At 48.6% G+C, this 57,671-nt stretch carries 43 protein-coding genes (2 of these 43 cut by a window edge); 24 read left to right on the forward strand and 19 right to left on the reverse strand.

The window, feature by feature from the left end; translation table 11 throughout:
• A protein-coding gene (locus CSD97_RS10190; protein ID WP_005824170.1) for a DUF2721 domain-containing protein crosses the window boundary here: on the reverse strand, positions 1–366 show its 5' portion. It extends 24 nt beyond the left edge of the window; only the first 366 of its 390 coding nucleotides appear in the window; its start codon is at positions 364–366; the stop codon falls past the left edge of the window.
• Between the two features lie 177 nt (positions 367–543).
• Here CSD97_RS10190 and CSD97_RS10195 point away from each other — a divergent pair, with 177 nt between their 5' ends.
• The 5 genes from CSD97_RS10195 to CSD97_RS10215 all read left to right on the forward strand — a co-directional run bounded on the left by CSD97_RS10195 (position 544) and on the right by CSD97_RS10215 (position 4,046).
• Complete coding sequence (locus tag CSD97_RS10195; protein WP_098032358.1) at positions 544–1,803, forward strand: 3-phosphoshikimate 1-carboxyvinyltransferase; 1,260 nt, start codon at positions 544–546, stop codon at positions 1,801–1,803.
• 254 nt (positions 1,804–2,057) lie between these two features.
• Positions 2,058–2,486, forward strand: coding sequence for a hypothetical protein (locus CSD97_RS10200; protein ID WP_034523094.1), 429 nt, complete (start codon positions 2,058–2,060; stop codon positions 2,484–2,486).
• Positions 2,487–2,536: 50 nt separating this feature from the next.
• Positions 2,537–3,349 (forward strand): metal ABC transporter permease, encoded by an 813-nt coding sequence (locus CSD97_RS10205; protein WP_098032359.1) that lies wholly within the window; start codon positions 2,537–2,539, stop codon positions 3,347–3,349.
• A 13-nt stretch (positions 3,350–3,362) separates the two neighbouring features.
• Positions 3,363–3,788 (forward strand): tRNA (adenosine(37)-N6)-threonylcarbamoyltransferase complex ATPase subunit type 1 TsaE, encoded by a 426-nt coding sequence (gene tsaE, locus CSD97_RS10210; RefSeq protein ID WP_005824185.1) that lies wholly within the window; start codon positions 3,363–3,365, stop codon positions 3,786–3,788.
• A 39-nt stretch (positions 3,789–3,827) separates the two neighbouring features.
• A complete protein-coding gene (locus CSD97_RS10215) occupies positions 3,828–4,046 on the forward strand; it encodes an immunity 17 family protein (protein ID WP_005835118.1) in 219 nt (72 codons plus the stop codon).
• Between the two features lie 61 nt (positions 4,047–4,107).
• Here the strand turns inward: CSD97_RS10215 and CSD97_RS10220 are convergent, their stop codons facing one another.
• From CSD97_RS10220 to dnaE, 3 genes are all read right to left on the reverse strand, one after another.
• Positions 4,108–4,440, reverse strand: coding sequence for a hypothetical protein (locus CSD97_RS10220; protein ID WP_005824189.1), 333 nt, complete (start codon positions 4,438–4,440; stop codon positions 4,108–4,110).
• 111 nt (positions 4,441–4,551) lie between these two features.
• Positions 4,552–4,866 carry a thioredoxin gene (trxA, locus tag CSD97_RS10225; RefSeq protein ID WP_005824191.1) on the reverse strand — a complete coding sequence of 105 codons (315 nt, stop codon included), beginning with the start codon at positions 4,864–4,866 and terminating at the stop codon, positions 4,552–4,554.
• Between the two features lie 166 nt (positions 4,867–5,032).
• The gene (gene dnaE / locus CSD97_RS10230) at positions 5,033–8,830 is read right to left on the reverse strand and encodes a DNA polymerase III subunit alpha (RefSeq protein ID WP_005835115.1); all 3,798 of its coding nucleotides are present in this window, start codon (positions 8,828–8,830) and stop codon (positions 5,033–5,035) included.
• A 170-nt stretch (positions 8,831–9,000) separates the two neighbouring features.
• Here dnaE and CSD97_RS10235 point away from each other — a divergent pair, with 170 nt between their 5' ends.
• From CSD97_RS10235 to CSD97_RS10245, 3 genes are all read left to right on the forward strand, one after another.
• Complete coding sequence (locus CSD97_RS10235; protein ID WP_005835112.1) at positions 9,001–9,687, forward strand: phosphatidylserine decarboxylase family protein; 687 nt, start codon at positions 9,001–9,003, stop codon at positions 9,685–9,687.
• 13 nt (positions 9,688–9,700) lie between these two features.
• Positions 9,701–10,408, forward strand: a complete 708-nt coding sequence (gene pssA, locus CSD97_RS10240) for a CDP-diacylglycerol--serine O-phosphatidyltransferase (RefSeq protein WP_005835110.1) — start codon at positions 9,701–9,703, stop codon at positions 10,406–10,408.
• A gap of 67 nt (positions 10,409–10,475) precedes the next feature.
• Positions 10,476–10,775, forward strand: a complete 300-nt coding sequence (locus CSD97_RS10245; protein WP_005824202.1) for a DUF4834 family protein — start codon at positions 10,476–10,478, stop codon at positions 10,773–10,775.
• 24 nt (positions 10,776–10,799) lie between these two features.
• Here CSD97_RS10245 and CSD97_RS10250 read toward each other — a convergent pair whose 3' ends face one another.
• Positions 10,800–11,234, reverse strand: a complete 435-nt coding sequence (locus CSD97_RS10250; RefSeq protein WP_080597314.1) for a nucleoside deaminase — start codon at positions 11,232–11,234, stop codon at positions 10,800–10,802.
• Between the two features lie 25 nt (positions 11,235–11,259).
• Positions 11,260–11,493, reverse strand: a complete 234-nt coding sequence (locus CSD97_RS10255; protein ID WP_005824205.1) for a hypothetical protein — start codon at positions 11,491–11,493, stop codon at positions 11,260–11,262.
• 180 nt (positions 11,494–11,673) lie between these two features.
• Between CSD97_RS10255 and CSD97_RS10260 the strand changes: the two genes are divergently transcribed.
• From CSD97_RS10260 to CSD97_RS10275, 4 genes are all read left to right on the forward strand, one after another.
• Positions 11,674–13,446 (forward strand): S41 family peptidase, encoded by a 1,773-nt coding sequence (locus CSD97_RS10260; RefSeq protein ID WP_005835107.1) that lies wholly within the window; start codon positions 11,674–11,676, stop codon positions 13,444–13,446.
• Positions 13,446–13,811 (forward strand): YraN family protein, encoded by a 366-nt coding sequence (locus CSD97_RS10265; RefSeq protein WP_005835106.1) that lies wholly within the window; start codon positions 13,446–13,448, stop codon positions 13,809–13,811. Before CSD97_RS10260 ends, CSD97_RS10265 begins: the two co-directional genes overlap by 1 nt.
• 69 nt (positions 13,812–13,880) lie before the next feature.
• Positions 13,881–14,237, forward strand: coding sequence for an MmcQ/YjbR family DNA-binding protein (locus tag CSD97_RS10270; RefSeq protein ID WP_005824210.1), 357 nt, complete (start codon positions 13,881–13,883; stop codon positions 14,235–14,237).
• Complete coding sequence (locus CSD97_RS10275; protein WP_005835105.1) at positions 14,221–14,994, forward strand: biotin--[acetyl-CoA-carboxylase] ligase; 774 nt, start codon at positions 14,221–14,223, stop codon at positions 14,992–14,994. Before CSD97_RS10270 ends, CSD97_RS10275 begins: the two co-directional genes overlap by 17 nt.
• Positions 14,995–15,115: 121 nt before the next feature.
• Here CSD97_RS10275 and CSD97_RS10280 read toward each other — a convergent pair whose 3' ends face one another.
• From CSD97_RS10280 to CSD97_RS10300, 5 genes are all read right to left on the reverse strand, one after another.
• Positions 15,116–17,557, reverse strand: a complete 2,442-nt coding sequence (locus CSD97_RS10280) for a sugar-binding domain-containing protein (protein WP_005835104.1) — start codon at positions 17,555–17,557, stop codon at positions 15,116–15,118.
• Between the two features lie 36 nt (positions 17,558–17,593).
• A complete protein-coding gene (locus tag CSD97_RS10285; RefSeq protein WP_005835103.1) occupies positions 17,594–19,201 on the reverse strand; it encodes a glycoside hydrolase in 1,608 nt (535 codons plus the stop codon).
• A 118-nt stretch (positions 19,202–19,319) separates the two neighbouring features.
• Positions 19,320–20,981: a RagB/SusD family nutrient uptake outer membrane protein gene (locus CSD97_RS10290; protein ID WP_005835102.1), complete on the reverse strand. Its 1,662-nt coding sequence runs from the start codon at positions 20,979–20,981 to the stop codon at positions 19,320–19,322.
• Between the two features lie 13 nt (positions 20,982–20,994).
• Positions 20,995–24,045 carry a TonB-dependent receptor gene (locus tag CSD97_RS10295; protein ID WP_005838296.1) on the reverse strand — a complete coding sequence of 1,017 codons (3,051 nt, stop codon included), beginning with the start codon at positions 24,043–24,045 and terminating at the stop codon, positions 20,995–20,997.
• A 22-nt stretch (positions 24,046–24,067) separates the two neighbouring features.
• Entirely contained in the window at positions 24,068–25,588 is a 1,521-nt protein-coding gene (locus CSD97_RS10300) for a hypothetical protein (RefSeq protein ID WP_008665740.1), read from the reverse strand.
• A gap of 203 nt (positions 25,589–25,791) precedes the next feature.
• Here CSD97_RS10300 and CSD97_RS10305 point away from each other — a divergent pair, with 203 nt between their 5' ends.
• Complete coding sequence (locus CSD97_RS10305) at positions 25,792–29,847, forward strand: hybrid sensor histidine kinase/response regulator transcription factor (RefSeq protein WP_098032360.1); 4,056 nt, start codon at positions 25,792–25,794, stop codon at positions 29,845–29,847.
• A 40-nt stretch (positions 29,848–29,887) separates the two neighbouring features.
• On the opposite strand, the gene CSD97_RS10310 is transcribed toward CSD97_RS10305, so the two are convergent.
• Positions 29,888–30,568 (reverse strand): hypothetical protein, encoded by a 681-nt coding sequence (locus CSD97_RS10310; protein ID WP_098032361.1) that lies wholly within the window; start codon positions 30,566–30,568, stop codon positions 29,888–29,890.
• A 141-nt stretch (positions 30,569–30,709) separates the two neighbouring features.
• Between CSD97_RS10310 and CSD97_RS10315 the strand changes: the two genes are divergently transcribed.
• The 11 genes from CSD97_RS10315 (at position 30,710) to CSD97_RS10365 (ending at position 46,229) form a co-directional block, all read left to right on the forward strand.
• Positions 30,710–32,083 carry an MATE family efflux transporter gene (locus CSD97_RS10315; protein WP_098032362.1) on the forward strand — a complete coding sequence of 458 codons (1,374 nt, stop codon included), beginning with the start codon at positions 30,710–30,712 and terminating at the stop codon, positions 32,081–32,083.
• Between the two features lie 263 nt (positions 32,084–32,346).
• Complete coding sequence (locus CSD97_RS10320) at positions 32,347–34,869, forward strand: heavy metal translocating P-type ATPase (RefSeq protein WP_005824234.1); 2,523 nt, start codon at positions 32,347–32,349, stop codon at positions 34,867–34,869.
• Positions 34,870–34,957: 88 nt separating this feature from the next.
• Positions 34,958–35,896 (forward strand): DMT family transporter, encoded by a 939-nt coding sequence (locus tag CSD97_RS10325; protein WP_005824237.1) that lies wholly within the window; start codon positions 34,958–34,960, stop codon positions 35,894–35,896.
• A 22-nt stretch (positions 35,897–35,918) separates the two neighbouring features.
• The gene (locus CSD97_RS10330; protein WP_005824239.1) at positions 35,919–36,434 is read left to right on the forward strand and encodes a nucleoside 2-deoxyribosyltransferase domain-containing protein; all 516 of its coding nucleotides are present in this window, start codon (positions 35,919–35,921) and stop codon (positions 36,432–36,434) included.
• Positions 36,435–36,517: 83 nt separating this feature from the next.
• Positions 36,518–37,228, forward strand: a complete 711-nt coding sequence (gene pyrH / locus CSD97_RS10335; protein ID WP_005835090.1) for a UMP kinase — start codon at positions 36,518–36,520, stop codon at positions 37,226–37,228.
• A gap of 113 nt (positions 37,229–37,341) precedes the next feature.
• Positions 37,342–37,902, forward strand: a complete 561-nt coding sequence (gene frr, locus CSD97_RS10340) for a ribosome recycling factor (protein WP_005824243.1) — start codon at positions 37,342–37,344, stop codon at positions 37,900–37,902.
• A gap of 106 nt (positions 37,903–38,008) precedes the next feature.
• On the forward strand, positions 38,009–38,941 hold the full coding sequence (rsgA, locus tag CSD97_RS10345; RefSeq protein WP_034523089.1) for a ribosome small subunit-dependent GTPase A: 933 nt from the start codon (positions 38,009–38,011) through the stop codon (positions 38,939–38,941).
• Positions 38,942–39,062: 121 nt separating this feature from the next.
• The gene (locus CSD97_RS10350; RefSeq protein WP_005835084.1) at positions 39,063–40,145 is read left to right on the forward strand and encodes an efflux RND transporter periplasmic adaptor subunit; all 1,083 of its coding nucleotides are present in this window, start codon (positions 39,063–39,065) and stop codon (positions 40,143–40,145) included.
• Between the two features lie 40 nt (positions 40,146–40,185).
• Positions 40,186–43,218, forward strand: a complete 3,033-nt coding sequence (locus CSD97_RS10355; RefSeq protein ID WP_057087088.1) for an efflux RND transporter permease subunit — start codon at positions 40,186–40,188, stop codon at positions 43,216–43,218.
• On the forward strand, positions 43,215–44,540 hold the full coding sequence (locus tag CSD97_RS10360; protein ID WP_005824250.1) for a TolC family protein: 1,326 nt from the start codon (positions 43,215–43,217) through the stop codon (positions 44,538–44,540). Before CSD97_RS10355 ends, CSD97_RS10360 begins: the two co-directional genes overlap by 4 nt.
• Positions 44,541–44,588: 48 nt before the next feature.
• Entirely contained in the window at positions 44,589–46,229 is a 1,641-nt protein-coding gene (locus tag CSD97_RS10365) for an amino acid permease (RefSeq protein WP_005835078.1), read from the forward strand.
• Between the two features lie 47 nt (positions 46,230–46,276).
• Here the strand turns inward: CSD97_RS10365 and CSD97_RS10370 are convergent, their stop codons facing one another.
• From CSD97_RS10370 to CSD97_RS10405, 7 genes are all read right to left on the reverse strand, one after another.
• Entirely contained in the window at positions 46,277–47,434 is a 1,158-nt protein-coding gene (locus CSD97_RS10370) for an acyltransferase (protein WP_009037205.1), read from the reverse strand.
• Positions 47,435–47,805: 371 nt separating this feature from the next.
• Positions 47,806–49,446, reverse strand: coding sequence for a fumarate hydratase (locus CSD97_RS10380; RefSeq protein ID WP_005835073.1), 1,641 nt, complete (start codon positions 49,444–49,446; stop codon positions 47,806–47,808).
• A gap of 132 nt (positions 49,447–49,578) precedes the next feature.
• Positions 49,579–51,570 (reverse strand): DUF4954 family protein, encoded by a 1,992-nt coding sequence (locus CSD97_RS10385; protein WP_022402282.1) that lies wholly within the window; start codon positions 51,568–51,570, stop codon positions 49,579–49,581.
• Positions 51,571–51,678: 108 nt separating this feature from the next.
• Entirely contained in the window at positions 51,679–52,935 is a 1,257-nt protein-coding gene (hflX, locus tag CSD97_RS10390; RefSeq protein ID WP_009037207.1) for a GTPase HflX, read from the reverse strand.
• A 187-nt stretch (positions 52,936–53,122) separates the two neighbouring features.
• Positions 53,123–53,899, reverse strand: a complete 777-nt coding sequence (locus CSD97_RS10395; protein WP_022402281.1) for a hypothetical protein — start codon at positions 53,897–53,899, stop codon at positions 53,123–53,125.
• 31 nt (positions 53,900–53,930) lie between these two features.
• Positions 53,931–55,559, reverse strand: coding sequence for a RagB/SusD family nutrient uptake outer membrane protein (locus CSD97_RS10400; protein WP_225982625.1), 1,629 nt, complete (start codon positions 55,557–55,559; stop codon positions 53,931–53,933).
• 25 nt (positions 55,560–55,584) lie between these two features.
• Positions 55,585–57,671 carry part of the coding region annotated (locus CSD97_RS10405; protein WP_243635191.1) for a SusC/RagA family TonB-linked outer membrane protein on the reverse strand (this coding region is incomplete at its 5' end). 925 nt of the annotated region lie beyond the right edge of the window, so 2,087 of the 3,012 annotated nt are shown.

Genomic DNA, 57,671 nt, shown 5'->3' on the forward strand with positions numbered 1-57,671 from the left:
TATCTCCAAAGACTTCACCGATATATATATTTCGTACACCGATATGGCCAGCGAAATAATCAGCAATATCAGCGCCAAACCGAAGATATAGGCCGAAAGCAGATGGAGACGGATATAGACAAAGAACATGCTGACCACGCACAGCAGCAGGCTGCCGATACCCGCCACCTGCATGGCACGCGTCAGGTAGAGCCGCTTCCTCAGGTTGGCAATCTGCGCCGCCTTCACCGAAGACGGGTTCTCCATGTACTGTTCCTTCAAGGTGCGCACCAGTTGGGCATAGGACAAGAAACGGTTGGTATAGGCCAGCATAATCAGCGATATGGCCGAAAACAGCAAGGCGGGGGTGGTTAAATCTATTTCCATAAGAATGATGCTTAATTATATCTATCCGTCCCGATAGCAGGACTTACCTCCGCAAAGATAAACGAAAGATTGAAACCACAGAAACAAGTTTCCTTTTTTCCATTTCCCAAAGATTTATCCTACTTTTGCAGTGACAATAAAAAAACTCCTTACCACCGTAACTTAACAAATACGACCATGCGATATACCATTTCTGCCCCTATCGCCCTGCATGCCGCCATACAACTCCCGGCATCCAAAAGCATCAGCAACCGCGCCCTCATCCTCCACTCCCTTGCCCATGGCAATATCCTGCCCCGCAATCTGAGCGATTGTGACGACACCATGGTGATGACCCGCGCCCTCGACGGAAATCCCGGACATATAGATATCCTTGCCGCCGGCACCGCCATGCGTTTCCTCACCGCCTACCTCAGTGTAACTCCGGGCACCCGCATCATCACCGGTACACAACGCATGCAGCAACGCCCCATCCGCATACTGGTAGACGCCCTGCGGAAGCTCGGCGCCCAGATAGAATACGTCGGAAACGAAGGTTTCCCCCCCTTGCGCATCACCGGAACGGAACTGACCGGCAGCGACATATCCCTTGCCGGTAACGTCAGCTCACAATACATATCCGCCCTGCTGATGATTGGCGCCGTCCTTCCCCAAGGCCTGCGCCTGCACTTGACGGGCAGCATCATCTCCCGCCCCTACATCACCCTAACCCTGCAACTGATGCGCGACTTCGGTGCCCAAGCCGACTGGACCTCCGAAGATTGCATCACCGTCAGCCCCGGCAGATACACGGATACCCCTTTCACCGTGGAAAGCGATTGGAGCGCCGCCTCTTACTGGTATCAGATGATGGCAATAGAAGGAATTAAAAATTATAAATTAAAAATTGAAGGAATCGAACTGCTCGGTCTCTTCGCCCACAGCTATCAAGGCGACAGCCGCGGCGCGGAAGTCTTTGCCCGCCTCGGCGTCCATACCGAATATACAGACCGGGGAGTAAAACTGATCCGTAAGGGTACTCCCGCCACCCGTCTCGACGAAGACATGGTGGACATCCCGGACCTGGCGCAGACCTTTGTCGTCACCTGCTGCCTGATGGACATCCCTTTCCGCTTCACCGGACTGCAAAGCCTTAAAATAAAGGAGACCGACCGTATCACCGCCCTCATTACGGAACTGCGTAAACTGGGTTACGTCGTGCGCTCCGAGCAAGACAGCATCTTGTTGTGGGATGGCGAACGCTGCCCGGCAGACGCTGACCCCGTCATCGCCACCTACGAAGACCACCGTATGGCCATGGCATTTGCCCCCGCCTGCCTTGTACTGCCCCAAATACAGATAGATGAACCACAGGTCGTTACCAAATCTTACCCTGCTTACTGGGAAGACTTGCAAAAGGCGGGATTTAAAGTCTGCCAAAATGCAATGCAATCTTAGAATAAAGCTTTTATTCTTAGAAATACAGCCTTTATTCTTAAGAATATAACCTTTATTCTTAGAAATAAAGGATACATTCTAAGATTAGGATGTATCCAAAGTAGTTTTACACTACGTTCCAAGCAAGTAATGCCTGCGTCGGGTGGAAGTAATCTACCTACCTGCAATCTGAAGCATTATTTTGTCGTGTACAAAACAATATGTATCTTTGTCCGTTCTATTAATGGAACATGTTTTTCAAGAAAAGGAAGCCCATGTGGATATTGATTATTAGCTTGATTGCCCTTGCCCTCGTGGCAGCCACAGCCGGAATTATACGCAACCGGAAACTGCAGAAGAAGATAGACCGCGGCGAACTGGACGCCATGCCCGAAGTGCAGGAAGTGGATGCCGAGTGCTGCGGACAGCACGAAACCTGCGAACGTGACAGCCTGCTGGCAGCCGTCAGCAAGCAAATAGAATATTACGATGACGAAGAACTGGACAAATACATCGGCACCGCTCCCGATGCCTATACTCCCGAGCAGGAAGACGAGTTCCGCGACGTGTTCTACACCATGCAAGACACGGACGTAGCCGGATGGGTGCGCAGCCTGCAACTGCGTGGCATAGCCTTGCCGGACAACATCAAGGATGAAGTGTTCCTCATCATCGGCGAACGCCGTCTCACCCCCCATTCCTAACACTCCACATCCAACTTTTAATTTTTAATTCTTAATTTTTAATTGAATAAATGGAGCTACTGCAATACACTTTTTTCCAACATGCCCTCATCGGCAGTCTGCTGGCAAGCATTGCTTGCGGGCTGATAGGCACGTACATCGTTACCCGGAGACTAGTGTTCATCAGCGGCGGATTGACGCATGCATCTTTTGGCGGTATCGGCCTGGGATTGTATACCGGCATTTCCCCCATTCTGTCGGCAGCCTTGTTTGCAGTCTTGTCCGCTTTCGGTGTAGAGTGGCTCAGCAAACGGAAGGACATGCGGGAAGACTCCGCCATTGCCGTATTCTGGACATTGGGCATGGCACTGGGCATCATGTTCACTTTCCTCTCGCCGGGATTCGCCCCCGACTTGTCCGCCTATCTCTTCGGCAACATTCTCACGATTACCTGGAGCGACATCGCTCTATTGGGAGGGCTCGCCGTCCTGCTGATACTGTTTTTCGCGCTGTATCTCCATCCCATCATCTACGTGGCTTTCGACCGGGAGTTTGCTCGCTCGCAAGGTATTCCGGTGCAGGTATTCGAATATGTACTGATGATGTTCATTGCGCTGGCCATCGTGGCATGCCTGCGCATGGTGGGCATCGTGCTGGTCATTTCGCTGCTCACCGTTCCGCAGATGACCGCCAACTTGTTCTCGCACCGGTTCCACCGCATCATCTGGCTTTCCATCGGCATCGGTTACCTCAGTTGCCTGGGCGGGCTGATGATTTCTTTCTACTTGAATGTCCCCTCGGGTGCATCCATCATATTCTTTTCCATCATTATCTATGCCATTTGCAAGACGGGAAAAAGTTTTTGGCTATATTTGCAACGCTAAATCAAAAGACACAATGGAAATCAAAATTCAGTCATTAGACCAGATTCACGAAGCCGCCCGCCAGTTCATCGCTGAAATGGGTGACAATACCGTCTTCGCCCTCTATGGAAAAATGGGGGCGGGCAAGACGACTTTCATCAAAGCCGTTTGCGAGGAATTGGGCGTTTCCGACGTCATCACCTCCCCTACCTTCGCCATTGTCAACGAATACCGTTCCGACACTGCCGGCGAACTGATTTACCATTTTGACTTCTACCGCATCAAGAAGCTGGAAGAAGTGTATGACATGGGGTACGAAGATTACTTCTACAGCGGCGCCCTCTGCTTCATAGAATGGCCGGAGCTGGTAGAGGAGCTTCTGCCGGGTAATACCATCAAAGTGACCATTGAGGAAATAGAGAACGGAGAGCGGAAAGTCACCCTGGAAGACTTTGAATAACCCCTCCCCCTCTTTTTAATTTATAATTTTTAGTTCTCCATGAGCCAATACATCGTTCAAGGGATTTTTGCCGTCGCAGGCATCATCGCCTTGCTGGCAGCCATATTGGACTGGAACTGGTTCTTTACTGCCCGAAACACCCAGTTTATCGTACAAAATGTAGGGCGGCGACAAGCTCGCCTGTTCTACGGTGTATTGGGTGTCATTCTCATCGGCACGTCCATCTTCTTTTTTCTGAATACGCCACCGGTCACATAAAAACAAGAAATCGCGGATGAAGCCATGCTCATCCGCGATTTTACTATACTTTTGATACAGACTATTCTTCGTCCAAAGATTCCGTATATTCCATCTCACCTTGTACGATGAAAAGGATTTCTTCCGGATCATAGTCACCCATCTCATCCTTATGGGCTTCCTTGACAATATAGTCCACGATTTTCCCCAAATCAATCTCGATGTACCCATCCGCATCCGGCTGTGCATCAAGGATGCCGCTCTCGGAATAGTACTCGTCAATCAAATCGAGAAAATAATAGAACTCGTCGTCAGAGAACTTCTCTTTCAACTCCTGCGGCAAATAATTCTTGATGTACTCGATGGTCTTTTCATCATCGACATCATTCTGCAAAAAATCGTCTTCCATTCCCATACTTACTATTGCTTAAAGGGTTAATGTTATTGACTATTTGACGATTTACTATTTACTATTTGGCGGCGCCATGATGCCGAAAGGGTAAATCGTAAATCGTCAAATAGTACCTTATAATATCGCTTCTATCTTGGCCACGTAAGCAGATTTCGGAGCAGAACCTACCTGCTTGTCCACCAGCTCTCCATTCTTGAAGAACAAGACTGTAGGGATGTTGCGTATGCCATATTCGGCAGCCACATCACCGTTCTCATCCACGTCACATTTGCCAATAATCACCTTTCCTTCATATTCAGTAGCCAATTCATCGATGATTGGTCCCACCATCTTACAAGGGCCGCACCAAGGTGCCCAGAAATCCATAACGACCGGCTTTCCCTCTGCCAGGATTTCTTGAAAATTGCTGTCTGTAATTTCTAAAGCCATTTCTTTTAATATTAAATGTCAACTATAATTATTAATTTACTGTCAATTGCGTTTTATCAACCTTCGCTTTCGAAGCAAAGATAGTGCAAACCGAATGCAAAACAAAATGAACTTGTTCATTTTTTATGCCGAGGTGCAGCCTATCTTCGTTTTCCAACAAAGATAACTAATTAATCCTGAACTCAAGGTCCGGACGCTCTTTTAAATAAGCAATCAGTTCACGCCCCACGGAAAGCTTCACGGGACGGGAAATCAAATCGACCGTCATCTTGCTATCCTCATCTCTGACTTTGAAATAAAGCTCCGTACTGCCCGGACGTTCCTTGGTCAGTTCCGCCAGTTCAGTTATCAGAGCCTTGTTCAGCACACTCAGCGGAATGAGAATGGTTATCTTCTCAATCAGTTTCTCCTTGACGTCAGGCAACAGTTCCATGGAGGTTATCTTCAGCTCCAACTCATCCTGCCGCCATTGCTTGGGCTGGCAACGGGCTTTGATGAACAAGAAGGTACGTTCACCCAGATACCCCTGATAGGTCACCCAATCATTTCCGAAGAAAGGAAGCTCTGCCGAACCGGAATAGTCTTCAATCTTGGCTATGCCGTAAGGATTTCCATTTTTACTGATACCGCGACGCACGGCGGTCACGATGCCACCCATTGTTATTTCGCGTCCCACAAGTGCCGTCTTATCTTCCAGCTCTGCCATGTGAGTGTTGCAAACATGCTCCAGAACTACGGAATACTCATCCAACGGGTGTGCGGACAGATAGATACCTACCAAATCGCGCTCCCGGTTCAAACGGTCGAGGTCGCTCCAACGTTCCGCTACCGGTATTTCCGGAGTGGCGATATCCACCACATTCTCACCGCCGAACAAGGAGTTTGCAGCCGCAGCCTGGTCGGCCTGGTAACGGTTACCATACCGCACCAAGGTTTCGAGGAAGACCTCGTTCTTGGAATTTACGGCAAAATACTGCTCTCGCTTCAGCTCCGGGAAGCTGTCGAACCCGCCCGCCAAAGCAAGACATTCCAGATTCTTCTTGTTGCAGGCTGTCAGATTGACACGCTGCACAAAATCAAATATACCCTTGAAAGGACCATTCTTCTCGCGTTCCTCCATGATGCTCTGCACAGCACCCTCGCCTACCCCTTTCACCGCGCCAAGACCAAAACGGATATTGCCTTCCTTGTTCACGGTGAACTTCAGGTTACTTTCATTCACATCCGGCCCCAATGTATTGATGCCCATTGCCTTGCATTCGTCCATCAGTTTGGTTATATCGGTAATATTCGCCAAACTTCGGCTCATGACCGCCGCCATGTATTCGGCCGGATAGTTGGCCTTGAGGAAAGCCGTCTGATAGGCCACCCACGAATAGCAAGTGGCATGTGACTTGTTGAAGGCATAGGACGCAAACTTTTCCCAGTCGGCCCAGATTTTCTCAAGCACTTTCGGGTCGTGGCCGTTCTTTTGTCCACCCGAAATGAATTTCGGCTTCATGTGGTCCAGCTTGTCACGCAGTTTCTTACCCATCGCCTTACGTAAGGCATCGGACTCACCACGGGTGAAGTCTGCCAGCAAACGCGACAGAAGCATGACCTGCTCCTGGTAGACCGTAATGCCGTAGGTATCCTTCAGATACTTCTCCATGATGGGGATGTCATACTCGATGGGCTTGCGTCCCCACTTACGGTCGATGAAGTCGGGGATATAATCCATAGGTCCCGGACGGTAGAGGGCGTTCATGGCAATCAAGTCCTCGAAAGTGCTCGGTTGCAACTCACGCAGATATTTCTGCATACCGGCCGATTCAAACTGGAACGTACCGATGGTGCGGCCGTCGCAATAGAGTTTATAGGTAGCAGGGTCGGAAATGGATATCTTGTCGATGTCGAGTTCCAAGCCGCGGTGCAGACGTACATTGGCAACGGCTTCCTTAATGATGGACAAGGTTTTCAGTCCGAGGAAGTCCATCTTGATAAGTCCCGTATCTTCGATGACGGAACCTTCGTATTGGGTAACGAGCATCTTCTCGCCCGTCTCCTTATCATCCGCCGTGCTGACGGGTACCCAATCCGTGATGTCGTCACGGCAAATAATAGTACCGCAGGCATGCACACCCGTACCGCGTACATTACCTTCCAGCATCTTGGCATATTTCATCGTATCGCGCACCAGGGGATCGGGCGAAGCCTCCGCAGCCTGCAATTCGGGCACGTAGGCAATGGCATTGGGCAGGTTGAGTTTCTTGTCGGGAATCTTATCCGGCACGAGCTTGCACAGACGGTCCGATTCGCTCAAAGGCAGTTTCTGCACGCGCGCCACGTCCTTGATGGCCATCTTGGTCGCCATCGTGCCATATGTAATGATGTGCGCCACCTTCTCTTGCCCGTACTTCTCCGTCACCCAGCGGAGCACTTCTCCACGCCCGTCATCATCGAAGTCCACATCGATATCAGGCAAAGAGATACGGTCGGGATTCAAGAAACGCTCGAACAGAAGGTCGTATTGAATCGGGTCTATTTTCGTGATGCCCAAGCAATAGGCCACCGCCGAGCCGGCAGCCGAACCACGTCCCGGTCCTACCGAAACGCCCAGCTGTGTGCGGGCGGCATTGATAAAGTCCTGCACAATCAAGAAGTATCCCGGGAAACCCATCGTCTTCATGATGTACAGCTCAAAGACCAGACGTTCCTTCACCTCGTCGGACAAGGGATCACCGTACAGTTTTTTAGCACCGTCGAATGCCAATTTTGCCAGATAGTCGGCTTCCAGCTTGATACGGTACAGCTTGTCGTAGCCCCCCAGACGCTTTATCTTGGCATTGGCGGCATCCTCATCCAGCACCACCTTGCCGTTTTCATCCTGGGTAAACTCATCAAATAAGTCCTTTTCGGTATATTTCTGCCGATAGCCCTCTTCCGTTCCGAAATCTTCCGGAATAGCAAACGTAGGCATAATAGGAGCGTGGTCGATGGAATAATATTCCACCTTGTCCAAAATCTCCAAGGTATTGGACAAGGCTTCGGGAACATCCTCAAACAAGGCGTTCATCTCAGCCTTTGTCTTCATCCATTCCTGCTTGGTATAAAGCATTCGGGTAGGGTCATCCAGATCTTTACCCGTGCTCAGACAAATCAGGCGGTCGTGCGCTTCTGCATTCTCTTCATCCACAAAGTGGACGTCATTGGAGCAGATAACCTTAATGTCATATTTCCGGGCAAGCTCCAGCAACTTGGCATTCGCCTTCTGCTGAAGCGGATAGGCTTCGTGGTTGGCACGGGGAACAGTGGCTTTATGGCGCTGAAGCTCCAGATAGTAATCATCGCCAAACAGATTCTTATACCAGCGTACAGCTTCTTCTGCCTCTTCCAGCTGGTCATTGATAATCTTCTTAGGAACCTCGCCACCGATACAAGCCGAGCAGACAATCAGCCCCTCATGGTACTTTTCCAGTTCACTGCGGTCTGTACGCGGACGCATATAGTATCCCCTTGTCCAGGCATGCGATACAAGTTTTATCAGATTGTGATACCCCTTCTCATTCTTTGCCAGCACAATCAGGTGATAGCCACTCTGGTCCGGCTTCCCCTCCTTCTTATCCATGGTTCGGCGGGCCACATACATTTCACAGCCTACAATCGGCTTGAACAGCTTGCTTTCCGCTTCTGCCATCTTGGCACGACAATCGGCAATCTCCGCTTCCTTGTCTTCACACTCTATCTCACCGCTTTCAATACCGGCAATCCTTTTCTTGAGGTCCTTTATCTCCCCCTTTGGCCCGCTGTTCTTCTTGTTGACATAGTTGGTGAACTCCTTGATACCGAACATATTTCCATGGTCGGTCACGGCAATGCCTTTCATACCATCCTTCATGGCCTTGTCAACCAGCCTGCTGACACTTGCCTGACCATCCAGAAGAGAGTATTGGGTATGGACATGTAAATGAACAAAATCTTGCATATATATCCTTTCTATTGAGAGCCTAAAATTACAACCTCTATCACAGCTAACAAAAATATTTCCCAAAAAGTTATCAACATGCACATTTCTCTCTCCAAATCCTTGTTAGATTTTCAAAATAAGCCTATTTTTGCAGATAATTTCTATCTAAATTAGCAAATACGATATACATGGGTCGATTAAAAAGATTAAAAAAGATACGCATACACCGTGAAGGAACACATACATTGGCAGGCAGCCTGGTTCTGATTCTGGCTGTCAACACTGCCCTTTACTTCGGATTGGAATGCAAAGTTCCTTTTTACGTAGTAGCGGTCATCAGCCTCATAGTATATGGCATACTCGTGAACTTCTTCCGCTGCCCCATCCGTTTGTTCGGACAAGAAACGGAGAAAGTCGTGGTAGCTCCTGCCGACGGTAAAATCGTAGTGGTGGAAGAAGTGGAGGAAAACGAATACTTCCACGACCGCCGTATCATGGTATCTATATTCATGAGTCTGGTCAATGTACACGCCAACTGGTATCCGGTAGACGGCACGGTAAAGAAGGTATGGCACCAAAACGGAAAGTTCATGAAAGCGTGGCTGCCCAAAGCCAGCACCGACAACGAGCGTTCCACCGTAGTAATAGAAACTCCGGAAGGCGTGGAGATTATGGCACGACAGATAGCCGGAGCCATGGCGCGCCGCATCGTGACCTATGCCGAACCGGGCGAGGAATGCTATATTGACGAACATATGGGTTTCATCAAATTCGGCTCCCGCGTGGATGTCTTTCTACCGTTGGGCACCGAAGTATTCGTTAAACTAGGACAACTGACTACCGGCAATCAGACTGTGATAGCCAAACTTAAATAATAAAAGAACAACAATGGCAAACTGCATTACCCGCCATATTCCAAATACTCTGACCTGCCTGAACCTATTCTCCGGGTGTATTGCTTGTGTCATGGCATTCGAAGCCAGATATGAATGGGCACTCGCTTTCATTATCTTCAGTGCCGTATTCGATTTCTTCGATGGCATGATGGCACGTGCACTGGACGCACACTCCATTATCGGCAAGGATTTGGATTCTCTGGCAGATGATGTCAGTTTCGGAGTGGCCCCTTCCCTGATTGTATTTTCCTTGTTCAAGGAAATGGACTATTCGGGCGCAATGGAAAGCTTGGCCGGCGTTTTCCCCTATCTCGCATTTCTTTTGTCCGTATTCTCTGCACTGCGGCTTGCCAAGTTCAACAACGATACCCGCCAGACGAGCTCTTTCGTAGGACTTCCCGTCCCGGCAAACGCCTTGTTCTGGGCTTCATTGGTGACGGGCGCTCACGACTGGCTGGTGAGCAGCAATTTCCATCCGGTTTATCTGTTGCTGCTGGTCTGCCTTTTCTCATGGCTGCTTGTATCGGAGATTCCAATGTTCTCACTCAAATTCAAGAATCTGTCATGGAAAGACAATAAAACAAGCTTCATTTTCCTGCTTGTCTGCATTCCGTTCCTCATCTTCTTGGGAATCTGCAGCTTTTCTGCAATCATCGTCTGGTATATACTGCTTTCGCTTATTACAAGGAAAAGTAAATAAACAAATCTTTGGCACGGTTGTTGTATTGAAGTTCGCAGAAAACGAACACATAAAAAGACATTAGCCCATGTTTCATATTTTAGGATTTTTATTCATCATCATAATTGCCATTCTGCTCATTGGCCTCAGCATTATCGGTACTGTCATCCGGAACATATTCGGATTGGGCGGACGCCGTACTTCCTCCAACTCCGGTCCCTACCAAAAAGGAAATGGTAATTACCAGCCGGGAGGGTATTCCTACAATGATAATAGACAATCGTCTGAGGAGGCACAAACTGAAGAAGGTGAAATACGTCCCCGCCACAAGAAACTGTTCTCCAAAGACGAGGGAGAGTATGTGGATTTTGAAGAAATCAAGGAGTAGGGATTAGGGATAAAGGATTAGAGATTATTTGCGCTTGGCGGCAAAGAACTCTTTCATCAGGGCGGCACATTCATCTGCCAGAATTCCTTTTACTACTTGTGTTTTGGGATGCAATGCCTGCGAGGCATAGCGCTGATACCCTCTTTTCTCATCTTCGGCGCCAAACACCAGACGCCCCATCTGTGCCCAGGCAATGGCACCGGCACACATCACGCAGGGTTCCACTGTGACATAGAGAGTACATTCATTCAGATATTTGCCGCCAAGAGTTGCAGCGGCAGCGGTAATGGCTTGCATCTCGGCATGGGCGGTGACATCCGTCAAAGTCTCCGTCAGATTATGGGCACGAGCTATGATACGGTCCTTGCACACCACAACTGCACCTACGGGAACTTCTCCCCGTTCACCGGCCTTATAGGCTTCCAAAAGCGCCTGCTTCATATAATAGCTATCGTCCAACGCCACCCCCTTTAATTTTTAATTTTCACCTCCTCATGTCGTGCTCACCGAACAAAGTAGGATAATCCTCTTCCATATTCTTATGGATAAACATGAGAATAGTCTCCCGCAGCCAACGCGACTTGTTCGTTATCTTGTATTTCTCCAGATAACGGTCCACAATCCGCTGCTCTTCCTCGCTCATCAGGCATACCATGCGCTGCTCGCGTTTCGGTTCTTCGGGCGTTGCTTTCGCACACGTTTTATCTCTCTTTCTCATATTTCCTGCAAAATTACTTTTACTTCTGTAAAAACAAAACGAACCTACGTAATTTTTATATCGGAAACACTTAAATAGCACTGAAATATTTTTTTGACCGGTAAACTTAAAGTATTTCTTAAAAACATTTTAATTTAGTAATTAAAAACGTATTTTTGGAGAGTTCTAAATTTAAAAGGTATGAAACATGTAAATTATCTTAGTTTCTTTCTACTCACATTGTTCAGTATAAGTTTTATCTCATGTAGTGACGATGACGATAATAAACTTAATACCGGCATAACCAATCAGAGTTGGACAGAGGGAAAATCCCTGGAGATCAGCCAGGATAATGAGTTGTCTGTAAGCTTCAATGCTGCAGCCAAATGGGTAGCTTCCGTCACCTCAGGAGCGGATTGGTGCAAACTGAATACGACCTCGGGTACAAAAGGACAAAGCACCTTGAAATTATCTGTAAGTACAAGTTCCACCACCGACCGGACAGCCAGAATTTCCATTAATATAGACGGCTATTCTCCTGCAAGTTTTGAAGTTACACAAAAGGGGACCAGTGTTCCCCAAACCACTGAAGATATGGAGATTAACGCAAAAGTTGATGAATATCTGAGGGAAATGTATCTCTGGAACGATGAATACAAAACGTTGAATCTTGACCATAACAAAGGCTATGAAGACTTCTTCTATGATGCATTGGGAAGTATGACTACCAATACTTTGGATAAAAAGGCTACTGCTGATGGGAAATATACTCTCTTTTCATACATACAGAAAAAAAATCCCATCGGTTCAACCCGTTCCACTCAATGGGTAAAAAAAGAACAAACCTATAGTTTCGGTATTACCGGAGCAGACGTCCGCGCAATTGGAAGTGAAGATAATTACACTATCTACTTCTTTGTACAAGGTGTTTATCCCAATTCACCGGCAGCACGAGCAGGTATTAAACGAGGTTCCTCAATCATGCAAATAAACGGAGAGAAGTTAACCATGAATAATTATTGGCAACATTACCTAGATTTACTGATACCTGCTTCGGCTTTCAGTCTGAAAATTACAGAGGAGGATATGGAGGGAGGTACCCAGGAAAAAGACATATCTTCCGAAGCCATGTACTGCAATCCTGTTCTTTTCAGCAAAGTGACAACAGAAGAAGAAACTCCAGGGCACAGGATCGGCTATCTTGTTTATTCTGGATTTGAGGCTGGATATGACCAAGAATTATTCGATGTATTCAAAGAATTCAAAAGCCAGAATATCACTGACCTAATTTTGGATTTACGTTACAATGGAGGTGGCCACGTTATATCAGCCAACCTAATAGCAACTTGTATAGCCGGCGCAAAATCTGAAGGCAAGGTGTTTACAAGCCTGAGATATAATAAAGAAAGAATGGAAAAACGCAACAATAAACGTGAGGAAGAATTGTTTGCATATTCCAACTATGAGAATCTGGCTACATCTCTATCAGCAGGTGCCTTAAACCTTCAGCACGTCTATTGTATCGTAGGTAGCGGAACAGCATCAGCCAGTGAACTTGTCATCAATTCTCTAAAGGGAATAGATGTAGAAGTAACACTTATAGGTAAAAGAACTACCGGTAAGAATGTAGGTATGGAACCAGTAGAATATACCATAAGAAATAATGTCTACGAAGTAGTTCCCATTACCTTCCAGATCTATAATGCCAAAGGTGTTGGAGATTATGAAAATGGGTTCACACCTGACATCGAAATAGATGAAAACGACCCTTACGGCAGAGGAGACGGATATTACATATACAGAGACTATGGTTCGGATAAAGAGTTCCTATATGCCCGTGCCATCCAGGAAATCACCGGTCAGGCTCCGGTACCCACAACACGCAGTGCAGAAACCCTGATGAGAGGCAAAGCCTTGAAGGTCCCTGCCATCTACCGACGAGGACATGAAGGCATGATTAAATTGCCGAAATAATGGCAATACACAATATTCTTGGAAAAGCCGGTGAAGACGCCGCTGCCAAATACTTGGAACAGAACGGTTACACCATACGTGACCGTAACTGGCGGAAGAATCACCTTGAGCTGGATATTGTAGCCGACAAAGATAAGGAACTGATTATTGTGGAAGTGAAAACCCGTAGCAATACGGATTACATTGAGCCGCAGGATGCCGTGAACTGGCAGAAAATACGACGTATTGTCGTAGCGGCCGATGCCTATATCAAGCACTTCTGCTTGGATGCACCCGTCCGCTTCGACATCATAACGGCTGTAGGCGAACCGGGTGCATTCAGGATAGAGCATCTCAAAGAAGCCTTCTATCCGCCGATGTTCTGAGAGTTGAAAATTGACAAGCAAGAGTTATTTCAATCGTAAATTGTAAACCGTAAAACCGTAAATACCATCATGGACATCGAAACCGCCCGCGAATATTGCCTCAGCAAAAAAGCCGTCACGGAATGCTTTCCGTTTGACGAATACTCGCTCGTGATGAAAGTCATGAATAAAATGTTTGCACTTATCGACCTGGAAAGCGCCAACAAGATTTGTCTGAAATGCGACCCCGAATATGCACTCGAACTGCGGGAGCACTATGTTGCCATCGAAGGTGCCTATCACTTCAACAAAAAGTACTGGAACCAGGTGTTCCTTGACGGTGACGTCGACGACAAACTGTTGAAGCAACTGATAGACCACTCCGTGGAAGAAGTATTGAAGAAGTTCACCAAAAAAATGCGTACCGAATATGAAGCCCTGCCCTGACACATTCCCGTTCCCGCTGGTGGCATTGGACGAGACGGCATCGACCAACCAATACCTCAGCCAGCTTTGCAACCAGTTGCAAGAATCCGTTGCCGAACTAACAACCGTGACTGCCGAGTTCCAAACTGCCGGTAAAGGCCAGCGCGGCAACACCTGGGAAGCTGAAGAAGGCAAGAACCTGCTTTTCAGCTTTGTACTCTACCCTTCTTTTCTGGAAGCCCGCCGGCAGTTCATCCTTTCACAAATCGTTTCCCTCGCCATTAAGGAAGAGCTGAGCAGATGGTCTGATGAAATCACCATCAAATGGCCGAACGACATTTATTGGAAAGACAAGAAAATCTGCGGCATACTGATAGAGAACGACCTTTCCGGACATCATATCAGGCGCAGCATTGCCGGAATCGGCATCAACATCAACCAGGAAGTCTTCAACAGTGATGCTCCCAACCCCGTCTCACTGAAACAAATCACCGGAAAGGAGCACGACCGTTATGAAATCCTTGCCCATATCCTAAGACGTGTACAAATCTACTACAACAGCCTCCAAATGGAGGACTTCGCCGTCTACTCCGACGAGATATCCACACGGTATGCCCGCTCCCTTTTCCGTCGCCGAGGATTGCACCCTTATGAAGATGCCAACGGCAAGTTCCTTGCCCGGTTGCTGCGTGTAGAGCAAGACGGACGGTTCGTGCTGGAGGATGAAGGAGGAAGTGAACGGGAATATCTGTTCAAGGAAGTGCAATACATTCTGTAAGAAATGCACAACCCGTGCCATCGCATTGGCAAAGTTGTGCCACCATACTGGCACAGCCTTGCCATCGTACTGGCACGACTGTGCCAATACGATGGCACAAACATAAGTCCATAGTAGTGTACTACTGCCCTACTTCAAACTTTACTTCAGTTCCTTTCAGAAGGGGGGAAGCAAACTTTACTTTAACCGGTCCCTCTCCTCCGGTAGTCTGTATATAGGCCAGCAAACGCCCGTGGTATACGCGGTGACGGTTATCGGTATAATCACTCATGTCACTGTTGTCAGAGCCTTCGAGCCCAAGCAGACGCGCCGCTCCTTCAACTGTACACGTAATTTCATTGTCGCCAAGTTTCACAACAGTACCTTCTTCGTCAACCACCTCTACGGTTATGTGCGCAGTGGCGCGGTCGCCGGACAAAATAGTGCGATCCGCCGTGGCACGGATGGCATAAGGACGTCCGGATGTCCGGATGGAATAGCTCGACAAGGCATTTCCTTCCTTATCGCAGCCCTCAGCACGAAGCTCACCAGCCCGGAAAGGAATATCCCAGTAGATGATGCCGGTCTTTTCATCATAAGGTTTTATCTCGCCTACCACCCTGCCGTTGAGCAGCAAACGCGCCTGCGGAGCATTGGTATAACACACCACACGTATGTTCTGCCCCTCGTCATAGTTCCAGATGTCCCATGCATCAGGCGAAAGGAATACATGCTCGGGATGCTTGGGATGGACATATACCGGATATGTTCCTGCATACGTGACCGGATTCTCGCACCACAACGAAGCCCGGAAATGTCCGCGTGGCTTGGGGAAACTTCCGAAATCGAGCAAACCCGTGTACAAACCGCGGGACGGCCATCTGCCCGATTCACCCAGATAATCCGTACCGGTCCAGATGAACTGCCCGAAGATGAAATCCTTGTCGCGGACGGCATACCAGGCATCAAGCCCCGAACCCGTCTCGCTTCCATAGATAATGCGGTCCGGATAAGTGGCATGGTCTTGGTCGTAGCGGTTTTCCGTATAGTTATACCCCACCACATCCACAGCATCGGGATACTCCGTCTCGTTCGACATCACGACACCCGCCAAAGCTCCGGTCACGGGACGGGAAGTGTCCACGGCACGTACACAGGCAGCCAGACGCTTTGCTATGGTTCCGATGCGCATGGCATCGGGAGCATCCGGCTTATAGCCCCCGAACATAGGCTGATTGATTTTAGCTCCATCAAGAACGGGATGCGAATAAGGGTCGTTCGGATAATCCACTTCATTGCCGATACTCCACAAGAAAATACAGGTATGATTGCGGTCACGACGTACCATATCGGTTACGTCCCGTTCTATCCACGCCTCGAAGAAGTCGAAAGTACCGTCATAACTCGGAGTACCCACATTCCAGCCTTGTACCCATTTGCGTTTCGGAAACTCCCATTCGTCAGAGACTTCATCCATTACAAGAAATCCCAGGCGGTCACACAATTCATAAAGAACGGGAGCTTGTGGGTTATGGCTCATGCGGATGGCATTTACGCCAATCCCTTTCAAGTTATTCAGGCGGCGTTCCCATACCTCCGGCGGCACTACTGCACCCAGCACTCCTGCATCATGATGCAGGCATACACCTTTTACCTTCATCCAGTTGCCGTTGAGGGCAAAACCTTTGTTGGCATCAAATTCCAGCGTACGCAGTCCCACTTTGGTCTCACTGCCGTCAATGCGTTTGCCATTGGCAAGCAATTCGGTTTTCAATGTATACAGATACGGATTATCCAAATTCCAACGATGGGGTTTGGACACTTTCAAGTCAAGACTTTGCTTGGTAATACCTTCTTTTCCATCGGCAACACGCACACGGCGTTGTGCCACCTGCTTTCCGGCAGCATCGTACAGTGCAGCCCTCAGTTCCAGTTTGTCGGAAGTTGCCTTGTGCTTCTCCACCTCTACATCGACCGCAACGACGGCTTGCTTGTCTGTCAGCGAAGCGGCATGCCAGCCCACACCCCATTGCGCAATATGTGTATCGGAAGCAGCCACCAGCCATACATCGCGATAGATGCCCGAACCCGTATACCAGCGCGAATCGGCATAACGGCTATGGTCTACACGGACAGCCAGCACATTGTCGCCTTCCTTCAGATAAGGGGTCATGTCGTAAAGAAACGATACATAGCCGTTGGGCCGCTTGCCAAGCAGATGCCCGTTCAGGTAAACCTCGCTCCGGTTATATACCCCTTCGAAATAGATATAATGACGCGTTGCGTTGTCTTCAACCCTGAAGTGTTTGCGATACCAGCCTATCCCACCCGGCAGGTACCCGGTGCAACTGGCCAGTGTGGGCGACAATTGCCCCTCTATGGACCAATCGTGTGGCAAAGAAAGCTTCCGCCATGCGCTGTCGTCATAGTCAGTCCGGACAATAGCCGAGTCGTCCGTCAGCCGGAACAGCCATCCGTCATTGAACTTTGCGGCATCGCCAAATGCCACCTGCGCCTTTATCGGAGCAACGGCCAGCATTGCCAGCAAGAAGACAAGAGCAGTCCTGTTATTCTTAAAATACATTTTCATATAGATTTTCTTTGAAGTTAAACTAATTCTTTACTTCAGGCTATACACCACGGTTGTCACACTCTTGGCTTCCAGAATCACCTGCTTGCCTGCCGCCACCGTTCCTTCCACCAGATTCTTGCTACCGGTAGTTGTATAAGTAGCTATTGACTTCGCTTCATTGCTCCATCCCACATGCGTTTCACCTAAGCGAACCGCCTTATCAGACATGTTTGTATAGACGGCCACTACCTTATCCCCCTCGGGAGAAAGCCAGGCGGAACCGAAAAAAGTACGCGATTCGTTCAAGTCGAGGGCAATACGGCGGTATCCCGGACGGATAAAGCGGCTGTAATTGCCCAGTACCCAAAGAGTGGCAGTAGCCTGATAGCTTCCCTCCTGCTCTATATCACCATACTCGCCACCGGCAGGTACCAGCGAAATCAAGAGAAAACGGTTCTTATGCCCCCAACGGGAAACATCCATCGATGTCCAGTAACTCCAGGAAGACACCCCAGCCACAGTGAGGTCATTGTGGATGACCTTCGACATGTAGAAAGCGATATCCATCTCAGAAGCCTGCTCGTAGCCCACGAATTCGGAACTGCTGTAATTATCGCCCAGCATACTCCATTCACTCTGCCAAACATCCAGATTATACTGACCGGCAGCCTGGGCCACTTGCTTGCGCACGTTGCGCATACCGTCCCATGTGCCGTCAGTCCAATAGCTGTGTCCGCAAATGAGATTCTTCACGTGTGCCAAGTCACCCACGTAGGCGGAAGAGCCGGGTGTAAAGAAAGCTGAGAATACATTACTACGGTTGGCATCGCCTTTCACTTTATACAGATACTCCCAATCACCGGATTCGCCCAAGAGAATGTCTGTGGAAAGCCCCCGGTCATCCAACGACATATCCAACTCGCGTGCCAGTGCAGCCACTTCGTCATTGGTCCAGCCACTGCCCTCCTGACCGCTGTCCCAGTTGTACTGCGGCTCGTTGACGGGCGAGATATGGCTTATGTGATAGCCTTCACCGGTATAACGGGCCGCTACATCGGCCATATATCCTGCAAAGTCACCATAATGCTCCGGTTTCAGATTGGAAAGTCCCCCTCTGGCGGAAAATCCTTTTCCATTATAGGTGTACTGCACAGGAGGTGTATTGCTGAAAAGAACGAAATTGTTACATCCCAGCTCCTTGGCACGGTCCATGAAGTAACGTTGTCCCTCGCAACGGGTCCAGTCGTACGTCAAGTCATCCGTAAGATAGGATTCCGCACGACGGGATTTATCCTCGATGCCGCTGGCTTCACCTTGCGCGGCACTGCCGCCACCAAGATTCACCCGCCATTGGGAAAGGCCGATTCCTTTCGGCTTGCCGCCCACAATCTCTGAAGAAAAAAGCAGTTCCGTAATCCCCGCACGGTGCGAAGTCCATGACTTGCCCACAAAGGCAGGCGACCAACAGTCCGAAGCGCCAAAGCCGGCTATTGTCTGGAAAGTCTGTCCGGCATCGATGCTCACCAGTTTCTCTACGCTGTTTGTAATGTCCGGACCCTCAGGAGTGTCTGGAGTATCCGGCGTAACGGGAGAATCGTCGCTGCAAGCCATTGCGGTAAGCAGTGCCGGAAGAATAAAAATGTGTCTCAAATTCATGATATTATTTTGGATTAAAAAACTGCCGCGGATAATCCATTGCAAACTATCCGCGACAGAATATAAAGACCTATTGAATAATCAGTTCCTGCAACAATCTGCTTTCATCAGAATGTGTTTAATTCCAACCCGGATTCTGGGTAATGGAACCGTTGGACATCGTGATTTCGTACAAAGGAATGGGGAACACCATGTCGCGGTTTTCATTGAAAGTGATGCCTTTGTCACTTGCTTCACCTTGATTTTCCCACTCAAGAGTGTCACGGGTAGCCTCTTCAGTGTTCCACTTCACAAAGGAACCGTTCGGTCCCAGGATATTGCTAATCATCTTTTTACCATTTGTATCAGTCCAGCGGCGGATATCATACAGACGGTTCTGCTCGAAAGCCAATTCCAAACGGCGCTCCAGGCGAATGGCACTTTGCAATGCCTTTCCACTTGCCGTAACGTCATCCAACTTGGCACGTCTGCGCACCTGATTGAGAGCATCGCGGGCAGAAGCGTCATCACCCAGTTCATTGCAAGCCTCAGCATACATTAAAAGGACATCGGCATAACGCAGAATGCGGTGATTCAAAGGACTCTTGTCCGTGGCGTAAGCCGTTGCATCGCCTTGTGCACGATATTTCATCGGCAGGAAATACTTGCGGATGATACGCGCAGACTTATGGTCAGCGGGATTGATAATATAGCAATTGGGGTCCCAACCATATTTATCAAGATATTCCTGATACTTATTCAACGCTTTGCTTGCGTCAATGAAATCTTCAAATTGGTCTTCGCCGGCAATTTCTGTACAGCCCGACTTGATTATTGTCCATTTCAAACGTTCCGTATCACCGGCCTCAATATAAGCTTGCTCCAAATTTGCCGTAGGCTGACACCAGCTCCAACCATCACCAGGACCATTACGGGCACCGGTTACCGTAGCAAGCGCCCCTCCTAAGCCCAAAGTGGGATGATATTCATACTGGATTTCCAGAAGGCTCTCCGCACTGTTGTCATAGTCGACATTCCATACCTGCCCGAAATCGGGAAGCAATTGGTATTCGCCTTCATCTATCACAGTCTTCAACACATCATGGGCAGCCTGCCATTTCTCCTGATAGAGGTACACTTTACCCAATAATCCTAAAGCGGCGCCACGGGTAGCATGCCCTACTTGCGCAGTACTGCGTTGCGGCAGTATTTCGGCAGCTGCCATCAGGTCATCCTCTATGAATTTGTACACGGCTTCTGCCGTAGCACGTTCTGTTCCCTCCACTTCTTCCGGCATTTGGAAACTGGTCATCAAGGGCACCCCGCCAAAATTTCTCACCAATTCGAAGTAATAGTAGCCACGCAGGAAACGGGCTTCTGCCACCAGACGGTCTCTGGTTTCTGTCTCTTGGGTTTCGAGAGCCGCAATGCGATCTATGGCTATGTTACAACGTAAAATACCTTTGTAACGGTACTGCCAAAAATTGGAGATAGGGCCATTGCTGGCACCGTTTCCCTGATAATGCGCCAATGAGATATAATCACTCTGAGACTGAGAGGTATTCCCCATCCAGGCATCATCTCCACACATTTCGGAAAGTAACCACACGGTGTTGATTTGCCACCATCCTCCATATGTCATGGCCTGATAACAGCTCGTGACTGCGGATTCACACTCTTCTATGGACTTATAATAAGTGTCCACGTTCAATTGCCCACGTACGTCTTCCGTCAGGAAGTCCTCGCAAGAGGTAAACACCAGCGAAGCAATCAGAACTACTATTGTAAATATTCGTTTCATGGATAATCAAGAATTAAAATTTGAAGTCAATGCCAAACAAGAATGTTCTCGGATTAGGATAAGCCACGTTGTCAATACCGGTATTGATGGCACTGCCAGAGCTGTCGGTAGTACCGTCAACCATCGGGCGTTCGGGGTCCATTCCCGAATAACCGGTAATGGTAAACGGATTCTGTGCAGAGAAGGAAAGACGCAAGTCAGCACCTCCAACCCATTTCTTAGGAAGCGTATAGCCTATCTGCAACAGCTTGCAACGCAAGTAGGAACCATCTTCCACATAGAAACTGGAAACGCGGCTATAGTTCAGGTTCAAGTCATTGCTCGACAAACGGGGAATATCATTGCCGGTACCCTCGCCATGCCATGCTTTCTCCAGTGTACCTGCCCAGACATTCTGTCCACCTGAACCGGAGTACCTTCCTTTGGTAACATTGTAAATATCATTACCGAACGTACCATAGAAATTGGCTGCAAAATCAATGTTCTTATAACGCATACCAATATTCAGACCCATCATTAAATCAGGATAAGGATTGCCGATATAATCTTTGTCATTGGCATCGAGCACTCCGTTATGGTCCCGGTCCTTGAAGCGGATGTCTCCCGGTTTTGCATTGGGCTGAATCAGTGTTCCGTGTTCGTCAGTGTGCGCATACACCTCTTCCCAATTCTGGAACAAGCCATCGGCCACGTAACCGTAGAAACGGGAGATAAAACCACCATCTTCGTTACGGATAATCTGGTCGCTATTGAATCCACCGACATTGATAGGACCGTCGCCCGAGAACTTGATGGCCTTGTTGCGTACGGCAGAAAGGTTCAGACCAAGATCGTAAGAGAAATCCTTGCCGATTTCATCGCGCCAGGTAAGTCCCACTTCCCAACCGCGGGCCTGCATACTACCGATGTTCATCCAAATCTGGCTGTTCCAGTTATCATATCCCAAAGAGAGGATGTTCTGTTTCTGGTAGAGCATGTCAATGGACTTTTTCTGGAAATATTCGAATGTTACACCCAAACGTGAATCAAGGAATGACATATCCACGCCTACGTTCCAATCTTCCACAGTCTCCCACTTCAACTGGTTGTTACCTACTGTAGACACGAAGTAACCATTTGCCAACGTATTGCCATAATAGTATTGGGTTTCGCTCAACAAAGTAAGGGTAGCATTATTGTTGATATTCTGATTACCTACACGGCCCCAGCCTCCACGAAGCTTCAGGTCACTGAAGATGTCCTGGTCCTGCATAAATGCCTCACTGATGACACGCCAGGAAGCGGAAACAGACGGGAAGAGGGCATACTTGCTGCCCTTCGGGAAACGGGAGGAACCGTCGGCACGGAGAGATGCCGAAATGTAGTAACGGTTATCGTAGTTGTACATGACACGGCCCAGGAAAGAAACCAGTGTATTGTAAGTGGTTTCACCGTTGGCCTCGTCCGTACCCTGCTGTCCGGCATTCACTTCCTGCATCTGGTCCAGATTATTGGGAACATTATCACGCCGTGCCTGAGTATTGTACCATGCAAAACGTTCGGCAGTAAAGCCAGCCATTACATTCAAGTTGTGCTTTTCAGCGAAAGTGTCCATGTAAGTGGCTGTATTCGTCCAGTTCCAGTCAAACCACTCCTGATTGCGGCGGGTGATTTCGTTCAAGTCTTGTTTCTCCAACGGATCCATATTGAACTTCGGAACGAATGAATCAGAACGGCGATAGTGTGCATTGGCACCGAACTGGGTGCGCAACGTCAGCTTTTCTATCGGGTTTACCTGCAGATAGGTATTCAGAATGGCACCCAACTCGCGAGAATGAGCATTGCTACGGGCAATTGAACCGGCGGGATTCCACTCCTGGTTGTTGTAAGAGCGTTGATAGTTGTTGTACTCATTATCCTCCCATTGGTCCTGCGGACGGAATACCGGAGTTGTCGGGTCCATAGCCATGGCTGCCGAGAACTGGTTTGGGGTATCATCCCATGATTCGACACGTGGAGCAATATCAACTCCCAATTTTACATACTTATTAAATGTATATTCAGTATTCAGACGGATATTTATCTTATCCCAATAACCTACATCAAACTGTGAGTTGTTACGATAATAGCCCACGCTAAAGTTATAAACAAACTGTTCTGAGCCACCGGCAACACTAAGTGAATGGTTCTGCACCAAAGCTGTTTTATTGACTACAGTATCCCACCAGTCTGTACCACCGGGATTGGTCGTAGCACCCGTATCGTTCCAGATAGAAGAAAGGCCATCATTCGTATAACGGGTATTGAACACTTCTTTATATTCAGCCGCACCGGCAATATTAGGTTTGGCCACGGTCTGGAAACCAACAGAAGAATTCCAATTGATGCGGGCTTTACCAGTCTTACCTTTCTTTGTAGTAATCAGGATGACACCGTTTGATGCACGTGTACCATAGATAGCGGCAGCCGAAGCATCTTTCAATACTTCCATGGAAGCAATATCGTTACTATTCAGAAAGTTGATATTGTCACCTACCGGCATACCATCCACTACATACAACGGATTCGTACCGTTTACGGTAGTTACACCACGAATCAGCACCTTCGGAGTAGCTCCAGGGCCACCACCACTGGTGACTTGTACACCATTTACCTTACCCTGCAAAGCATCCATAGCATTACCGGTCACGGTTTCAGTGATTTCATCGCCTTTTACTGTAGCAATAGAACTGGTCAAATCGCTCTTTTTCACAGCACCATAACCGATAACCACCACTTCATCCAGTAATTCCGCAGCCTCCTTCAGTACCACGTTAATCGTAGTACGTCCACCTACAGCTATTTCCTGAGACTCAAAACCAATAGAAGAGAATACCAACACTGCATTTTTGTCTACATTGGGTAATGTATAATCACCGTCGATACCGGTAATTGTACCCGTACCGGTACCTTTCACTTGAACTGTAGTTCCAATCAACGGCTGCTGGTCGGTGGCCGAAGTCACCACACCCTTAACCGTTATCTGCTGCGCATAACCGCAAAGGCTTATCAGCGCAAGACATAATAATAGAATTTGCTTTTTCATATCTTAAATCTAATGTTACTTTTTAATTAGCAGGCACAATCTTGCCGCGACCCAAATGCGCGTCAAACTCAAAGCGGTAGTTGCCGGTCACCGTAACCGTAGGCTTCATCCAGTTGTCACCTACCATCGAGCCGTCTTCCCAACGCTGATTGGTGCCTTCCCAATTAGGATTCACATCCCCTTTCTTACTGAAGTAACCAAACTTCTCTACATTCTGAGAGTCGTCACACCGCCATTCCACATGATCCCACCATCCGTCGGGATGATAATTGGATATGATGAAGTTCATTTCTTCACCGGCTTCCAGCGTCCAAGTTCCATTTTCCGGATAATAGAAAAGATGAGGATTATTTTTATCCTGGGCAAACAACTGATTTCCCGCATCCTGAGGAGAACCTCCCCAACCGATATAGAAATCAATGAACGATTCCCCATTCTCCCAACGGTCAAAACAAGGCTTTCCATATTCATATTTCATCGGATTTGTAGCCTCTGTCACCGAGTACGTGCGCATACTATAAGTAGACTCTTTCACATTGATGTCTATTTCATAATAAACACCAGCCTCATCCAAGACAATAGGTTTAGCCGTTTCCGGGTCATCCGTCAGTTTTGTATTATCCTCCGGATCAAGGCCAAAACAGATAGGAGTAAAGTCTGTCTTTTGCGGTAAGAAGAAAATTTCCGTACCGGCAGCTTTATTATAATAACGTGCACGATATTGGTACTCGCCCGTATGGTTAATCACCATCGGTACACCGAAAATATCACTGTTCAATTCCTCTACGGTTGCCACATCGGCCAGATACATTTTGGGGAAGTCAGGCATTTCAGATACACTGATGGTACTATTGGTCACTGTCTGATTGCCTCTGGCATCCACAGCCGTCAAAGTCACATCGTAACTTTTCACCTCATTAGGCAGAATAATCTTCTCCGTAAAGCTCAAAGTAGATTGCCCGCCAGCCTCTATACGGCGGCTTTCAAAACCTTCTACCCCAGGAATCTCAATGAGTACATAATCCAGTATGCGGTCATCTTTCACCGTGAAATTCAGGTTGAACTTTGTTTCATCCTTTATCAGTACGGTAACCTCCTTACCAGGGGCAATTGTAAATGTAGGATTCTCAAAGTCCCCATCCATCGTTATCAACACATCCTGCGACACTTCACGCCCGCCCGCATCTGTTACGGTCACTTTCACGGTGAAGCGTTCACCGATTTCATCACGCTTGAGGTCATAAGAATAGCTCAACTCATACTCCGTTTGGGGAGCTCCATAGATTTCGACCAAATCAATGGTCTTGTTCAGATAAAGATCGGCACATTGCAGATTGACGGATACAATTCCATCCTGGTCAGCCAACGAACCCTCAATGGTAAAACGATGGCCGGCACCGGATTCAATATGATCCGTCACCAATGTCATTGTCGGAATCTGCCCGTCTACATCAGAGTATCCGTCATCGTCACTACATCCAGTAGTCCATAAAGCCAGCGATAACAACGCCCAGAAAGTGGCGTTAAAGAAATGCTTCTTCATAAATATTATTATTAAAGTTAAACAAAAAAGTACATTTTGTTCCGATTTATAATAATCGGCAATGCAAACATATGCCAATTTTCGATTCAACAGCTGTATAAATCTTGCAGAGAAGGCATATAAATCTGTCAATGCACGATTTGTGCACATCATCTAAAGATTTTATTTGTACTTTTGACTCATGCAATGAAAAACGACCCGTTATGAAGAAGATTCTACTTTCCATTTTCCTATGCCTGCCATTCCTGCTATCCGCGCAGCCATATACCATAAAACATCTGAGTATCCGTGAAGGGCTGTCCAACAACCATGTGGTAAGCATAGCCCAAGACAAACGGGGCTCTCTATGGTTTGCCACAGAAGAGGGTTTAAATAAATTCGACGGAATACGCTTCCTTACCTATTATAAAGAAGAAACAACCGGCAAGCAAAGCATCACCGGCAACGAACTGAACTGTCTGCTGGACGATCCCGTCGACTCCATCTTATGGATAGGAACCCAGCGTGCCGGAATCAATGCATACAATTATGCCAACGATTCATTCATCACTTACAGACACAACGAAAACAACCCTGAAAGCCTGGTTACGGACGACATTACCAAAATCATTGCCGCCTCCGACGGTAACCTATGGATTTGCACCTATTGGAAAGGCGTGGACTATTTTGACAAGCAAACCGGGCAATTCACCCATTACAATACCGAAACCGTACCGGGTTTTGCAAGCAACCATATCTGGTCTGCCATAGACGGCGGTAACGGACTACTCTATATCGGGCATGTGGACCGGGGATTCAGTATACTTTCCATAAAAGACAAGACAGTCAAGAACTTCACACACGAGCCGCAAACCCCCAACAGCCTGCCCGGCAACGAAGTGACATGTGTCTACAAAGACAAAAGCGGAAACATATGGATAGGAACCGATAGAGGAGTGGTACTGTTTAACCCGGAAGCGGAAAGTTTCATCCCCTTCGACGACAAAACCAACTGCATATCGTACCGTGTATATGATATACGTCAACTGGATGACAACAGACTTTGGATAGCCATGGAATTCGGCGGCATTGCCGTAGTGGATTTGTCCCAACAGCTTTTCCGTTCGTCGGACCAGATTCATGCGCTTTCTATCCGGGAGGGAGACGATGAATACGGCTTGTCCAACTCCAGTATCCGTTGCCTGCTCCAAGATTCCTTCGGTAATGTATGGGCAGGTTCCTGGGGAGGCGGCATCAACTTCATAAAACGCGAGCCGTCACTCTTCAGCACTTATAAATATTTTCCTTTTCCATCCACCAACAACAGCCTGAACAGTAAAATAGCCTCCGGTGTCTGTATGGACAAAGCCGGTAACCTCTGGATAGGAACCGATGGAGGAGGAATCAACGTATTCAACAAGGGAAGACGAATAGCCATATACAATGCTGACAACAAGAAATTCAGAAGCAATACGGTGCAGGCAGCCTTGTGCGACTCGAAGGGAGGATTATGGTTCGGACTTTTTTATGGAGGAATAGCCTACTACAATCCCAAGAGCCAAAGCTTCCGGCAGATTTTCTCCGAAGACAAGTCACGCACTGACGTACGTTCCTTTCATGAAGACAAGCAGGGAAACATTTGGGTCGGAACCAGCGAAGGCGTCTATCTTATAGATTGTGACAGCAAGACAATCAAGGCACACTACAATCTGGAGAACAATCTGGCCCGCTGTGTGCTGAAGGATTCCGAAGACCAAATATGGGTAGGATTCTTCGGAGGAGGCCTGGGCCTCTATGACCCTCAACTCCAAAGCATCCAGCTCTTCAACGTCCTGGCCAAATTCCCCTCCAATACCATCAATGCTCTCTACGAAGACAGCAGAAAGCGGTTGTGGGTGGCCACGGGTGAAGGTTTGGTATGCTTCCCCTCCCTGACAGACAGAAACTACAAAGTATACCAACGTGAAAGCGGACTGGCTAACACCCACATACAAGCCATCGGTGAGGACAAGGCAGGAAATATTTGGGTGAGCACCAACAAAGGTATCAGCTGTCTTGTGGACAGTAAAGACATTTTCTATAACTACGACTATCACGACAACCTCCCCATGGGAAGCTTCAGTCGGGGCAGTGTAACCTACGGACAAGACGGCAACTTTTACTTCGGCTCTATAAACGGTCTGTGCTACTTCAACCCGGAAGTTGTATTGCAGGAACGCAAATCACCGCCCGCATTCATCACCAACATTGAAATTACCGACCCGCTGAACAAACCGGAAAACGGACAGAGCACCATTGCCTTAAACGGACAGAAGAACGTGCAACTGAAATATACACAGAATAGTTTCAGTATCCGGTTCAACATCCAGAACTATGCCCTGGTCAACCAAGTGGAATATGCCTATATGCTGAAAGGACTCGAGAACTCCTGGTATACGCTTACAGACCCCAATAATGTCACCTTTCGTAATCTTCCTCCCGGGAAATACCAGTTCCAAGTGAAAACGCGCATGCGCAACCAAGCATGGTCGGACGCAACCACCTCATTGAACATCCGCATCGCCCCACCCCTTTGGCTTACTTGGTGGGCAAAGTCATTCTATATCCTGCTGTCCCTTATCATCCTTTTCTCTATACTCTATGCCTACAAGAAAAGACTGGATGCTGAAGCACTGTACCAACTGGAGAAGCAGAGCCACGAACACGAGCAGGAACTGAACAACGAACGCCTGCGCTTCTACACCAACATCACCCATGAACTGCGCACCCCGCTTACGCTGATACTGGGTCCGCTGGAAGACATACAGAAAAGTGATACACTATCCACCAAAGACGCACAGAAGATATCCGTCATTCACCAAAGTGCCATCCGGCTACTGAACCTCATCAACCAGATATTGGAGTTCAGAAAGACCGAGACCCAGAACAAGAAACTCTGCGTGAGCCGGGACAACCTCGTACCCCTTATCCGCGAGATAGGCCTGAAGTACAAGGAACTGAACCGGAAGCCAGCCGTCGATATCCGGCTGGTGGTGGAGAAAGAGCATATGCCTATATACTTCGACAAGGAAATTATCCAGACCATCCTGGACAATCTGATATCCAATGCCCTAAAGTACACGGAAAAGGGTAGCATCAGCATCGGTATCCGACAGGTGGAACGTGCCGAAGTGAACTATACGGAAATCCGGGTCAGCGACACGGGATACGGTATCAAGCCGGAGGCACTACCCCACATATTCGACCGTTATTACCAGGAAGGCGGCAAACACCAGGCTTCGGGTACCGGTATCGGACTTTCTCTGGTGAAAAACCTCGTAGCCCTACACGAAGGGGAAATCCGCGTAGAGAGTGCTCCCAATCAAGGTAGTACCTTCTACGTCAGCCTGCTTACCGACAACAGTTACCCGCAGGCACTGCATGCCGATTCGCAGGAAAAGGAAAGCAACGTCCAGCATATAGAAGAGGCACAAGTAAATCAAGTTTCATCCAGCGACAAACCCATATTGCTGGTAGTGGAAGACAATCCGGACATCTGCGACTATATAGCCGAATCCTTCTCCGACCACTTTGAAGTAAAGACTGCCGCCAACGGAAAGCTGGGCAAGGAAAGCGCCCTGAAAGAAATACCTGACATCATCGTCAGTGACATTATGATGCCGGTAATGGACGGAAACGAGATGTGCCGTGAGCTGAAAAAAGACGTGCGCACCAGCCACATACCCATTATACTGCTGACAGCCAAAGACTCGCTGCGCGACAAAGAGGAAGGCTACCAGGTAGGTGCCGACTCCTACCTCACCAAACCGTTCAGCGCCAGCCTGCTGCATAGCCGTATAGAAAACCTGCTCCAGTCGCGGCGCAACCTGGCAAACCATTTCAGCGCCAATGCCGCCATAAGCAATAAAGCGGCTGTCATTACAGAATCGCTCAACAAGCTGGACAACGAGTTTATCCACAAGATAAACCAGCTGATAGAGGAACGGCTTTCTTCAGACAAAATAGACATCAGCTATCTTTCGGATAAAATGTGCATGAGCAATTCCACCCTCTACCGCAAGATGAAAGCGCTTACCGGACTTTCCACCAACGAATATGTCCGCAAGATAAGGATGAAACACGCCGAGCAATACCTGCTGGAAGGCAAATACAACATTTCGGAAATAGCATTCAAGGTAGGTATAAACAATCTGTTCTACTTCCGGCAATGCTTCAAGGAAGAATTCGGCTGCATACCTTCGGAATATCTGAAGAGATTAAAAGAGACCGGAGAGAAATAAGAGACAAACAGCCCCTTCCTATTAGTCGGAATGCGGACAGCTATTTCAGCTCCAGCTCCATCTTCTTTATCTTTTCCAGCGTATTGCCTGCTTCCATGGAGGGGAATACCTGAAGCACGCGTTGCAGGTATGCCTTAGCCTTGCCGTAGCTATTGGTGAACACGTCTGACAATCCGTTGCGATAGCGTGCATACTGCATCCTTGTGGGGGAAGTTATCTTTTTATAGTCTTCTTCGAGCTTCTTCTTATCCTTCTCGGCCTGGAGATAATAATAATTCCCCAAGAAGATATTGGCTTGGAGATTGTCGGCATCCAGCATCAATACCTTTTCATAGGTTTTCAAGGCATCTTTCTCCTTTCCCCGCATCATCTCCATTTCGGCACAAGAGACAAGTGCAGGTACGTCTTCGGGATGACGCTGCAAGAACTCCTTATAGAAGAGGTAGGCTTTATCGTAATTTCTTGCTTCCTTGTAGTGCACAGCCAATACGTCTGCCAAGCGGGGAGCCACCTCACTGCTCTTGTCCACATTGGCCCAATAGAACATTTCCGTCCTATCCTCACCGGCATTTGCCGCCTGGCGAAACAAACTCACCGCATAGTCATCTTTACCCTCGGAAAGTGCATCGGACACTTTCGAAAGCAACTCATTTGCCGACTGTCCCCAGACAGACAGCGGACACATCAAGAACAAGGAGAAAAGCAACGTTAAGGTTTTCATTTTTAGTGTATATATAGTTTAACAGCCCAATCAGTCTCATAGAAATCTACCTACAAAACTACGCATTTTTACGGCAACCATCAATAGTTGAAAGTAGAAAAATAGTTAACTTTGCCGACCTTAATGAATTAAATAATATAAATGAAGCCCAGAGACAGACAAATACTGCAAATAGCCTTGCCTTCCATTGTATCGAACATCACCGTGCCGCTGCTCGGCTTGATTGATGTAGCCATCGTCGGCCATCTGGGTTCGCCCGCCTACATAGGCGCTATTGCCGTGGGTGGCATGCTGTTCAACATCATCTACTGGATATTCGGCTTTCTGCGGATGGGTACCAGCGGAATGACCTCGCAAGCATTCGGTAAGCGGGATTTGCCGGAGGTGGTCCGCCTACTGTTGCGTTCCGTGGGCATAGGCCTGGCAGTCGCATTCTGTCTCATCCTGCTGCAAACGCCTATCAGGCAGGGAGCCTTCCTTCTCATCCATCCCACGGACGAAGTCAGAGAAATGGCAACGCTCTATTTCCATATCTGCATCTGGGGTGCACCTGCCATGCTGGGGCTATACGGACTGACGGGATGGTTCATCGGCATGCAGAATTCGCGTATCCCCATGTATATAGCCATCACACAGAATGTGGTCAATATCATTGCCAGCCTCGGACTGGTTTATCTGTGTGGGATGAAAGTAGAAGGAGTAGCTTTGGGGACGTTGATTGCCCAGTATGCTGGCTTCCTGATGGGCATTGTCCTTTGGATGCACAACTACGGCAGGCTGAAAAGATTCTGGGAAATTAAAAATTATAAATTAAAAATTAAAGGGGGAGAAGGGGCAGGTATCTGGGAGAAAGGGGCGATGTTCCGGTTCTTCCAAGTGAATAGGGATATTTTTCTGCGTACTCTTTGCCTGGTGGCAGTCACGTTGTTCTTCACTTCGGCGGGAGCTTCGCAGGGAGAGATTATTCTGGCGGTCAACACGCTGCTGATGCAGCTCTTCACCTTATTCTCGTATGTAATGGACGGCTTTGCCTACGCTGGCGAAGCCTTAAGCGGCAGATACATAGGCGCACGCAACCGGGAAGCCTTTACAGACACCGTCCGGCACCTCTTCGGATGGGGAGCGGTGATAGCGGTTCTCTTTACATTGGTTTATGCGCTGGGAGGCAATGCCTTCCTCGGACTATTGACGGATGACAAAGAAGTGATAGCTGTTGCCGACACCTATTTTTATTGGGCGCTTGCCGTGCCCGCCGTCGGGATAGCCGCCTTCATCTGGGACGGCATCTTCATCGGCGCCACCGCCACGCGAGGAATGCTCCTCTCCATGGCAGCGGCAGCTGTCAGCTTTTTTATCTTATATTATGGGCTGCATCCCGTCCTGGCAAACCATGCCCTATGGCTTGCTTTCCTCACTTACCTGCTGATGCGGGGAGTGGTGCAGACAGGCTTGAGCCGGGAAGTCATCCGACGGGCATTTCCCAGCAAGAAGGAACCTGCTTGGCGTGAGGGGTAGGCTATGAACAATTTCAAGGGAAAAAGCATTATCTTTGTATCGCTATGACTGATATAAAATATGGATTCCACCCTCCAGAACAAGGCGTCAGGTAGCCAGTATACGGTGCCAAACAAGTTTCAACTTTTGGCACCATCGGTTTCAATGCGAGAAACCGACGGTTTCAAGTAGTGAAACCAACGGTATCTCGGAATGAGACTGACGGTATTTGCATTTGGAACCAAGTCACTCATAGCAAGAGTAATGACTTATACAAAATTGTTATGGCAGAAAAGAATATAGTTCAAGAGACATTTCCCGTATTGGGAATGAGTTGCGCCTCATGCTCCGCACGGGTAGAAAAGACGCTGAACCATCAGTCAGGTGTCAAGAAAGCGGTCGTAAACTACGCTTCGGCAACGGCAACCGTGGAATATGACCCTACGAGCTGTTCTTCCGAGACTTTGCAGCAGGCTGTGCAGGCGGCCGGATATGACTTGTTGATAAACCAGGACGGCAACACGCTCGAAGAGGCGGAAGAGGCCCACAACAAGAAATTCAGCGCATTGAAATTCCGCACAACCTGGGCCATCATCTTGTCTATGCCCGTTGTCATCATAGGCATGTTCTTCATGGATATGCCCCATGCCAATCCCATCATGTGGGCGTTGTCCACTCCCGTCGTATTCTGGCTGGGGCGGGGATTCTTCACCAGCGCCTGGAAACAATTGCAGCATGGCAGCGCCAATATGGACACACTGGTAGCCATCAGTACGGGGACCGCCTATCTGTTCAGCCTGTTCAACATGCTATTTCCTGACTTCTGGCTATCCAGAGGCATCCATCCGCATGTATATTTTGAGGCGGCAAGTGTCATCATAGCCTTTATCCTGCTGGGCCGCCTGCTGGAAGAAAAAGCGAAAGGAAACACCTCAACCGCCATCAAGAAACTGATGGGGCTCCAACCCAAGACTGTGACCATCATTGTGGATGAAGGACACGCTGTCCCTCACTCTTCCTTTGAGCGCGTTATCCCTATCGAGCAGATTCGCCCCGGAGACATCGTCCTGGTGAAGCCCGGAGAACGGATTGCCGTGGATGGCATCGTGACGGAAGGTAGCTCCTACGTAGACGAAAGTATGCTGAGCGGCGAACCGGTAGCAGTATCCAAGCACAAAGACGCCAAGGTCTTTGCAGGTACCATCAATCAGAAGGGAAGTTTCCGCTTCCGGGCAGAGAAAATCGGCACGGATACACTGCTGGCGAAGATTATACACATGGTGCAGGACGCGCAAGGAAGCAAGGCACCGGTGCAGCAGCTGGTGGACAAGATAGCCGGGATATTCGTGCCTACCATTATAGGCATCGCAGTGCTTGCCTTCATCGCATGGATGCTACTGGACGGAACCGGCGGATTCACCCACGGATTGCTGGCATTTGTCACGGTGGTCATCATCGCCTGCCCGTGTGCACTGGGACTGGCTACTCCTACCGCCATCATGGTAGGCATCGGCAAGGGCGCCGAAAGGGGCATTCTGATAAAAGATGCCGAAAGCCTGGAGATTGCCAAGAAGATAGACACCGTGGTACTCGACAAGACCGGAACGGTGACTGAAGGAAAACCGGTAGTCAGCAAGCTGATATGGAATACGCAGGCAATGACGCCCGGTACTGGCGCCACTGCAGGCAATGCGCTGTCGGACATTTTCTATAGTCTGGAGAAGCTCTCGGAACATCCGTTGGCAGAAGCCGTGGTGAACCACCTCAAGGAGTCGGCCTCCATAGACATTCAAGACTTTGAAAGCATCACCGGAAAAGGCGTGAAAGGACGGGCACAAGGCCGGACCTACCTCGCCGGGAACCGGAAACTGCTGGAAGAAAACCATATCGCCATCCCCCCCTCCCTGCAGGAAGAGGCAACCCGACTGACATCGGAAGCACAGACCGTCATCTGGTTTGCCGATGAAGAAAACGTGCTGGCAATAGCCGGAATTACAGACCGGATAAAGGAAACTTCCATCCGTGCCGTCAGCGAGCTGCACGCCGCCGGCATCGAAGTCCACATGCTGACCGGAGACAATGAGGCCACCGCCCGTGAGATTGCCCGCAAAGCAGGCATCGCCCACTACCAGGCCAGTGTATTGCCGCAGGACAAGGCTGCCTTCGTCAGCCGGTTGCAGGCAGAAGGCCGGAAGGTTGCCATGGTGGGCGACGGCATCAACGACAGCGCCGCCCTTGCCCAAGCCGACTTAAGCATCGCCATGGGTGGAGGCAGCGACATCGCCATGGATGTAGCCAAAATGACCATCATCTCTTCCGACCTGACCAAGATACCGGAAGCTCTCTGTCTGTCGCGTCTCACCGTCCGGACCATCCGGCAGAATCTCTTCTGGGCATTTATATATAATATAATAGGTGTACCCATTGCGGCCGGAATACTCTATCCCATCAACGGCTTCCTGCTGAATCCGATGATAGCCGGTGCGGCCATGGCATTCAGCAGTGTCAGTGTGGTGAGCAACAGCCTGCTGCTGAAACGGAAAAGAATACATGAAGGAGAAGAAAACAAAGAAGTTGAACCGCCAACAGAAACAATCATGAAGAAAGAATTCAAAGTAGAAGGCATGATGTGCAACCATTGCCGCATGCATGTAGAGAAAGCATTGAACAGTATGGAAGGCATACACGCCACCGTAACCCTGAACCCTCCGGTAGCCACCGTAGAGTTTTCGGACGGTGAAAAGACGCTCGAAGAACTGCAGAAAGTAGTGACGAAAGAAGCCGGCGACTACACACTGAAGGCATAAGTGTAGAATTCATACGGTTTTCATACAGAAAAGAAGGAGGAAATCAAAGTAAATATCTACCTTTGCGCGCTAATTTACAGATAAAGATATGAACGCAAAAGCCAAAGGATATATTTTAGGTTCCATCGCCGCAGCCTCCTACGGCATGAATCCACTGTTTGCCCTCCCGTTGTACAAGGCCGGCATGGACCCGGACTCGGTACTTTTTTTCAGATACCTCTTCGCCATCCCGTTGCTGGGCATTATGATAAAGGCGAGAGGGCGGTCATTCAAGATACAGCGGAAAGAAACATTTCCGCTCATCATCATGGGATTGCTCGTGGCCCTCTCCTCACTGACGCTTTTCCTGAGCTATAACTACATGGCCGCCGGCATAGCGTCTACACTGCTGTTCGTCTATCCCATCATGGTGGCGCTTATTATGGCCATGGTTTTCAAAGAGAAGCTGGCACTGCAAACCATCGTCTGCATGCTGCTTGCACTGGGAGGTATCGGACTGCTCTACAAGAGCGAGGACGGCAGCACACTGAGCCTGATAGGGACACTGCTGGTTTTCGCGTCTTCCCTTTCCTATGCCATATACATCGTGGGCATCAACCAGACATCGTTGAAAAATGTGGCTACGCTTAAAGTCACCTTCTATGTCCTTCTCTTCGGCCTATCGCTTTTTGTGGCACGCCTGCTCTATTCCGGCGTACTGAACACACCGGACCAGTGGTATCTGTGGGCCAATCTGCTTGCACTGGCTGTCTTCCCCACCGCCATATCCTTCCTCTGCACTACCGGTGCCATCCAATATATCGGCTCCACCCCGACCGCCATTCTCGGCGCATTGGAGCCCGTGACAGCCATCTTCTTCGGAATAGCCGTCTTTGGAGAAAGCCTGACAGTCAGAGAAAGCTTCGGACTGGTGATGATTATCGTAGCCGTAACGTTCGTCATCGCAGGAGGCAATATTACAAGCCAACTGGTCCGTTTCAGGAAACTGTTCCCAAGACTCCCGATAAGAAGCAAGAAAAGAAACTAATCCTATAAAACCATCACCAACCATGAAGAAAAGTCTCTACCTGCTTTTACTGCTGTTGTTTCCTATCGGGCTGCAGGCTCAGTCCGAGGTTATAGTACTCCACCCGGATGAAGGCAAAGCCGAAGTGAACGAAGCCGAATACACCAGAATTTTCCTGGCAGGCACCATCGACATGGGCAAAAGCATAGACTGGCAAAAGGCAACCTGCGACTGGTTCCGCGCACGCCCCCAAGGTAAATACATCCTATACAATCCCCGAAGGGACAAGGGACTCAGCGGCGAAATGTCCGACTTTGAACATCAAGTGAACTGGGAACTGGAACATCTGGAAAAAGCCGACCTGATAATCATGAATATCCTGGCAAGCAGCAAGTCCCCCATCACCCTGCTGGAGATGGGACTGCACATGCGTTCGGGCAAACTGCACGTTATCTGTGAACCCGGTTTCTACCGCTACGACAATGTGCGGATTACTTGCAACCGCTATGGCGTTCCGTTATATCACAGCATGGACGAGTTCCTAAAGACTGTGCGTTAGGCAACTATCCTACCACATTCTGCTGCACTTTTCAGTTTAATTCTTTATCTTTGCTGCAAAGCAATGTAACAAAACTATATATTATGGCAACCTATAAAAGAATCTTATTGAAACTCAGCGGCGAGAGCCTGATGGGTGAAAAGCAATACGGCATCGACGAGAAACGCCTTGCCGAGTACGCAGCTCAAATCAAAGAAATCCACGAATTGGGAGTACAAATAGGCATCGTGATAGGCGGTGGAAACATTTTCCGCGGATTGAGCGGTGCCAACAAAGGGTTCGACCGTGTGAAAGGCGACCAGATGGGAATGCTGGCAACCGTCATCAACAGCCTTGCACTCAGTTCGGCTCTGGTAGCTGCCGGCGTGAAGGCCCGCGTGCTGACTGCCGTACGTATGGAACCCATCGGTGAATTCTACAATAAATGGCGTGCCATCGAATGTATGGAAGCAGGCGAAGTAGTCATCATGTCCGCCGGTACAGGCAATCCGTTCTTCACTACCGATACCGGTTCCAGTCTGCGCGGCATCGAGATTGAGGCGGATGTCATGCTGAAAGGTACCCGTGTGGACGGCATCTACACCGCCGACCCGGAGAAGGACCCGACAGCCACGAAGTTCCACGACATCACCTACGACGAAGTGCTGAAGCGCGGTCTGAAAGTGATGGACCTCACTGCCACCTGCATGTGCAAAGAGAATAACCTGCCCATCATCGTTTTTGACATGGACACAGTGGGTAATCTGAAAAAAGTGATGCAAGGAGAAGAAATCGGTACACTGGTGCACAATTGAATGGAAAATGGAGAATAAAAAATGAATGTTATTTAATTCTTAATTCTCAATTTTCAATTTAATAATTATATTTGCAAAGTTTCAAATCAAAGCTATTTCAAAACGAAAATAATATGAGAGACGTAAAAGACATCTTAGACGAAGCGCAAGAAAGTATGGACATGGCCATCATGTATCTGGACGAGGCACTGGCTCATATCCGCGCCGGAAAAGCCGATATCCGTTTGCTGGACGGTATCCGTGTGGATTCTTATGGAAGTATGGTTCCTATCAACAATGTGGCAGCCGTAACCACTCCGGACGCACGCAGCATTGCCATCAAGCCATGGGATAAGAGCATGTTCCGCGTCATTGAAAAGGCCATCATTGACTCCAGTCTCGGCATCATGCCCGAAAACAATGGTGAGATTATCCGTATCGGCATCCCGCCACTGACGGAAGAACGCCGTAAACAACTTGCCAAACAGTGTAAGGGAGAAGGAGAAACTGCCAAGGTAAGTGTACGTAATGCACGCCGTGATGCCATCGACGCCTTGAAGAAATCCGTAAAGGACGGACTGGCCGAAGACGCCCAGAAAGGCGGTGAAGAAAAGCTGCAGAAGATTCACGACAAGTTCATCAAGCAGATTGATGACATGCTGGCTGCAAAGGATAAAGAAATCATGACCGTTTAATTAAGTTGAAAACGGAAAATGGAAAGTTGAAAATAAACCGATATACCAAGTATAGAAGCCTTTCAACCTTCCATTTTCAACTTTCAACTTTCAACTTTCAATTATTTTGAGGGGACTCGTTATAAAAAACACCGGAAGTTGGTACTTGGTACGGACTGACGACGGAAGGGAGATTGAATGTAAAATCAAAGGGAACTTCCGGCTGAAAGGCATACGAAGCACTAATCCCGTGGCTGTAGGCGATTATGTGAACATCATACTGAACCAAGAAGGTACGGCCTTTATCAGCGAGATAGAGGACCGGAAGAATTACATCATCCGCCGCGCCTCCAACCTTTCCAAGCAATCGCACATTCTTGCTGCCAACCTCGACCAGTGCATGCTCATAGTGACGGTGAACTATCCCGAGACCTCCACTACCTTTATAGACCGTTTTCTCGCCTCTGCCGAGGCATACCGTGTTCCCGTCAAGATTATATTCAACAAAGTGGATGCCTACGATGAAGAGGAACTGCACTATCTGGACAGCCTGATCAACCTTTACACCACCATCGGCTATCCTTGTTTCAAGGTTTCTGCCAGAAAAGGGGAAGGCATCGACACTATCGAGAAAGAACTCAAAGGACGCATAACCCTCTTTTCCGGACATTCCGGAGTAGGGAAATCGACACTCATCAAGGCAATACTGCCCGATATAGAGATTAAAACCGGAGAGATATCCACCTATCATAATAAAGGTATGCACACCACTACCTTCTCAGAAATGTTCCCGGTTCCGGGCAACGGATATATCATTGACACTCCGGGCATCAAAGGTTTCGGAACATTCGATATGGAAGAAGAAGAGATAGGCCACTACTTCCCGGAAATATTCAAGGTATCTGCCGACTGCCGTTACGGCAACTGTACCCACCGCCACGAACCCGGATGCGCTGTACGCGAGGCTGTCGAGAAGCACTATATCAGCGAATCCCGTTACGCTTCTTATCTGAACATGCTGGAGGACAAGGAGGAGGGAAAATACCGGGCTGCTTACTGATTTGTCATTTTATCACCTTTCCAATCCATATTCTTACACTTTTTAACTCTTTATCTTTTAAACTATTCTCTTTTCCCGTAGTCTAATCTAAGGCTGATTTTATTACTACTAATACTACAACATGAATAAGAGAGTTAAATGGGGCATCATTATCGTGATTGGTGCCGGACTGATTGGAGGAGGAATCTACTCCCAATTACCTAAAGAGAATGAAGAATTAGCCGCTGCAGACAAGGTGATGACCGGTCAACGTAGCGGTAAGAAAATTCTAAACATAAACGCAAAAATAATCAAACCGCAACTGCTGAAGGATGAAATACAAATCAGCGGCAGCCTGCTGCCGGATGAGGAAGTGGACCTTTCTTTCGAGACATCCGGCAAAATCATAGAGATAAATTTTGAAGAAGGCAGCTTCGTCAAGAAAGGACAATTACTTGCCAAAGTTAATGACCGGCCGCTGCAAGCACAATTGCAACGCCTCGTCTCCCAATTAAAGTTGGCAGAAGACCGCGTGTTTCGCCAGAACGCCCTGCTGGAAAGGGATGCGGTCAGTAAAGAAGCCTACGAACAAGTAAAGACCGAGCTGGCCACCCTGAATGCCGACATTGACCTGATAGAATCGAACATCGCACAAACTGAGCTGCGTGCTCCTTTCGACGGTGTCATCGGTCTGCGCCAAGTCAGTGTGGGTACTTACGCTTCCCCTACAACCATTGTAGCCAAACTCACCAAGATTTCGCCGTTGAAGGTGGAATTTGCCGTACCCGAGCGGTATGCCAATGACGTAAAGACCGGCGCCGGACTGGACTTCACTCTCGAAGGAAAGCTAAATACCTTCCACGCCACGGTTTATGCACGCGAATCAAAGATAGACCCTACTACCCATACCCTGACAATCCGTGCACTTTATCCCAATGCCAACGGAGCTGTGCTTCCGGGCCGCTATGCCAGCATCAAGCTGAACAAGGATGAAATTCAGGACGCCCTTGCCGTACCGTCCGAAGCCATTGTACCGGAAATGGGAAAAGACAAGATATTCCTCTATAAGTCGGGAAAAGCCCAGCCGGTAGAGATTACTACGGGAATCCGTACGGAAGCGGAAGTACAAGTATTGCAAGGCTTACAGGCAGGAGATACCATCATCACCTCGGGAACCCTGCAACTCCGTACCGGACTACCGGTAACACTGGACAATATCAATTGACAACTGTCAATTATCAACCGTTAATTATCAATTGTAAAGAATGAATATATCCGAATTAAGTATACGGCGACCGGTACTCTCGACAGTACTTACCCTGATAATCCTGCTGTTTGGCTTCATCGGCTACAATTATCTGGGTGTACGCGAGTACCCGTCTGTAGACAATCCTATCATATCAGTATCCTGCTCCTATCCGGGTGCCAACGCCGATGTCATCGAGAACCAGATAACGGAGCCTCTGGAGCAGAACATCAACGGTATTCCCGGCATACGCTCCCTCTCCAGTGTCAGCCAGCAAGGCTCATCACGCATTACAGTAGAGTTTGAGCTTTCCGTTGACCTGGAAACCGCCGCCAACGACGTACGTGATAAAGTGTCGCGTGCACAGCGCTATCTGCCTCGTGACTGTGACCCTCCTACCGTATCAAAAGCCGATGCGGACGCCACCCCTATCCTGATGGTTGCCCTCCAAAGTGACAAACGTTCCCTACTGGAGCTCAGTGAAATAGCCGACCTGACTGTCAAGGAGCAGCTTCAGACTATTTCAGATGTAAGTAGTGTAAGCATCTGGGGAGAAAAGCGCTATTCCATGCGGCTTTGGCTGGACCCCATCAAGATGTCCGGCTATGGAATCACTCCTCTGGATGTAAAGAATGCGGTGGACAACGAAAACGTAGAGCTCCCTTCCGGAAGTATCGAAGGAAACACTACTGAGCTCACCATCCGTACGTTGGGTCTGATGCATACAGCCGAAGAGTTCAACAATCTTATCCTGAAGGAAGACGGTAACCGTATTGTCCGCTTCAGCGACATTGGACGTGCCGAACTGGGACCAGCCGACATCAAAAGTTATATGAAGATGAACGGTGTGCCCATGGTAGGTGTCGTAGTAATTCCGCAGCCGGGTGCCAACCACATTGAAATAGCCAACGCCGTATATGACCGCATGGAGAAGATGAAGAAAGACCTTCCCGAAGATGTTCATTACAACTACGGTTTTGACAATACCAAGTTTATCCGCGCTTCTATCGACGAGGTGAAGCAGACGGTGTATGAGGCCTTTGTACTGGTTATCATCATCATTTTCCTCTTCTTGCGCGATTGGCGTGTGACGCTTGTGCCATGTATTGTAATCCCCGTTTCGCTGATTGGAGCTTTCTTCGTCATGTATCTGGCCGGTTTCTCCATCAATGTGCTCTCCATGCTTGCCGTGGTGCTTGCCGTGGGCTTGGTGGTGGACGACGCCATCGTGATGACGGAGAACATTTATGTCCGCATCGAGAAAGGAATGCCACCGAAAGAAGCCGGCATAGAAGGAGCCAAGGAGATTTTCTTTGCCGTCATCTCCACTACCATTACGCTGGTGGCGGTATTCTTCCCTATTGTATTCATGGACGGTACGACAGGACGACTGTTCCGCGAATTCAGTATCGTGGTCTCCGGTTCGGTGATTATCTCCTCCTTCGCCGCATTGACTTTTACGCCGATGCTTGCCACCAAACTTTTAATCAAAAGGGAACAGCAGAGCTGGTTCTATCGCAAGACCGAACCTTTCTTCGAAGGGATGAACCGGGTATACAGCCAGTCACTGGCCGCCTTCCTGAAACGGCGCTGGATTGCCCTGCCCTTCACCATCGTCACCATCCTGCTTATCGGAGTCCTTTGGAATACTATCCCGGCTGAAATGGCGCCATTGGAGGACCGTTCGCAAATCAGTATCAATACAATGGGTGCCGAAGGAGTGACTTACGAATATATCCGCGACTATACCGAAGACATCAATCATCTGGTGGACTCCATTATCCCGGATGCAGAAGCGGTAACAGCGCGTGTATCCAGTGGTAGCGGTAACGTACGTATCACACTGAAAGACATGAAAGACCGTGACTATACCCAGATGGAGGTTGCCGAAAAGTTGTCGAAGGCAGTGCAGAAAAAGACCATGGCACGCTCTTTCGTACAGCAGTCCTCCTCATTCGGAGGACGGCGCGGCGGTATGCCCGTGCAGTATGTATTGCAGGCAACTAATATCGAGAAATTGCAGGAGGTGCTCCCCAAGTTCATGACGAAGGTCTACGAAAATCCGGTATTCCAGATGGCAGACGTAAACCTGAAGTTCAGCAAGCCTGAAGCGCGCATCAACATCAACCGTGACAAGGCGAGCATCATGGGCGTAAGCACCAAGAACATTGCCCAAACCCTGCAATACGGCTTGAGCGGACAGCGCATGGGCTACTTCTACATGAACGGAAAGCAATACGAGATATTAGGCGAAATCAACCGCCAGCAACGCAACAAGCCCGCCGACCTGAAAGGCATCTATATCCGAAGCGACAACGGGAACATGGTACAGCTGGACAACCTGATTGAGCTTACCGGCGGCATCGCACCTCCGAAACTGTACCGTTACAACCGTTTCGTTTCTGCCACCATCTCCGCGGGACTGGCGGACGGCAAGACCATCGGACAAGGTCTGGATGAAATGGACAAGATTGCCAAGGAGACGCTGGACGAGACCTTCCGCACCGCACTGACCGGAGACTCCAAAGAGTATAGGGAGAGTTCCTCCAGTCTGATGTTCGCCTTCATTCTGGCCATCGTGCTGATTTACCTGATTCTGGCCGCCCAGTTCGAAAGTTTCAAGGACCCGCTGATTATCATGTTGACGGTGCCTCTCGCCATTGCCGGCGCACTGGTGTTCATGTATTTCGGGGGGATTACGATGAATATATTCAGCCAGATTGGTATTATCATGCTGATTGGTCTAGTGGCAAAGAACGGTATTCTGATTGTGGAATTTGCCAATCAGAAGCAGGAAGCGGGTGAAGACAAGATGCGAGCCATCAAGGACGCCTCCCTGCAACGTCTGCGCCCCATCCTGATGACGAGTGCCTCCACCATCCTGGGATTGATACCGCTTGCCTACGCCACCGGCGAAGGCTGCAACCAGCGCATCGCCATGGGTACTGCCGTCGTAGGCGGCATGCTCATCTCCACACTGCTGACGATGTACATCGTGCCTGCCATATATAGTTATGTATCAACGAACCGAAGTAAACTGAAGACCGAATGAAACGCATTGTTTTAATTTTCATAGCCACTGCCTGCACAGCGCTGGGCCTTTATGCACAGCCTGCGCCTACCTACACCTTGAAGTCCTGCCTGGAGCAGGGATTGCTGAACAACTACTCCCTGCGCATTGTCCGCAATGAAGAGCAGGTCAGCAAGAACAACGCCACACTGGGCAATGCGGGCTACCTGCCCACACTGGACCTCTCCGCCGGCTACAAGGGAACCATAGACAATACCGAGACCAAAGCCCGAGCCACCGGAGAGACAACCAAGGACAACGGAGTGTTTGACCAAACTCTCGATGCAGGCATCAACCTGAACTGGACTATCTTCGACGGTTTCAACATTACCGCCAACTACCAACGGCTCAAGGAGCTGGAACGCCAAGGCGAGACCAATACGCGCATCGCCATCGAGGACCTGATAGCCAACATAGCCGCCGAATACTATAACTATGTGCAGCAGAAAATCCGCTTGAAGAACTTCCGTTATGCCGTATCGCTATCCAAAGAGCGCCTGCGCATTGTGGAAGAGCGTTACCACATCGGTAACTTCTCGCGCCTGGACTACCAGCAGGCCAAAGTGGACTTCAATGCCGACAGTGCCCAATACATGAAACAGCAGGAACTGCTGCACACCTCACGTATCCAGCTGAACGAACTCATGGCAAACAAAGATGTAGACCAGCCGTTTATCATACAAGACAGCCTCATCAACGTGACCGCCTCCCTGAACTTCGAGGAGCTGTGGAACGCCACCCTCACCATCAACGCCTCACTGCTACGTGCCGAACAGAACAATACCCTGGCCCGTCTGGACTACAAGAAAGTCTGCTCGCGCGACTACCCATACGTGAAGATGAACGGCGGATACGGCTACACCCTCAACAAGTATGACATCTCTGCCAACAGCCGCCGCAGCAACCTCGGTCTGAACTTCGGCGTCACGGTCGGCTTCAATCTGTTCGACGGCAACCGGCGCCGCGAACGCAAGAATGCCCGCATTGCCGTGCAGAACGCTCGCCTGGAACGGGAGCAACTGGAGCAAGCCCTGCGCGCCGACCTCAGCAACCTATGGCAGGCCTACCAAAACAACCTGCAAATGCTGAACCTGGAACGCCAGAACCTTGTGGCTGCCAAGGAGAACCACGAGATTGCCATGGAACGATATATGCTGGGCAACCTCTCGGGAATCGAGATGCGCGAAGCCCAAAAGAGTCTGCTGGATGCAGAAGAACGTATTCTCTCCGCGGAATATGATACCAAATTATGTGAAATCTCCCTACTGCAAATCAGTGGAAAAGTAGCGCGCTATATGGAATAAGCAATATAATCCGTACCTTTGCGCCCGATTTATCAGAATTGAAGCATAATGGGATTATTCATCAGAAAGCCATTCGAGGCACTGCAAGCGGAGGCTAATGCCTCCGGAAAGAAAACATTGAAACGTGTACTTGGTCCGTGGAGCCTTGTTGCCCTGGGCGTGGGAGTCATCATCGGAGCGGGTCTATTCTCCATCACCGGAACGGTGGCGGCAGGCTATACGGGACCGGCCATCACACTGTCCTTTGCCATTGCCGCACTGGGATGCTGCTTCGCCGGACTGTGTTATGCGGAATTTGCGTCCATGATACCCGTAGCCGGCAGCGCATACACCTACTCGTATGCCACGATGGGCGAACTCATCGCCTGGATTATCGGGTGGGACCTGGTACTGGAATACACCGTAGCCGCAACCACGGTAAGCATCAGTTGGAGCCGCTATCTGGTCGTCTTTCTCGAGGGACTGGACATACATCTACCGCAAGCCCTCACCGCCTGTCCCTGGGATGGCGGAGTCGTAAATATCCCCGCCTTCCTTATCGTCGTGCTGATGAGCCTCTTCCTGATACGGGGTACGGAAGGCAGCTCCATCTTCAACGGCTTCATTGTATTCCTGAAGGTTTCCGTCATACTGATTTTTGTCATACTCGGCTGGAAATACATCAATACCGACAACTATACACCTTACATCCCTGCCAATACGGGCGTGCTGGGCGAATATGGCTTCTCCGGCATCCTGCGAGGGGCGGCCATCGTATTCTTCGCCTTCCTCGGGTTCGACGCTGTGAGCACAGCCGCCCAAGAGACGAAGAACCCGAAGCGGAACATGCCTATCGGCATTCTGGTCTCCTTGCTGGTATGCACCGTGCTCTATATGGTTTTTGCCCACGTCATGACGGGAGTGGCACACTACACCGCCTTCAGCGGACAGCAAGGCATTGCTCCCGTTGCCATAGCCATAGAGCACATGGGGCAGGCTGATGCTGCAGGTATCATCCAGCCGGACTATCCCTGGCTGAACCGTGCCATCGTGCTGTCCATTCTGTTCGGATATTGCTCCGTCATCATGGTGACACTGCTGGGACAGAGCCGCGTATTCCTAAGCATGAGCCATGACGGGCTGCTGCCTCCTTTCTTCTCGCATATCAACGAAAAGTTCCGTACTCCGGCACGCAGCAACCTGCTCTTCATGGTACTTGTGGGCCTGCTGGCAGCTTTTGTACCCGCACGGCTGGCCGGAGAGATGACAAGCATCGGCACGCTGATGGCCTTCACGCTGGTCTGTGCCGCTGTACTGGTAGTACGCAGAACCATGCCTGACGTGCCCCGTTCCTTTAAAACCCCACTTGTTCCACTTATCCCCATACTGGGTATTCTTACTTGCCTTTGCATGATGTTGTTCCTTCCTGCCGATACATGGATACGCCTGGTGCTGTGGATGCTCATCGGTCTGGACATCTACGTGGGCTACGGCATGAAGCACAGTAAGCTGGAGCATGGAGGCGACACCCGCCACGGGCAGGTGACCTTGAACATGATTGGACTTATCCTTGCCGTTCTTTGTGTCATCACCGGACTGTGGCACCAACAGACTGTGGGATGGGGAGAAAGCAAAGTGCTGCTGATTATCTCGTTTGTTTTCGCATTCACGCACTGCGCTTACTATATGTGGAGAATCTGGAGGAGATAATAAGCCCTAAATCTCCTCCTTTAAAGATAAACAATCTTTCATCCAAACTACCCCAGCACCCACTTGGTCCGCTTCCCGAAACAACGGTATGCCATTGCCACCAGAAACCAGGAAGTACAGAAAGCGACGACTGCGGCACAAGGTATCTGAAGATAGATAGGAACATGGATAGCACGCATCAGGACTACGCTCGGTCCGGTAAAGAAATAGTGTATCATATAGACTCCAAAACCACAGAGCGTCAAGTTTGCCAATGCTTTCTTGATGCGCTCCGAACGGAAATTGGCCCGCTTGCAAAGCATAAACACGGGGATGGTCATCATTACTACATTCAGCGAACAGTAGGTGAAGAAGAGTTCGAGCATCTCATCCGTAAAATCCGGCAAGGAGGTCATACGACGGAAACCAAGGAATGTTACGGCATAGCCAATGGCAAACATGGGAATGCCGATGCCACAGAGTTGCCGGCCCGTCCAGTTATGGTTCCTCAGATAATGGCCCAACAATAGGTAGCCGTTAAAACCGGCAAAGTAATACAGCATACCGAACGAGTTCCACGAGCAAGTCCCCCAAAGGTACGGAGCGGCAAACTCGGTATAATAAGGCAGCAGCAGTGTCACTCCCCATGCTGCAAGAAACCATAGTTTGGCACGTTCCGAGGCCTTCTCCACCCATGCCGAGAATATCGGAAGATAGAGATAAAGCCCTATCAGCAGATAGATATACCACATGTGTACATCCAATAGAGAGAAATTAAAAGGCATTTCTGCAATATATCCCAGGCTCACTGCCAGAGACTGGCGCATCACTTCCTCACCCGAATAAGGGAAGAAATCCAGAATCACTTTCGGCTCCACTCCCAGCAGTCCCGTTATCCAGGGGAACAGATTGTAAATCACAGACCAGATGAGGAAAGGAAAGAATACGCGGGGGATACGTTTCTTGTAGAATGCCGAGGCGTCACCCCGTACCGGCAACAGCAATGCACCGGTAATCATTACAAAAAGCGGTACGCAAGGACGGAGCGCCGCACCGTAGACAGCTCCCCAGAACTTGATGTCAACAATGTCGGGCGATGTGCCCGGATAGAAGTTAAAAGGGTCTGTGCAATGGCAGCAAACTACTGTAAACATTGCAACAAGGCGTACCACATCCAGCCATACGATGTGTTGTGCCGGAGTTTGTCGTGTAAGAGTTGGTTCCATGTTTTATTAAATTGGTTGTTTGGAGGGCTAAAGATAAAGAAGTTAACCGAGAAATGAAAAGGAGAATGTAACAAAAATACGACAACAAACGAGTTTCAGTTTTATTCTCCTATAGAGAACAATCTGTTTTATCAAGGCAGAACAGAGTGTTCCAATAGGGAAGAACACTTTGTTCCAACATGAAAGAACAGTTTGTTTCTTCCTATTGAAACAATTTGTTTCAACATAAAGGAACAGTTTGTTTTGCTTGATGAAACAGAGTGTTCTATGCCGCGAAACACTTTGTTTTCCTCTACAAAACAAAAAAGCCGTAACAAGATTTTCTCCGTTACGGCTTTCCTTATATTATGCCTTTCTAAAAGGCTTCTGTTTTACTTGCTGCAATTCCAGGGCTTCAGTTGCTTGAAGAAGTCGTTGCCCTTATCGTCCACCAAGATGAATGCAGGGAAGTTCTCCACCTCAATCTTCCAGATAGCTTCCATACCGAGTTCGGGATATTCCACGCACTCAATGCTCTTGATGTTGTTCTGTGCCAAGATAGCGGCAGGACCACCGATAGAGCCCAAGTAGAAACCGCCATACTTTTGGCAGGCATCTGTCACTTGCTGGCTGCGGTTACCTTTGGCAAGCATAATCATGCTGCCGCCGTGGCTTTGGAAGAGGTCTACATACGGGTCCATACGTCCGGCAGTAGTCGGGCCCATGGAGCCGCAAGCCATGCCTTGAGGAGTCTTGGCAGGACCGGCGTAGTAGATGGGATGGTCTTTGATGTACTGCGGCAGGTCTTCGCCACGGTCCAGACGTTCTTTCAGCTTGGCGTGTGCGATGTCACGGCCTACGATAATGGTTCCATTCAGAGACAAACGGGTGGAAACCGGATACTTGGTCAGTTCCTTCAGAATATCGGCCATCGGCTGGTTCAAGTCAATCTTCACCACGTCGCCTTCACCGGCCTTACGGAGTTCTTCGGGAATCAGTTCACCCGGATTGCTGTCGAGCTTTTCAATCCAGATACCTTCTTTATTGATTTTACACTTGATGTTACGGTCGGCAGAGCAGGAAACACCCAGCCCCACGGGACAGGACGCACCGTGACGCGGCAGGCGGATGATGCGGATGTCGTGAGCCAGATACTTGCCGCCGAACTGGGCACCGAGGCCAATCTTATGAGCTTCTTCCAGTACCAGCTTCTCCAGTTCCACATCGCGGAAAGCGCGGCCGAACTCATTGCCGGTAGTGGGTAGGTTATCGTAGAAGTGGGTGGAAGCCAGTTTCACAGTCAGCAAGTTCTTTTCGGCAGAGGTACCGCCGATAACGAATGCGATGTGATAGGGAGGACAAGCTGCCGTACCCAAAGTCTTGATTTTTGAGATAAGGAAGGGAACCAATGTTTCGGGGTTGAGGATAGCCTTTGTCTCCTGGTAGAGATAAGTCTTGTTGGCAGAGCCACCACCCTTGGTTACGCAGAGGAACTCGTACTCCATACCTTCCGTAGCTTCGATGTCAATCTGTGCGGGAAGGTTGCACTTCGTATTCACCTCATCGTACATGGTGAGGGGAGCATTCTGCGAATAGCGCAGGTTCTCTTCGGTATAAGTCTTGTAAACACCCAGTGAGAGAGCTTCTTCATCACAGTAGCCGGTCCATACTTGTTGTCCCTTTTCGCCGTGGATGATTGCCGTACCCGTATCCTGGCAGAAAGGAAGTACCCCCTTGGATGCTACCTCTGCATTGCGCAGGAAGGTGAGTGCCACGTATTTATCGTTATCGCTTGCTTCGGGGTCACTCAGAATCTTAGCAACCTGCTCGTTGTGCGAACGACGCAACATGAACGATACATCACGGAAAGCCGCATTGGCCATTGCCGTCAAACCGTCTTTTTCAATCTTCAGGATAGGTTTTCCTTCAAACTCGCTTACTGACACGTAATCTTTTGTAAGCAGATAATACTCAGTAGTATCTTTCCCCTTCTCGAACATGGGCTGATACTTGAACGGAGGTGTTGTTGCCATAATTACTCGTATATTTAATGTTTAAAAGTGATTCGGGTAGCAAAGGCAGCACAAAACCGCCTTTACCGAGCAAAGGTAAAAACTATTATTGAAATAATTCTTTAATTAGAGTAAAAACGCAACAAATCATAATTAATTTTCTGACACCCGCTGCATCCGCCCTATCAGTTCATCGCCCAGCGCCGTCTTCACCTCAATGTGTTTCAGCACAGCCATTACAAACGGATTGCTTTCAAAGTCGCCGCGTACCTGCTCAAAATCGAGTTCCTTTTCCAAGCGTGAGCCATCAGCTCCAAAGCCCGTCATGGAAGCCAGTGAAAATTCTTTCTTAGCATCCTCATACACCATGCGGTCGAGGCCAACTACTGCTTCTTTCCATTTTTCGACAATATGTATGACGTCTTCTGCCGTCATACCTTCCGGCTTGATACCATAGAACTCTTCCAACTTCTCATACGCCCAGGTCCATTCGTAGGTATAGTAGTTGCTGTGCATCTTCTCAAACTCGGCATTGATAGACTTCAAGCGATTGACTTTGCTGGACTCAATACCGTCTATCAGCGCATCTATCTCACTCTTTGGGGCTATCAATCCGGAAATATCCACCCATTCGCCGCTGCCAATGGCAGTATCGGGCTTCAAACGGGCACGTATTTCTTCATTGCTCCGGAAGTCAATGCCTTCCAAGCGCTTGATGACAGAGTTTCCGAGGAACTTATGAATGGCTATTTCATAGAAGCGGATACCTTTCACCAAAGCCGAGTTACGTATCTTCGCACTATGGAAAGAATAGATATCCGAAAGCTCGCCACTGGCATGACGCAGATTCTGCAACGTTTCCCGTCCCTTGAACATTTTCTGCACCGTGTAGGGGCTGAGAAGATTATAGTTGATGTAATCCAGTTTGTTCGGGTCGGTACGCCCGTCACGTTTCGGCCACTTCTGGGCATCACGGATGGTACCCACACTACGCAGGTTGACACCGGGTACAAGGTAGGTGGTATTATTCTGCTCTATCAAGTAAGAGAACGGCAGGTTCGAAGTATCAGAATGGTTGACATGGCGCCCCATTACCAAGGAAAACGCTCCCACCCTTGCAGGCCACAAGATGTACGAATCGGAAGTCGTCTTGGCACCACGCTCCAAAGTGCCTTGATGGATAGGCCCTAACTTATACATATGGTTGCTCTGATTGGACCCCGAACCGGCATTCATAAAGGAAAACATACCGGCAATCAGCAACGTGGATTTATGGTGTGTCACCGTATAAGGTCCGGCAAAAATAGCGCACGCCTCCCCGTTCTCTCCCTGGCAGTTGCTGAAAAACAAAGAATCCGAAGCAGAGTAGTTGTGTCCCAACTTGCATGCCTGCCCCACGAAGCAGCGGCTCAGCATAGCTCCGTCATCTACATGAGACCCGGTAGAGATGATGAAATCATCACAAATCACCCCATGCCCGATGTGTACCGGCGCCACCTCGTTGCTGTTGATGCTTCCGTTATACAGACGGCATGTACCACAGATGCGGCAATAATCACCGATGCGCACATTCTTTATGGAACCGGTGTTCAATATCATTACATGGTTCCCGATGCTTCCTACAGCAGAAGCATGTTTGTTGGAATAAAAATCCGTGATTTCCTTCATCCGTGCAATCAGCTCCGGGCGATGGCGGTAAAGCGCCAGAATATAGGCTTGGTGTGCGGAGAGTTTATCATTAATCAGCACCTCACGGCCTCCCGTCTCATTCAGGACAGACACTTCTACCCCGTTACCGAACTTCGACACACCGTCTACCAGAATAATATCCACATTCTCAATGAAGGTGTCATGCCCTATTTCATAATTGGCAATGTAGTTCTGGATATTCTCAATGCAACAGTTATCTCCCACCGTTACATTATGCAGCGTCACATGCCGCAAACCGGAATGCTTCCTGATTCCTCCCGGCAACATAAATTCTGAATGGAACACTCCCAAACACACCTCACCCGAAAAACGGGTATGATGCACAAATTCCGTTGAGAACTCTTCTGCAACGGTTACTTTCCCCCAATCATCAGCCAGACATGACTGGCTCTTCAACCGGAGAATTTCATCTTCGGTCAGTCTTCTGTAATTCATCCTTATAACGAGTTATGAGTTATGAGTTATAAGTTATTGCCTTTGCCGGCACTACCGATTCAAACCGCTGCCAGCAAATAACTCATAACTTATAACTCATAACTAAAATTAAACTTCTTCTTCGTAGGTCTGATAAAGAAAGTCATTATAGGGGTACTTCTGCACGTGCAATTCCTTCACACGCTGATAAACTACACTCTTCAGTTCCTCCATATTGATTTTTTCGCGGGCAGAAATAAAGAGGCAGTTATCCTCCATCTTAGCCATCCACGTCTTCATCAGTTCTTCGAGTGTCAAGTTTTCCTTGGTTCTGGGGGTAAGGTCGTCAGCCGCTTTCTCTATATAAGTATAAGCGTCTATCTTATTGAATACAAGAATCATGGGCTTACCGGCGGCACCGATATCTGCCAACGTCTTGTTCACAACTTCTATCTGTTCTTCAAAATCCGGATGAGAGATGTCTACGATATGCAACAGCAAGTCCGCCTCGCGTACCTCATCCAGAGTAGACTTGAAGGAGTCTACCAAATCCGTCGGCAATTTACGGATAAAGCCCACCGTATCGGATAGCAGGAACGGCAGGTTCTCAATAATCACCTTACGCACCGTAGTATCCAACGTGGCAAACAGCTTATTCTCTGCAAAGACTTCACTTTTCGAAAGCAAAGTCATCAATGTGGATTTTCCTACATTGGTATATCCCACCAATGCCACACGAATCAAGCGTCCGCGGTTCTTCCGCTGGGTAGACTTCTGCTTGTCAATCTCAGCCAAGCGCTCCTTCAACAATGACATACGGTTCAAGATGATACGGCGGTCCATTTCCAGCTGCGTTTCACCCGGGCCGCGAAGTCCCACGGAACCTTTACCTCCACCGGCACCGGAGCCACCACCCTGGCGTTCCAAGTGGGTCCACAAACGTTGCAGACGAGGAAGCATATACTTGTATTGCGCCAGCTCCACCTGCGTTTTTGCATTGGCAGTCTGGGCACGCATGGCAAAGATATCGAGAATCAGGGACGTACGGTCCAGTATCTTGATTTTGAGTTCAGCTTCTATATTGCGTATCTGCTTGGCGGAGAGTTCATCATCAAAAATCACCATGCCGATTTCGCGTTCGGCTTCTTCTTCATTCCGGATATACTCTTTAATTTCTTCCAGCTTGCCCTTGCCGACATAAGTCACGGAATGCGCTGCATCCAGCTTTTGGGTAAACCGCTTCACTACTTCCGCCCCGGCTGTCTCAGCCAAGAATGCCAGCTCGTCCAGGTATTCGTTCGTCTTTCGCTCATCCTGCGTTTTAGTGATGAGACCTACCAATACCGCTGTTTCTGCCTGCACTTCGGAAATTACAAATTCTTTCATAGTTTCTATACCTTATTATATATACGTATTGTTGGTTCGGGCAGCAAATATAAATAATTTTGGCGGAAGCGCCTTAAAAAGCGGAATAAAATAAAAACAGACACAATAGAAAAATGGCATGTAAAATGAAGTCGAACTTCATCTTACATGCCATTTCAAATTACATATTATCTAATTGCCAGGATAATCAAAACCCTTCCGGCATCTCCAGCGTTTCCGTGAATCCCTGATACAGTACTCCCCATTTACCACTGTCAAGTACTACCAAGCCCTGCATCGGGAAAGACAACACGTTTCCTTTACGCTCCATACCTGCTGCTGCAAAGTATAGCATACCATAGTCCGTCTTGTCATAACCAGTAGGTTGAGGATCCCAACCTATCAGTTCTTGATTGTCATCGCTTAGCGTAAACATGATGGGATATCCTTTCGTAATGCAATCTTCCAGCTTATAGATATTAGCCTCTTTAGCCTTCAGCACAGGTTGATCCCAACCCTCTCCAAATAATTGAGATGTATAGTAGCCTGTACCTATATTGAGCCAAGTATAGTCACGCTTTATATTGACCGTCACCTTGGGTGAACCATAAACATAGGAATCTTCTTCAGGAATGGCAATAGTATAAGATGCAGTAGTACCCACAGCTATGTCAAACGCAATCTTTACTTCTTTGAGTGCTTCACCGGCAGCAAAATCAACCGTTGTCGGCACTGTTACGCTCTCCGCATCTGTAGTCAAGTGAATAGATGCAGCCGCATCCGTTTTCTGACGGCCGATTTTGACTACAAAAACCTGTTCATCATTCGGATAATAAGTCAAATCAGTGTTATCAGCATAGATATAAGCTTGTACACCCTCGGTAGGAACCGGAGAAGGCTCCCACTCCACACCGTCTGAACAAGCCGTCATAGCCAAACCGCATACGGCCAAGCCCAAAAACAATTTATTGAATATCTTATTCATATACAAATTCTATTAAAAGTTAGTTCATTGGTTAATTGTTACCCGGTGCAAACTCCCCTATCGGAGTAGGACGTTTAGCAATAGCACCGGACGGGTCCGGATTGTTCATTCCCTGAAGGGCAGTATTTGAATCGACCTCGGTCTTAGGAATCATCAATGTCCAGTTGGGCTTCACACCTTTACAGTTTATCTTGAAGATATCTTCTATAAAGTTGGTACCCTCATAATTCTGAATGACATCCGGTTTCAGACGTTTAGCCGTGGGGAATGCGATTCCCTCACCCCAGAACTCGATACGCATCTGTTTCAACACCTCAAGTTGGAAATTACGCAAATCACCCGTACTGAAATTGTAATTGCTCTGGCGGTACTGCTTCATAAAGTTATTCAACAACTGTACGCCTGCTGCCACATTCTGGCTGGCACCTACTGCTTCAGCCTCTATGAGATACATCTCTTCCACACGCATCACGGGAATATCTGCAGCCGCACCCACAGAATAAGTGTTATAGTCACCACCCACGGGGCGGAACTTCAATGACATATAATCCGGTTGTTCATCCAGCCATGCATTGCCTCTCACTGACTGGTAAGCGTAAGTACTTCTGTCCGGGTCAAGGTAAGAATATTTGCGGAAATCGGTAGCAGGAATCGCGTCATAAAGTGAACGTGCCATCTGGAGCTTAGACAAAGAAGCATATCCCCAATCCGCTTCATTGGAAATGTGACCAATGAAATTAGCAAGATTACCCATATTGGAAGCCGTGGGGTGAAGGTACCACATCCATGCAGAAGTAGCCGTATTGAAACCGGTAGTGGGATTATGCCACTGTGATTCGCTCATAGGTGTTGCTCCCGACTTATCAATAGCCTTGCGGGCATACTCGGCAGCTTTAGCAAACTGACCATCCCACATATATACTTTGGCCTTCAGACCATATACGACCGCCAAGTCAGGGAAGTTCTTACTGACAGGTGTATAAGACTCCAGACCTATCTCTGCCTTGTCAAGGTCGGCAAGAATGAAATTCACCAATTCTTCGTGGGTTGCACGCGGATTGCTCTTCGCAATGTCGTTAGTTGTTGCCTCAGTCACGATGGGCACCGTCAGCCCCAGTACCTTGCTACAATCGGTATAGATGTTTTCTACCGGTTCGAAAAGTACCATCAGCGTATAATAGTCCAATGCACGGAAAGCATGGGCTATACTTCCAAGCCCACGCATTTCATCGGTAATTGTGGGATCAGTCACATCAACGGCCGCAATCACGTCATTGGCCGATTTAACGAACTTATATAGGGTGAAGTAAGGCAAATATGAATAATAGCCGGTGTCGTTCATACCATTATTGGCATTGAAGCGCCACCACCAGTCATATCCGTAATCCGTAGCCACGACATCACCCAGCAGTTCTGTCTGGGCCAACATCAATGAGGGATAAGCAAGGTCGGTCTCATGTGTTTGCTTACCGTACACTAGATAGCCTTGTACCATTTGCGATGGCAAGCCATTAAGCGAAGCCTCAATCGCTGTTGCCGATGCACCAATCTGATCGGAGGTCGCTGTAGAATCTTCGGGAAAAACCTCTTCTATACAGCCGGTCAATACCGTGGCCGATACGACCATAACCGAAAATAGTTTGAATATATTCTTCTTCATAATCATTGTAATCTATATATTAGGTTTAGAACTCAAATGACACACCACCGGAGATGGTACGCATCGGTGAATAGAAAGTAGCATTGGTTGTCTCGTCGTATGACTGACGTGGGTCGAACCCTTTACGTTTAGACCAATAGAAAACATTTTCTGCCGACATATACACGCGCAATGAGTTGATGGCCAACTTTCTTGTCCACTTGGAAGGTAACGTGTAGCCCACATTAATATTCTGGATATTCAAGAAGCTTGCATTTGTCAAGAAGCGCGTAGACATTGCCCCTGAATATTGGTCGTTCATCTGGAAACGAGGGATATTAGTATTTGTGTTCTCAGGAGTCCATGAGTTCAGCAAATCCTTATGGTAGTTGTAACCAGCCGTACCATAAGGTGACGACATAAAGTAAGCATACGTACCATCATATTGCTTACCACCAATCTGGTAAGTGAAGTTTATGCCGAAGTCCACGCCATATACTTTCAGTTTGGTACCGAAACCACCATACACCTTAGGTATTGAGCTTTCCTCTGTGATGTAATAGTCAGCCTGAGCATGATTCGTAGTCGTTTCACGTCCGGTGATATTGCCGGCCTCGTCCTTGACATTCTTATAGAACAAAGACTCACCCTTTTCATTCACTCCGGCATACTCCTTCAAGCGCCATGTAAACATAGACAAATCCTCACCAATGAAGAAGCTTCCGTTAGAATAGCCCTTATATCCTTTTCCATCAGCTGTATACTCAGTAGTAATCAACTTATCAGGATCAAGCATCGTAATACGGTTCTTCAAGGTTGAAATGTTCACATTCACATCCCACGTAAAGTTACGTGTATCGAAGATATTCACATTGAAGTCCATTTCCACACCACTATTGACCATGTTACCAACGTTGTCCATATAGGAAGCATAACCCAATGATGGAGCCACGGTAAATGAGAACAACATATCCGAAGTCTTACGTCTGTAGTACTCGATACTACCGGTCACACGGTTCCACAACTGGAACTCTGCACCGATATTGAAGTTAGTGTTGGTTTCCCAAGTGATGTCTTTAGTGCCCTTAGATTTAAATGAAGTACCAAGGCTGTTGTTAGAGTTGATAATGTTAAATCTATCCGTATAGAGGAAGTCACCGATATTGTCATTACCTTGTGAACCAATAGAAGCCTTCAGCTTCAGTTCCTGCACCCATGAAGCATCAAACCAGCTTTCTTTGTTGATAAGCCACGCACCGCCTACCGACCAGAATGTACCCCAGCGATGGTCCGGATGGAAACGGCTGGAAGCATCACGACGCAAAGAAGCCGAGCCGAAGATGCGTTCGTCATAATTGTATTGCAAACGGCCGAAGAAACCTTCATTGTTACGACGCTCTTTATAGGAAGAAGCACCTTGTCCGTCGATAATGGCACCATCCAATTCCTTATTGCCTTGAGAGAACATCTGCGACTTGCTGGCCCCAAGTTCATAGTAGCGATAATCATAATATTCGTGACCTAAAAGAATATCGAAGTTATTGTCGCCAAACGAACGGGCATAAGAAACAAGTTGTTGCAGGTTGTAATCGTAAGTACGTGTATGATACTTACTCACTGTACCGCCAGTGGAGTCGAACTGCCCGTAGTAAGGATTGTAAACGTAACTATGACGTGTCTCATCCAAGTTGAAAGCACCATTGAATGTCACCTTTAGGCCTTCTATAGGAGTTATATCTACAAAGGCGTTGCCGTTAATGGCATTTCCTTCAGAGTTTCTGGTATTTAGTTTATTGTCTAGAATAGGGTTGGCATCAGCAATGAAAGGACGCTGCATACCTGCATTGATACCACTACCGTAGTCCATCATTCCAATACCATTATTATCCACCATGATGCTGCCGTCAGCATTGCGCACGTAGGCGGGATAGATGGGAGCCATTTGGGTAACAAACGCCCATATATTACCGGTAGACGAACTGGTACCATTGTTACTCAACGAGTTAGAATCAAAACGTGCATATCCCATATTACCACCAATCTTCAACCACTTCTTTGCCTGATAGTCGGCTTTCAAACGGCCTGTCAAACGTTTCAGGTCAGAGCCTTCAGTGATACCCTCATTTCCAAGAT

It is taken from the genome of Bacteroides sp. AR29 (genome assembly GCF_900217715.1).
Taxonomy (GTDB): domain Bacteria; phylum Bacteroidota; class Bacteroidia; order Bacteroidales; family Bacteroidaceae; genus Bacteroides; species Bacteroides uniformis.

What these genes read in the sequence shown, in the direction of transcription:
- CSD97_RS10300 (WP_008665740.1), bottom strand. Translation starts at nt 25,588, where the DNA reads ATGAAGAAGCATTTCTTTAACGCCACTTTCTGGGCGTTGTTATCGCTG.
- CSD97_RS10400 (WP_225982625.1), bottom strand. Translation starts at nt 55,559, where the DNA reads ATGAAGAAGAATATATTCAAACTATTTTCGGTTATGGTCGTATCGGCC.
- CSD97_RS10310 (WP_098032361.1), bottom strand. Translation starts at nt 30,568, where the DNA reads ATGAAAACCTTAACGTTGCTTTTCTCCTTGTTCTTGATGTGTCCGCTG.
- CSD97_RS10235 (WP_005835112.1), top strand. Translation starts at nt 9,001, where the DNA reads ATGGGTCGATTAAAAAGATTAAAAAAGATACGCATACACCGTGAAGGA.
- trxA (WP_005824191.1), bottom strand. Translation starts at nt 4,866, where the DNA reads ATGGCTTTAGAAATTACAGACAGCAATTTTCAAGAAATCCTGGCAGAG.
- frr (WP_005824243.1), top strand. Translation starts at nt 37,342, where the DNA reads ATGAGAGACGTAAAAGACATCTTAGACGAAGCGCAAGAAAGTATGGAC.
- hflX (WP_009037207.1), bottom strand. Translation starts at nt 52,935, where the DNA reads ATGAAAGAATTTGTAATTTCCGAAGTGCAGGCAGAAACAGCGGTATTG.
- pyrH (WP_005835090.1), top strand. Translation starts at nt 36,518, where the DNA reads ATGGCAACCTATAAAAGAATCTTATTGAAACTCAGCGGCGAGAGCCTG.
- CSD97_RS10325 (WP_005824237.1), top strand. Translation starts at nt 34,958, where the DNA reads ATGAACGCAAAAGCCAAAGGATATATTTTAGGTTCCATCGCCGCAGCC.
- CSD97_RS10265 (WP_005835106.1), top strand. Translation starts at nt 13,446, where the DNA reads ATGGCAATACACAATATTCTTGGAAAAGCCGGTGAAGACGCCGCTGCC.
- CSD97_RS10320 (WP_005824234.1), top strand. Translation starts at nt 32,347, where the DNA reads ATGGCAGAAAAGAATATAGTTCAAGAGACATTTCCCGTATTGGGAATG.
- dnaE (WP_005835115.1), bottom strand. Translation starts at nt 8,830, where the DNA reads ATGCAAGATTTTGTTCATTTACATGTCCATACCCAATACTCTCTTCTG.
- CSD97_RS10205 (WP_098032359.1), top strand. Translation starts at nt 2,537, where the DNA reads ATGGAGCTACTGCAATACACTTTTTTCCAACATGCCCTCATCGGCAGT.
- CSD97_RS10295 (WP_005838296.1), bottom strand. Translation starts at nt 24,045, where the DNA reads ATGAAAAAGCAAATTCTATTATTATGTCTTGCGCTGATAAGCCTTTGC.
- CSD97_RS10395 (WP_022402281.1), bottom strand. Translation starts at nt 53,899, where the DNA reads ATGAATAAGATATTCAATAAATTGTTTTTGGGCTTGGCCGTATGCGGT.
- CSD97_RS10200 (WP_034523094.1), top strand. Translation starts at nt 2,058, where the DNA reads ATGTGGATATTGATTATTAGCTTGATTGCCCTTGCCCTCGTGGCAGCC.
- CSD97_RS10385 (WP_022402282.1), bottom strand. Translation starts at nt 51,570, where the DNA reads ATGAATTACAGAAGACTGACCGAAGATGAAATTCTCCGGTTGAAGAGC.
- CSD97_RS10290 (WP_005835102.1), bottom strand. Translation starts at nt 20,981, where the DNA reads ATGAAACGAATATTTACAATAGTAGTTCTGATTGCTTCGCTGGTGTTT.
- CSD97_RS10275 (WP_005835105.1), top strand. Translation starts at nt 14,221, where the DNA reads ATGAAGCCCTGCCCTGACACATTCCCGTTCCCGCTGGTGGCATTGGAC.
- CSD97_RS10285 (WP_005835103.1), bottom strand. Translation starts at nt 19,201, where the DNA reads ATGAATTTGAGACACATTTTTATTCTTCCGGCACTGCTTACCGCAATG.
- tsaE (WP_005824185.1), top strand. Translation starts at nt 3,363, where the DNA reads ATGGAAATCAAAATTCAGTCATTAGACCAGATTCACGAAGCCGCCCGC.
- CSD97_RS10355 (WP_057087088.1), top strand. Translation starts at nt 40,186, where the DNA reads ATGAATATATCCGAATTAAGTATACGGCGACCGGTACTCTCGACAGTA.
- CSD97_RS10280 (WP_005835104.1), bottom strand. Translation starts at nt 17,557, where the DNA reads ATGTATTTTAAGAATAACAGGACTGCTCTTGTCTTCTTGCTGGCAATG.
- CSD97_RS10255 (WP_005824205.1), bottom strand. Translation starts at nt 11,493, where the DNA reads ATGAGAAAGAGAGATAAAACGTGTGCGAAAGCAACGCCCGAAGAACCG.
- CSD97_RS10270 (WP_005824210.1), top strand. Translation starts at nt 13,881, where the DNA reads ATGGACATCGAAACCGCCCGCGAATATTGCCTCAGCAAAAAAGCCGTC.
- CSD97_RS10370 (WP_009037205.1), bottom strand. Translation starts at nt 47,434, where the DNA reads ATGGAACCAACTCTTACACGACAAACTCCGGCACAACACATCGTATGG.
- CSD97_RS10330 (WP_005824239.1), top strand. Translation starts at nt 35,919, where the DNA reads ATGAAGAAAAGTCTCTACCTGCTTTTACTGCTGTTGTTTCCTATCGGG.
- CSD97_RS10260 (WP_005835107.1), top strand. Translation starts at nt 11,674, where the DNA reads ATGAAACATGTAAATTATCTTAGTTTCTTTCTACTCACATTGTTCAGT.
- CSD97_RS10365 (WP_005835078.1), top strand. Translation starts at nt 44,589, where the DNA reads ATGGGATTATTCATCAGAAAGCCATTCGAGGCACTGCAAGCGGAGGCT.
- CSD97_RS10380 (WP_005835073.1), bottom strand. Translation starts at nt 49,446, where the DNA reads ATGGCAACAACACCTCCGTTCAAGTATCAGCCCATGTTCGAGAAGGGG.
- CSD97_RS10315 (WP_098032362.1), top strand. Translation starts at nt 30,710, where the DNA reads ATGAAGCCCAGAGACAGACAAATACTGCAAATAGCCTTGCCTTCCATT.
- CSD97_RS10350 (WP_005835084.1), top strand. Translation starts at nt 39,063, where the DNA reads ATGAATAAGAGAGTTAAATGGGGCATCATTATCGTGATTGGTGCCGGA.
- CSD97_RS10245 (WP_005824202.1), top strand. Translation starts at nt 10,476, where the DNA reads ATGTTTCATATTTTAGGATTTTTATTCATCATCATAATTGCCATTCTG.
- CSD97_RS10360 (WP_005824250.1), top strand. Translation starts at nt 43,215, where the DNA reads ATGAAACGCATTGTTTTAATTTTCATAGCCACTGCCTGCACAGCGCTG.
- CSD97_RS10215 (WP_005835118.1), top strand. Translation starts at nt 3,828, where the DNA reads ATGAGCCAATACATCGTTCAAGGGATTTTTGCCGTCGCAGGCATCATC.
- pssA (WP_005835110.1), top strand. Translation starts at nt 9,701, where the DNA reads ATGGCAAACTGCATTACCCGCCATATTCCAAATACTCTGACCTGCCTG.
- CSD97_RS10305 (WP_098032360.1), top strand. Translation starts at nt 25,792, where the DNA reads ATGAAGAAGATTCTACTTTCCATTTTCCTATGCCTGCCATTCCTGCTA.
- CSD97_RS10195 (WP_098032358.1), top strand. Translation starts at nt 544, where the DNA reads ATGCGATATACCATTTCTGCCCCTATCGCCCTGCATGCCGCCATACAA.
- CSD97_RS10220 (WP_005824189.1), bottom strand. Translation starts at nt 4,440, where the DNA reads ATGGGAATGGAAGACGATTTTTTGCAGAATGATGTCGATGATGAAAAG.